Raw genomic sequence first — 56,915 nt, 5'->3', positions numbered from 1 at the left:
GAAGGCACCCTGACGGCGGGCGAGGCCAAGACACTGGCTTCCCAGTGCCGGATGGATGTGGAAACGCTTTACACGCTTCTGGAGGAGCGCGGCATCAAAATTCTGGATGACGAGGCCGACGGTGACACCAGCCTGGATGTGGAAGGCATCATGGCAGAGGTGGAAAGTGCCGAGGCAAACAGCGATGAGCTGGGCCTGGGCGATGAAAATGAGGACGACCCGGCAGAGGAGAACCCCGCAGACCTGAAGGCTGCCATGGATGAGCTGCTGGATGACCCTGTGAAGAACTACCTCAAGCAGATCGGCCAGATCCCGCTGCTGAGCGCGGAGCAGGAAGTGGACCTGAGCAAGCGCATCCACGCCGGTGCCGAGGCTGCCCACATCCTTCAGGCCGACCGCCAGAAGTACGGCGCGCCTGAGTACATCAAAAAGAACAGCGCCCGCTTCTCGTTCGAGGAGGATGAGAACAGCCGGAGCTATACCGAGGATCTGGACGAGGACGGCAACACCAAGTCCAACGAGGACGATGAGGAAAAGGCTGCCGAAGAAGAAGCCATGGAGGCTGTTGAAAACGGCCCCCTGACGGAGGAGCGCCGCCAGGAGCTGCTCAAGATCCGCCGCGACGGCCTGAACGCCCGCCGCAGCCTGAGCGAGGCCAACCTGCGTCTGGTGGTCTCCATCGCCAAGAAGCATGTCGGCCACAACCTGGCGTTCCTGGACCTGATCCAGGAGGGCAACATCGGCCTGATCAAGGCCGCCGAGAAGTTTGACTGTGACCGTGGCTTCCGCTTCTCCACCTACGCCACCTGGTGGATCCGTCAGGCCATCACCCGCGCCATTGCGGATCAGGCCCGCACCATCCGCATCCCGGTGCACATGGTCGAGACCATCAACCGGATGCGTCAGGCCACCAACCAGCTGGTCTACCAGAACGGCCACGAGCCCACCCCCGAGGAGCTGGCAAAGGCCATGGATATGAGCGTGGAGCGCGTGCGCGAGATCCAGCGCATGGCGCAGGAACCCGCCAGCCTGGAAAGCCCCGTGGGCGAGGAAGAAGATTCCTCCCTGGGCGATTTCGTGGCCGACGAGAACGCTGAGGCCCCCGGCAAGGCAGCGGACCGCGCCATGGTGGCCCAGCAGATCAATCAGGCCCTCAAGAGCCTGACCCCCCGTGAGGAAAAGGTCATCCGCCTGCGCTTTGGTCTGGACGATGGCCGCCCCCGCACGCTGGAGGAGGTGGGCCGCGACTTCGGTGTTACCCGTGAGCGTGTCCGCCAGATCGAGGCCAAGGCCATCCGCAAGCTGCACAGCCGCAAGTGCCTGGCCCTGCTGAACGGCCTGATCGAGTGATCCTGAACTTACCGCTATGAGAAAGAGCCCCTGCCGGTTTATTCCGGCGGGGGCTCTTTTGGTGCTGTACAGGTCAGCAGCTGCGCAGCAGAAAGGCCATATAGAGTGGAAGGGTCAGGAGCGGCCCGTTTTTCCCGATATTATAGTCCCCGAGCTTGATCGCATGGGATACATGATATTTTTCAGGGTGGTTGAGGATCGTCTTTGTGCTTTTGACATTTCCAGAGCGGGCCTTTACCTCTACAAGGGTGCATTCCCCCTGATAACGGATCACAAAATCCACCTCGAGGCCGGAATCCTTGTGGAAATAGTAGAGCTTGCGCCCCATCTTGGTGAAGATATCGGCGATCAGGTTTTCAAAGATAGCGCCTTTGTAGCCATAGAGGTCGCCTTGCAGGATGTCAAACTGCGTTCCGTCCTCCAGCATGCTGACGAACAGGCCGGTGTCGCACATATAGACCTTAAAGGCATCCTCTTCCGCATTCCCATCCAGAGGCAGCTCGGTAATGGACAGATTGTGGCACCGTGTGATGATGCCAGCATCCTCGATCCACTGCAGGCTTCCGGCATATTTTGCGGAGGTGGAGCCTTTTTTTACAACGGAATACTGGAATTTCTTGTTTTCCTTGGCAAGCTGGCGGGGAATGGACTGGAAACACTCCTTGATGCGGGACTTATCCTTTTTCTCCGCGTACTTTACCATGTCGTCCTCATAGGAACGAACGATGTCCCGCTGGATACGCAGGACCTCATCCATCTGCCTGCTGGTCACAAAGGTCTGGACAGCATCCGGCATTCCTCCCACAACGGTATATTGGAGCAAAAGCTGCCGCATCCGGTTGTGCAGCGCTTCCGGCACAGGGGAACCGGAGTCCAAAGAACTTTGCAGCAGCGCAATGACAGGTTCGGTGATGCCATTGGCCCATAAGAATTCTTCAAAATCCAGTGGGTACATTTCAAGAACCGTCTCCGATCCGACAGGAACGGATCTTGGCTCCTTGCCGTAGCCCTTTACGCCCAACAGGGAGCCGGTGCCGATCACGTCATAGCGGCCGTCGATGCGGAAAAATTTCAGGGCCGTCCGGGCTTCCGGGCAATCCTGGATCTCGTCCAGGATCAGGATCGTCTGGCCCGGCTCAAAAACGGCATCCTTGCCAAGAAGGGCAGAGAGCATCATCACGATGTTGTCGATCTCCAGAGAACCGGAAAAGACAGAAGCATAATCCGGATTCTCGAAGAAATTGAGGTACACTGTGTGTTTGTAATTCTTTCTGGCAAATTCCAATACAGAAAAGGTCTTGCCGCACTGACGGCAGCCCTTGATGATAAGCGGCTTCCGGCCGGGCGTGTTTTTCCATGCAAGCAGCTGGTCTGTGATCTTTCGCCTTAACATATCGTTTCACTCTCCCGAAAATAAATGATCCTGCATCTATTATAAAAGAAAAGGATAACTTTTTCAAGGGACTTCTTTGCGATAACTGAAGCTTTTTCAAGTGACTTTTTAACAGAAGAAACAACTTTTTCAAATGACTCCTGCGCAGGAAAGTGGATCTGCCGCAGCGCGGTTATAATTCCTCTGCCCGCCCCATATATTCTTTTCAGAACAAAACGGGTGGGAGGGAACGGTATGTTTGTGGTAACGCTGAACAAGACGAGCTTGAAAAAGGTGGGGGCCGGTGCGCTCTGCTGTGCGCTGGTGATCTTCAGCGCCTTTCTGGGGCGGTACATCAGCACCCGCACGGTGGCGGCAGCGGCCGGGGTGAACCGGATCGAGAGCGCGCAGGACATCCAGACCTGGTTCACGGGCTATGGGCTGGATGTGGACGGCACATCCATCACGGCGGATAAGGTCAAGATCCCCCGCAAGTGGGACGACAGCTTCTCGGCCTTCAACGGGGTGGTACAGCAAAGCGGGATGGATCTTATCCGCTACAAAGGGAAAACCGTGGAAAAGTGGACCGCCCTGATCCCGGCGGCCAGCAGCGGAGAGACCAGCCGCTACGGCGTGCTGCTGGTCTACCGCAAAAAGGCTGTGGGGGCCTACCTGCTGGAAAAGCCGTCAGGCACGGTGATCGGCCTGAAGGATGCCCAGACCGCAATGGCGCAGGCTGAGCAGCAGGATGCCCAGCAGGTGTCCGGTGAGGATTACAGCGGCGACTGGGGAGAGCGCCATGATGAGGAGCTGGGCGCGGCCGGGCAGAGCCAGCAGACCAGCGGGGAGCCGGACTCCGTGGTGCCCGAGGAGGCGCAGTACACCGACCTGCCCCTGGATGCCGAGGGGTATCCTGTCGAATGAATCCGGTGGAAAAATGGGGGCAAAACTTCTGTTCAATAGCACCAAAATTTCTGGCTAAAAATCAGCAATATGGAATGATGAAAAAATAACGAAGCGGGTTTATAATAATAGTAGCATCCCGCAGCAAAATCGGCTGCGTCCGGAGTGGCAGGACCGTCCGGATCTGAAACGGGATGAAGTAAGGAGAAAATGATTATGAAGGAATTCCAGTATACTGTTAAGGATGCATGCGGCATCCACGCTCGTCCGGCCGGTCTGCTCGTTAAGGTGGCCAAGGGCTTTGCCAGCACCGCTACCCTGGAAAAGGACGGCAAGAGCTGCGACCTGCGCAAACTGATGGCTCTGATGGGCATGGGTGTCAAGCAGGGCGACACCGTGACCGTGAAGGTGGAGGGCGACGATGAGGCCGCCGCTGCCGAGGCCATTCAGAAGTTCCTGACCGAGAACGTCTGATCTTTGAATCTGCGGACAAAAGCCCTTGCGGGAGACCCTGCGGGGGCTTTTTCGCACTAAATTCTCAACAAAGGAGAGAGAACGATGCAGGTAGGAACCGGTAAAAGCATCCTGAACGGCATTGCCATCGGCAAGCTGAAAATTTACAAGAAAAAAGATACCGTGATCTCCACCGCCCAGGTCGCGGACACGGCGGCAGAGGAAGCCCGCTTTGAAGAGGCCCGGGCCAAGGCCATTGACCAGCAGACTGCCCTGTATGAAAAGGCACTGGCCGAGGCAGGCGAGGACATTGCCGAGGTGTTCAACATCCATGCCATGATGCTGGATGACGACGATTTTGTGGATGCCATCAAGGAGATCATCAACGGCCAGCACATGTGTGCGGAGTATGCCGTCAAGAAAGCGGGTGACAACCAGGCCGCCGTGTTTGCCGCCATGGACGATCCCTATTTACAGGCCCGCAGCGCCGATGTCATCGACATTGCCCAGGCCATGCTGGACATCCTGCAGGGCGTGGACAATGCCACCCTGCAGGGCACGGAACCCAGCATTCTGGTGGCAGAGGATCTGGCACCCTCGGAGACGGTGCGGATGGACAAGAGCCTGCTGCTGGGCTTCATCACCCGGGAGGGCAGCTCCAACAGCCACACCGCCATTCTGGCCCGCAGCATGAACATCCCCGCCCTGATCCAGTGCAAGGAGATCCAGGAAGATTGGGACGGCAAGATGGCTGTGGTGGACGGCTACAACGCCTGCGTGTATGTGGACCCCACCCCCGATCTGCTGGAGAGCTTGAAAAAGCGCCAGCAGGAGGACCAGAAGAAGCTGGCCCTGCTGGCCGAGCTCAAGGGCAAGCCCAACACCACGCTGGACGGCAAGACCGTGCAGGTCTTTGCCAACATCGGCGGCATGAGCGATGTGGGCGCGGTCCAGCAGAACGACGCGGGCGGCGTGGGCCTATTCCGCACCGAATTCGTCTACCTGAACTGCACGGATTACCCCACCGAGGAATACCAGTTCGAGGCCTACAAGCAGGTGCTGGAGAGCCTGGCTCCCAAAAAGGTGGTCGTGCGCACCTGTGATATCGGCGCGGACAAGACCGTGGACTACATGAAGCTCGACCACGAGGACAACCCCGCGCTGGGCTACCGCGCCATCCGCATCTGCCTGACCCGCAGGGATTTCTTCAAGACCCAGCTGCGGGCCCTGCTGCGCGCTTCTGCCTACGGCAACATGAGCATCATGTTCCCCATGATCACCAGTCTGCGGGAGCTGCAGGATGCCAAGGCCGTGCTGGAGGAGTGCAAGGCAGAGCTGACCGCCGAGGGCAAGAAGTTCAGCGACAAGATCGAGGTGGGCACCATGATCGAGACCCCCGCCGCAGTTCTGGTGGCGGACGATCTGGCCCAGGAGTGCGATTTCTTCTCCATTGGCACCAACGACCTGACCCAGTACACCTGCGCGCTGGACCGCCAGAACGCCAAGTTGGAGCCCTTCTTTGATCCCCATCACCCCGCTGTGCTGAAGGCCATCCGGATGACCATTGAGGCGGGCCACCGCCACGGCATCTGGGTGGGCATCTGCGGTGAGCTGGGCGCGGATACCGCCCTCACCGAGACCTTCCTGCGGATGGGCGTGGACGAGCTGTCCATGAACGCCAAGAGCATCCTGCCCGTGCGCAAGATCATCCGCGGTGTGGATCTGAGCAAGCCCTCTGCCAAGAATGTCTGAGTTCCCCTGACAGAACCGTAAAAGGGGCTGCTGCGGCGCTCTCTGCCAACCAAAGTGTTGGCAAAGGGACGCGCGGCAGCTCTTTTTTGATTGCAACAAGAAGTAAATTCACAAAACTGCCGCCTGACAAGCCGCAGTTTCATGGGTGAACGCTTCACAACGGTAAAGCTGGGTGCTATACTATACCTAAGTCGTATTTTTTGAACGCACCTCTGGAGATGAAAGATAGATATGACGCAATTCCTGATCCGCCGGTTCATCCGGCATCCCAATGACCCCCAGGACCCTGCTACCCGCACGGCCTATGGCAACCTTGCCAGCGGTGTGGGCATGGCCTGCAACCTGCTGCTCTGCCTGGGCAAGCTGCTGGCAGGCACCCTGTTCGGTTCCATCGCCATCATGGCGGATGCTTTGAACAACCTCTCGGACGCTTCGTCCAACGTGGTCAGCCTCATCGGCTTCCGGCTGGCCGCCAAGGCCCCGGATGCCGAGCATCCCTACGGCCACGCCCGCTATGAATATCTGGCCGGTCTGGTGGTCAGCGTGACCATCCTGGGCATCGGCTTTTCCCTGCTCAAGGAGTCGGTGGTCAAGGTGTTCCACCCCACCCCCGTGGCGTTCAGCTGGCTGAGCGTGGGTGTGCTGGCCGCATCCATCCTCGTCAAGCTCTGGATGAGCGGCTTCAACCGCACCATCGGCCGCACCATCGGCTCCGAGACCCTGATGGCCACCGCCGCCGACAGCCGCAACGACGTGCTGACCACCGGCGCGGTGCTGATCTCCACCGTGGTCTGCAGCCTGACGGGCTGGGCGCGGCTGGACGGCATCATGGGCGTGGCCGTGGCAGCCTTCATCCTCTGGTCGGGCTGGGGGCTGGTCATGGACACCCTGAGCCCTCTGCTGGGCGAGAGCCCCAGCCCGGAGCTGGTGGAGCACATTGAGCAGACGGTCATGGGCTACCCCGGCGTGCTGGGGATGCACGACCTCATGGTGCACGATTACGGCCCGGGGCATCAGTTCGCCTCCCTCCACATCGAGTTCCCGGCAGAGACCGACCCGCTCAAGGCCCACGATGTCATCGACAACATCGAGAACGATTTTATAAAGCGGGACGGCCTGCAGGTGACCATCCACTATGACCCCATCGTCACTACCGATGCGGCGGTGGGCGTGCTGCGCACCCGCCTGATGGAAAAGGCCCGCCAGCTCGACCCCTGCCTTTCGATCCACGACCTGCGCATCGTGCCGGGTGATACCCATACAAATGTCCTGTTCGATCTGGAGTTCCCGGCGGGCTATACCGGGAACAAGGACGAGATGCTGGCCGCCATGTGCCAGTTCGTCCATGAGCAGGACCCGAAATACAGCTGTGTGGTGAAAGTAGAGCAGAGCTATGCGTCTGCTGCCCACGAAAAATAAATTTGTGTTTTAGAGGGGAAGGAACTTATGCTGAACGAGACTTACCGCGGGATGCTGGCCCACAAGAGCGTCATCCGCGAGACCTTTATGTATGGCAAGCAGCGCGCGGCCCAGATCGGCTACGAGAACGTGTTTGATTACTCGCTGGGCAACCCCAGCGTGCCCTGCCCGGAGCAGTTCACCGCCGCCATGCAGGAGCTGCTGGCACAGGAGGACCCGGTGGCCCTGCATGGCTACTGCCCCAGCCAGGGCGACCCGGAGTTCCGCACCGCCGTGGCGGCCCACCTGAACAGGACCTTCGGCCTGCCCTATGCGCAGAAGGATATCTTTCCCACCACGGGTGCGGCGGGTGCCATTGCCCACGCTGTGCGCGCCGTGACCCGGCCCGGGGATGAGGTGCTGACCTTTGCCCCCTACTTTCCGGAGTACGGCCCCTATGTGGAGGGCACCGGTGCCCATCTCAGGGTGGTGCCGCCCCAGGCCCCTGCCTTCCAGCCCAATCTGGAGGCCTTTGAGCAGATGCTGACCGAGAAGGTCACCTGCGTCCTCATCAACACCCCCAACAACCCCACCGGTGTGGTCTACTCTGCCGACACCCTGACCCGGCTGGCGGAGATCCTGACCGAGAAGAGCCGGGCCTACGGCCACAACATCTTCCTTGTCAGCGACGAGCCTTACCGGGATATCGCCTTTGATGGCAGGGCTGTGCCCTACCCGGCGGCGTTCTACCCCCACACCCTGACCTGCTTCTCCTTCTCCAAGAGCCTGAGCCTGCCCGGCGAGCGCCTGGGCTACGTGGCCGTGCGCCCCGGCTGTGAGGGCGAGGAGGTGCTGGTGGATATGATGGCCCAGATCTCCCGCTTTACCGGCCACAACTGCCCGCCCAGCATCATCCAGCGCGCCGTGAGCCGCTGCCTGGATGTGACCAGCGACCTGAGCGTCTACGAGACCAATATGGATCTGCTTTACAACAAGCTGAAAGCGCTGGGCTTTGAGGTCGAGCGGCCCGGCGGCACCTTCTATCTCTTCCCCAAGGCACTGGAGGAGGATGCCAACGCCTTCTGCCGCAAGGCCCGGGAATTTGACCTGCTGCTGGTGCCCAGCGATACCTTTGGCGTAACGGGCTATGTCCGCCTTGCCTACTGCATCGACACCGAAAAGGTAAAGCGCAGCCTGCCCGCGCTGGAAAAGCTGGCGGCCGCGTATCAATAAAGCCGAACCTCCCGGCAGAGCATCTGGCAGTGCCGCCGGGGGTCACAGTATTTTTTGAAACAGAGGAAAGGGAAACTGTTATGGAAAAGATCAAGATGACCACGCCGCTGGTGGAGATGGATGGCGACGAGATGACCCGTGTGCTCTGGAAGATCATCAAGGAGGAGCTCATCCTGCCCTTTGTGGATCTGAAGACCGAGTACTACGATCTGGGCCTGCCCAACCGGGATGCCACCCAGGATCAGGTGACCATGGATGCCGCCCTTGCCAACAAGAAGTATGGCGTGGCAGTCAAGTGCGCTACCATCACCCCCAACGCCCAGCGCGTGGAGGAATACCACCTGCACCAGATGTGGAAAAGCCCCAACGGTACCATCCGCGCCGTGCTGGACGGCACCGTGTTCCGTGCGCCGATCATGATCGACAGCATCAAGCCGGTGGTCAAGAACTGGACAAAGCCCATCACCATTGCCCGCCACGCCTACGGCGACGTGTACAAGTGCACCGAGTTCCGCATCCCCGGCCCCGGCAGGGCGGAGCTGATCTACACCGGCGACGACGGCTCCCGGCAGGCCGCCACGGTCTACAACTTCGAGTGTGCCGGTGTTCTGCAGGGCCAGTACAACAAGGACACCTCCATCTACAGCTTTGCCCGCAGCTGCTTCAACTACGCGCTGGAAAGCAAACAGGATCTCTGGTTCGGTGCCAAGGACACCATCTCCAAGAAGTATGACCACACCTTCAAGGACATCTTCCAGGAGGTGTACGATGCCGAGTACCGGGAAAAGTTCGAAGCCGCAGGCATCACCTATTTCTACAGCCTGATCGATGACATCGTGGCCCGTGTCATCCGCAGTGAGGGCGGCTTTGTCTGGGCCTGCAAGAACTACGACGGCGACGTGATGAGTGATATGGTCTCCACCGCCTTTGGTTCGCTGGCCATGATGACCAGCGTTCTGGTCAGCCCGGACGGCAACTATGAGTACGAGGCCGCCCACGGCACCGTGACCCGCCACTACTACAAGTACCTCAAGGGCGAAGCCACCTCCACCAACCCCATGGCCACCATCTTTGCCTGGAGCGGTGCCCTGAAAAAGCGCGGCGAGCTGGACAGCCTGCCCGCGCTGGTCCGGTTTGGCGAGGCGCTGGAGGCTGCCAGCCTGCAGACCCTCAACGACGGCATTATGACCAAAGACCTCTGCGGCCTGGCGGAGGGCATCACCCCCACCCAGGTGAACAGCGAGGAATTCATCCAGGCCATCCGCACCCGGCTGGAAGCAAAACTGGCATAAGCGCTGCATCACGGCCCCTGCCCCGGAACCCCGGCGGCGGGGGCTTTTTGCGCCTATACAAGGCGGTTGGCCTGTGCTACAATGGGAGCAGAAAAGGCGGTGACAGTATGCAGCATCATCCTCTGCCCGAATACCCCCGCCCGGCCCTGCGGCGGGACAGCTACGAGAACCTGAACGGCCTGTGGCAGTACGCCATCACCAGCTCTGCCGGGCTGCCCGCAAAGTGGGACGGCGACATTCTGGTGCCCTACTCCCCGGAGACGAAAGCCTCCGGCGTGGGGCGCACCCTGCAGCCCGGGGCGTGGCTCCACTACCACCGGAGCTTTGTGCCCCCGGCGGGCACCGGCGGGCGGGTGCTGCTCCACTTCGGGGCCGTGGACTATGCCTGCGCCGTGCAGGTCAACGGCCATCTGGTGGGGGGCCACCGGGGCGGCTACTGGCCCTTTGCGCTGGATATCACCGATGCGCTGAACCCTGCCGGCCATGACCGGCTCTGGGTAGCCGTGCAGGATCCCACCGGCACCGGCGTGCAGGCCCGGGGCAAGCAGACCCTCCGGCCCGGCGGGATGTTCTACCCGGCCCAGAGCGGCATCTGGCAGACCGTCTGGCTGGAGCGGGTGCCGGAAAATTACATCACGGAGCTGACCGTCACCCCGGACTATGATGCCCGCACCGTGACCGTAAAAGCTCATACCTCCCTGCCCGGCGGGGCGGCGAACCTGTGGGCCGTGGTGCGGGCCGGGGGCGTGACCATTGCCGAGGACTGGGGCAGCGACGAGGCCGACCGGGACGGCGCGGTGACCCTGCACATTCCGGAGGAGCATTTCTTCCCGTGGAGCCCGGACAGCCCGTTTTTGTACGACCTGACCGTGGGCACCACGCAGGGAGAGGAGGAGCAGCGCGACACCGTGCACAGCTACTTTGCCCTGCGCAAGTGGAGCTGTGCGCCGGATGCCCACGGGATCATGCGTTTCTGCCTGAACGGCAAGCCCATCCTGCTCAACGGCCTGCTGGATCAGGGCTACTGGCCCGAGGGCCTGTACACCCCGCCCAGCGATGGGGCAATGGTGCGGGAACTGCAGACCATAAAAGAGCTGGGCTTCAACCTTCTGCGCAAGCACGCCAAGATCGAGCCGCAGCGCTGGTATTACCACTGCGATAAGCTGGGCCTCATCGTCTGGCAGGACATGGTGAACGGCGGCGGGCCCTACAAGCTCTGGTTCGTGACCTATCTGACCAATGTGTTCCAGCCGCTGCTCCGCCGCCTGCCCGACGCAAGGCCCCTCTGGGGCCTGCTGGGCCGCGAAACGGAAGCGGGCAGGGAAGAATATGCCCGGGAGCTGGAAGCCACGGTAAAGGCCCTGCAGTGCCACCCCTGCGTGGGCTGCTGGGTGCCCTTCAATGAGGGGTGGGGGCAGTTCGATGCCGCCGGGGCCGTGGAGGCCGTCCGCAGGCTGGACGATACCCGCCTTGTGGACGAGGCCAGCGGCTGGTACGATCAGGGCGGGGGAGATGTGGATTCCCTGCACAACTATTTCTACCCGCTCCGGGTCAGGCCCCGGAGCCGGGCGGTGGCCCTGAGCGAATACGGCGGCATTGCCTGGCCCATGCCCGGCCATGAGCCGCCCCGCAGGGCGTATGGCTACGGCACGGCAAAGAGCCGGGCCGAGCTGACCGCCCGCTGGAAAAAGCTGCAATTGGAAACGGTGCTCCCCCAGCTGAAAAAGGGGCTTTCGGCCCTGGTGTACACCCAGGTGAGCGATGTGGAGGACGAGGTGAACGGCCTGTTCACCTACGACCGCGCCGCCATCAAGCCCGACCCCGCCGCTGTGCGTGCCGTGAACCAGGCGCTGGAAGCGGCGTTTGAGAAGACCGTAGAATAAAAAAGAAGGCTGTTACCCTGTAACTCCCTCAGTCACGGCTTCGCCGTGCCAGCTCCCTCTCGGAGGGAGCCTTGGCGTAACGGTGAACTGTGAAAGCCTCCCTCTCAGAGGGAGGCGGCATCGCGTCAGCGATGACGGAAGGAGTTTAGGCAACAGCCTTTTTGCATATCAATAAAAACTTAGTTGGTGCTGCTGTTCACGATCTTGGAAGCGGGCATCCTGTTCATGGCGGAGCTGCTCAGGTTGTGCTCCAGAGAAGCGCCGTAGGCGGTCAGCGCCTCGGAGAGCTCCTCCCCCTTCATATCGTTGAGCACCTGTCCGCGCAGGTCATCCAGCGCCTTCAGGCTCAGCGGGTCGAGCCGCAGGGCGGCCATCAGGGCGTAGCTGTTGTACTTCACAGCCGCTGCCTGCCCGATGGACAGGCCCCGGATGGTGTCGGCGGCACCCTCTGCGGTAAAGGCAGAGGTCACAGTGCTGTCCCCGATGAGCTCCAGAGAAGGTGCAGTGGAATCGGAGGAATAGGTGGAGCCCAGCACGGCGTAGACCTCCGGCAGAGCGGAGGTCACCACGCCGGAGAAGTAGCCCAGCAGAGTGCTGCTGTCGGCGGCAGCGGCGGCGTTGGTCTGGTCCACAGCAGCCTGGGTCAGGGCCAGCATCTGGGTGATCTGGTCGTCATCGGCAGAGGCATAGGTGCTGGTGTTGTAGAGCGGGATGGTGTAATAGGCCAGCTCATACATGTTGTTCTCCAGATGGCTGGTCAGGTCGGCATCCGACACCGGGGTCTCGCCATCCACGCCGTAGACCAGCTCCAGCAGGTCGCTGCTCTTGATGAGGATGCGCTCAAACCGCTGGACGGTGTTCAGGCCGATGCCGTTGGCCTTGTAGGTGTCGCCGTACTGCTCCATCAGCTGGGAGGCGTAGCTGTCGGCCTGTGCTTCCTCTTCTGCGGTCAGCTGGCCGCCCAGCTCCTCAAAGCGGGTCTCGATGGCGGCGTAGGTCTCAAGGTTCTCCATGGTCTTCTGGCTCACATAGTCGCTGACAGTGGCGGTCTCGCCGCTGTCGGCATCCACGGTGATGGTCTGCTTCAGGAAGGCCTTCACATCGGTGGCATCCTGCTCCGAGGTGGCCAGATCGGCGGCCTTCTGGTAAGCGTCGTACTGGGCCAGCAGATACAGGCCCGAGGTGATGTCCACCGTGCCGATGGTGCCCACCGAATCCGGGGTGGAGCCGCAGGCGGCAAGGGAAAATACCATTGCCACGGCGGAAAGAAGTGCGATCAGTTTCTTTTTCATTGTTATGCTCCTGTCGTTCGGATCGCCCGCCCTCTCCGTCAGCGCAAGCGCGCTGCCACCTCTCCCAAGGGGAGAGGCTTTGGTAATTCCCCGCAAGGTCTTGGGGAGCCGCCAAAGGCTCCCCCTTTGGGGGAGCTGGCAAAGCCTATTGGCTTTGACTGAGAGGGTGAGGCCGTTAATCTTTCAAAATATCCTGCATCGCCCGGAGGATGCTCTGCAGCAGCTCCAGCGGCTTTTCCTCTTTTTGCAGGGTGACGGAGAGGTAGGGCTTTGCGCCGGCCCCGGTGACAACGCGGCCGTTGAAGGCCACCAGCAGGCCCTGGATCATCCGGAGGTCCAGCTGCTCTACCTGCAGCACCAGAGTGTCCTTCTTCTGGGTCACCTCGTACACGCCCACAGCGGTGGCCTGCACCCGCGCCAGCGAGACATTGACCAGATCGCTGACCGAGGGCGGCGGGTCGCCGTAGCGGTCGATGAGCTCGTCCAGCACATCGGCGGCATCCTCGGGGGTCTGGATGGCTGCGATCCGCTTGTAGGCTTCAATGCGGCCCGGCCCGTCGGCAATGTACGTTTCGGGGATGTAGGCATCCACCCGCAGGTCAATCAGGCACTCGCTCTTGTCGCGCTGCACCGGCTCGCCCCTGGCCCGGGCGATGGCCTGCCCCAGCATTTTTACATAGAGGTCGTAGCCCACGGCCTCCATGTGGCCGTGCTGGCTGTGGCCCAGCAGACTGCCCGCGCCGCGGATCTGGAGATCGCGCATGGCGATGCGGAAGCCGGAGCCGAAGGCCGTGAACTCACGGATGGCGGAAAGCCGCTTCTGGGCGATGTCGGTCAGGGTCTTGTCCCGCCGGAAGGTGAAGTAGGCGTAGGCCTTGCGGCCGGAGCGGCCCACCCGGCCCCGGATCTGGTACAGCTGGGCAAGGCCCATTCGGTCGGCATCCTCAATGATAAGGGTGTTGCAGTTGCGCACATCGATGCCCGTTTCGATCAGGGTGGTGCAGACCAGAATGTCGATCTCGCCGTTGAGCAGATGCTGCCAGACCGGGTTCAGCTCCTCCTCGGTCATCTTGCCGTGGGCAATGCCAACCCGGGCACCGGGTACCAACTGGCTGACATGGGCGGCGGTGGACTCGATGTTGTCCACCCGGTTGTGCAGGTAGTACACCTGACCGCCCCGGGCCAGCTCCTTTTTCATGGCTTCGGCAAGGATGACATCGTTGTACTCCAGCACAAAGGTCTCCACGGGCTGGCGCTCAATGGGCGGCTGCTCGATGGTGGACAGGTCGCGGATGCCGCTCATGGCCATGTTCAGGGTGCGGGGGATGGGCGTGGCCGAGAGGGTCAGCATATCTACGCCGATGAAGTTTTCCTTCAGCTTCTCCTTGTGCTTCACGCCGAACCGCTGCTCCTCATCGATGATGACAAGGCCCAGGTCGTGGAAACGCACATCCTTGGAGAGCAGGCGGTGGGTGCCCACCACGATGTCCACGCTGCCGGACTGCAGGCCCCGCAGGGTCTCCTTTTGCTGTTTTGCGGTACGGAAGCGGGAGAGCATCCCGATCTTCACCGGGAAGGCCTCCATCCGGGAGAGCAGGGTGTTGTAGTGCTGCCAGGCCAGCAGGGTGGTGGGGGCCAGAAGGGCGCACTGCTTGCCGCCCATCACGCACTTAAAGGCCGCGCGCAGGGCAACTTCAGTCTTGCCCACGCCCACGTCGCCGCAGAGCAGGCGGTCCATCGGGTAGGGCTTTTCCATGTCCTGCTTGATCTCGGCGGTGGCGTGGAGCTGGTCGTCGGTCTCATCGTACTCAAAGCGGGTCTCAAAATCGTTCTGCCAGTCGCCGTCGGGCGGGAAGGCGTATCCCTGGGCCTGCCTGCGCCGGGCGTACAGCTCAATGAGCTCCTGGGCCATCTCCTCGGTGGCCTTTTTCACCTTGGCGCGGGTGCGCTGCCATTCGGTGCCGCCCAGCTTGGCCAGCTTCACCTTTTCCTCGTCGCCGGGGGCGGTGTAGCGGCTGAGCAGGTCCAGCTGGGTGACGGGCACATAGAGCACATCGGAGCCGGAATACTGGATCTTCAGGTAATCCTTGATGGCACCCTGCACTTCCAGCCGCTGGATGCCCGCGTACATACCGATGCCGTGGCTCTGGTGCACCACATAGTCCCCGGGCTTGATGTCCGAAAGGCTGGACAGAGCGTTTTTGTTCTTTTTGCGTTTTTTGTTCTCGGCGGCGGTTTCTTCATCCAGCCCGTGCCGCCGGGAGGAGATGACCGCCGCGTGGGCAAAGGGGAAGGTACAGCCTGCGGTCAGGTGGCCGGGCAGCACCTGCACGATGCCCTTGGCCGGGCGCACGTCCCGGCTCATGCTTACGGAGTAGCCCTTGTCCGTCAGGTCCCGGGTCAGGGCGGCGGCACCCTTGGGGGTGCCGGAGAAGAGGGTAACGGCATAGCCCTGGGCGATCAGCGGGTCAAGATCCTCCCGCAGGGAGGCCAGGTCGCCGCCCCAGTTGGGGGCCGCAAAGGCCTCCACGTTGATGAGGTCTTTCAGCTTGAATTCGTTCATCCCCCGCAGGAAGTTCTCACACAGCAGGGTGCTCTGTTTCTGGGCCGCAATGGCAAGGTCGTCCATGGTCTGGTAGAGCACGTCCAGCCCTGGGCAGAGCACACCCTCCTCCAGCAGGCCGGTCAGCTCCTCGCCCCGGCGGTACTCGGTGGCCTTCTGGGCATCCCGGATGCCGCCCACCTCGTCCAGCACAAAGATGGGGCTGTCCAGATGGTCCAGCAGGGTGGCGGGCTGCGGGTAGCGGATGCCGTAATACTTGTCCATGGCTTCGGGCATCAGGCCGGAATCCAGCTGGGCAAGGTCGGCCTCTGTGGCCTTTTCCATGGCGGTGCGTTTTTTGCCCCGCGCCTTTTTGATGGCTCCGCGCAGAGCCTCGGCCGTCTCAGCGGTGCTGCCGAACAGCACCTCGCGGGCGGGGGAAAGGTAGATCTTTTCCAGACTGCCGTCCCGGCGCTGGGTCAGCAGGTCGAAGGAGGCCAGCGAATCGATCTCATCGTCCCAGTATTCCACACGGGCGGGCTGGTGCATGTCCGGCGCGTAGATGTCCACGATATCGCCGCGTACACTGAACTGACCCGGGCCGTCCACCTGACTGCGCCGGACGTACCCGGCGGCAAAGAGCCGCGCCACCAGTGCTTCCCGGTTGTAGACCATGCCGGGCTTGAGGGTGAGGGTGTTCCGCAGGAACTCATCCCGGGGCACCGTGTATTGCAGCAGCGCCTCGGCGGGCACGCAGACGGCGTTCAGCCGCCCGCCCGCCAGCGCGCCCAGCACCGACAGGCGGCGGTACTCGTATTCGCGGCCCGCGCCCTCCACTGGCCGCAGCATGAAGTCCCGGGGCGGGAACACCGCCGCGGTCAGGCCCAGCGCCTTGAGGTCGTCCGCAAAGTGGGTGGCCTCGGCCTCGCCGGGGGTCACGATGCAGACCAGCCGTCCCAGATCCTTCTGCAAAGCGGCGTACAGCAGGGCACGGCCCGCAGGCGGCAGGCCGAACAGCGCCGCCGGGCCCGGGGTGCGCAGGCTCTCCGCGATCTTCTGATATTCCGCTGTGCTTTTCAGCAGCGCTTCGTACATCGTAGACCTCCTCTCGAAGCAAACACTTTTGGAAAGCTAAACCCCACCGTCATTGCTTCGCAATGCCACCGCCCCTACTAGGGGCGGCCTTGGCAAAACCGTAAAACTTTACGCAATGCCAAGGGCCCCCCTATTAGCGGGGGCTGTCGCCGCAGGCGACTGGGGGGTTCTCCCTCACCCATTATACTTGCTCTGCGCCAGCCCCAGCTTACCGTCCATGATAAGCTTGGCCGCTGACTCCAGGTCGGGGTAGCGGTCGGCCATGGCTTTGGCATCCTCCGGCGGGAACTTGCCCAGCACCCAGTCGGCAAGGTCATAGTCCGGGCGGGGCTTGGCACCCACGCCGATGCGGATGCGGGGGAAGTTCTCCCCGCCCAGCCGGGCAATGATGCTCTTCAGGCCGTTGTGCCCGCCTGCCGAGCCGGAGGGCCGGATGCGCAGCTTGCCGGGGGCCTGGGTGATATCATCGCACAGCACCAGCACATGGTCGGCAGGGATCTTGAAAAAGCCCGCCATGGGGGCGATAGAATCGCCGGAGAGGTTCATGTAGGTCAGGGGTTTCAGCAGCACCACCTTGTGGCCGTCCGCCTCGCCCTGTCCCCACAGGCCCTGAAACTTGGTTTTGCTGACGCTGATGCCCCATTTGCCCGCCAGAGAGTCCAGCGCGGCAAAGCCCGCGTTGTGGCGGGTGCCATCGTATTTTGCTTCCGGGTTGCCAAGGCCCGCGATCAGCCAGATGTCGTTTGCATTCATAGTTGTTGTTTTGCCTTTTCTTTTTTGCTTTAAATAATGTGTGGTACAGTTCTTTAGTATAACATACGCGCGAAGAAAAAGAAATCTGTTTTGCGGGAAAAACACAAAGCCGCCCTATATCGGTACAGATACAGGGCGGTGCTTTTTTGCATAATACCTTATAAAGCAGCGGAAGAGTTACTTGTTCTGCTCCTCCTCCAGCTTCTGCTTTTTGGCGATGTAGGCCTCCATCTTGGGGGCGGCCCAGCCGTCCAGATTGGTCTGGCGCTCCCGGGCGATGCCCAGCGCCTGGGCGGGCACATCCTTGGTAATGGTGCTGCCTGCGGCGGTGTAAGCACCGTCGCCCACCTTGACCGGGGCCACAAGGTTGGTGTTGCAGCCGATGAAGCAGTAATCGCCGATCTGGGTGCGGAACTTATCTTTGCCGTCGTAGTTGCAGGTGACGGTGCCGCAGCCGAAGTTGCAGTACTTGCCCACATCGCTGTCGCCGATGTAGGTCAGGTGGCTCACGGTGTTGCCCCGGGCAAAGTTGGAGTTTTTGGTCTCCACGTAAGCGCCCAGATGTACGCCGTAGTCGGTGACAGTGTTCACCCGCACATGGGTGAAGGGGCCGATGTTGTTGTGGGGGCCCAGATGGCTGCCGTAGACCTGGCTGGCGTTGACGGTGGTGCCCTCGTCCACGGTGCTGTCCTCGATCAGGGTATTGGGGCCGATGACGCAGCCTGCGCCGATGACCGTCTTGCCGCGCAGGATGGTGCCCGCCAGGATGGTGGCTCCCGGGGCGATGACAACGCCATCCTCGATCTGGACGGTACGGCTCTCAATGTTCACGCCGTTGGCGATGTGAAAAAGCAGGATGTTCTCGCGCCGGCTTTCGGCAGCGTCCAGTTTGGCGCGTGCTGCGGCCAGAGCTTCGTTGGAAATGGTTTCCATAAATAGTGTCCCTCCTTGGGAAGGTGTGGTATTTTGTTGTATCCATGAGGGAGAAATTCCGGCCCGTTCCGCAGGTGGAATTCCACCGGAAATTTCAATGGATAACAGCATGTATCCCAGATGCGGAAAAATGGCTTTGCAAAACAAAAAACCTCTCGAACTTTCTCCCATTTTATAATAGCGGAAAATTGGGTAAATTTCAAGGGAATTGCACAAAATTTATCAAACAAATTCGGTGTTTTGCCCGGTGGCAACGTGGGAATTTTCTGGTATAATAGTTTAGCATTCACAAGACAATGTTCATCAGCTTTGAGAAAAAAGTGCGATGAGACCGCCGGGCGTGGCACCGGGGGTCACCAAATGGGAGGTAAACACGCATGAGCAAAAAGTATCTGTACTACTTCAGCGAGGGTAACGATGCCTTCGGCGGCGACAAGGTCACCATGAAGAATACTCTGGGCGGCAAGGGTGCCGGTCTGGCAGAGATGACTGCTGCCGGTATGCCGGTTCCTCAGGGCTTCACCATCACCACGGATGCCTGCACCCAGTACTATGCAGACGGCCGTCAGATCAACGATGAGATCACTGCTGACATCTTCGAGCATCTCAAGGGTCTGGAAGAGATCACCGGCAAGAAGTTTGGCGACAACACCAACCCCCTGCTGGTCTCTGTCCGTTCCGGTGCCCGTCAGTCCATGCCCGGCATGATGGACACCATCCTGAACCTGGGCCTGAACGATGAGGCTGTGGAAGGTCTGGCCAAGAAGACCGGCAACGCCCGCTTCGCATACGACTGCTACCGCCGTTTCGTGCAGATGTTTGCAGACGTTGTTATGATGGTCCCGAAGAGCCTGTTCGAGGTCGAGATCGACAAGATGAAGGAAGCCAAGGGCGTTAAGAACGATGTTGACCTGACGGCTGACGACCTGAAAGAACTGGTCGGTGTCTTCAAGAAGATCTACGAGGAGAACGAGGGCAAGCCGTTCCCCCAGGATCCCCGCGATCAGCTGATCGAGGCAGTCAAGGCCGTCTTCCGCAGCTGGGACAACCCCCGTGCAAACGTTTACCGCAAGATGAACGAGATCCCCTACGAGTGGGGCACCGCTGTCAACGTGCAGCAGATGGCATTCGGCAACTCCGGCGACCGTTCCGGCACCGGTGTTGCATTCACCCGTGACCCCGCCACCGGCGCAAAGAAGCTGATGGGCGAGTACCTGATCAATGCACAGGGCGAGGACGTCGTCGCAGGCGTGCGCACTCCTTCTCCCATCAGCCACCTGAAGGATCAGATGCCTGAGGTGTACGATCAGTTCGTTGAGATCGCAACCCGTCTGGAAAACTACTTCCGCGATATGCAGGATATGGAGTTCACCATTGAGGACGGCCACCTGTACATGCTGCAGACCCGTAACGGCAAGCGTACCGCTCAGGCCGCTCTGCAGATCGCATGTGACCTGGTGGACGAGGGCATGATCACCGAGCAGGAGGCTGTCCTGCGCGTGGAGCCCAAGCAGCTGGATACCCTGCTGCATCCCCAGTTCGATGCCGCTGCCCTGAAGGCCGCCGAAGTCGTCGGCAAGGGCCTGGCAGCTTCTCCCGGTTCCGCCTGCGGCCAGATCGTCTTTACCGCTGAGGAAGCAGAGGAGATGGTCAAGTCCGGCAAGATGAAGAAGGTCGTTCTGGTCCGTCTGGAGACTTCTCCCGAGGACATCGTGGGCATGCAGGTGTCTCAGGGCATCCTGACCGTCCGCGGCGGCATGACCAGCCACGCAGCCGTTGTTGCCCGTGGTATGGGCACCTGCTGTGTCTCCGGCTGCGGCAATGACAACGAGGTCAAGATTGATGAGGAAGCCAAGACCTTCGAGATCAACGGCCACAAGTTCGTTGAGGGCGACTGGATCTCCATTGATGGCTCCACCGGCAACATCTACGGCGAGCAGGTCGCTACCGTGGCCGCTACCGGCAACAAGAATTTCAACCGCTTCATGGGTTGGGCAGACGCAGCTCGTCAGCTGCTGGTCATGACCAACGCTGATAACCCCCGCGACGCACAGCAGGCCGTTGACCTGGGTGCTGAGGGCATCGGCCTGTGCCGTACCGAGCACATGTTCTTCGCTGAGGACCGCATCAAGGCTGTCCGTGAGATGATCTGCGCCCGTACCGTGGAAGAGCGCGAAGCTGCTCTGGCCAAGGTCGAGCCGTTCCAGCAGGGTGACTTCGAGGCCATGTACCGCATCATGGGTGAGCGCCCGATGACCATCCGTTATCTGGATCCGCCTCTGCACGAGTTCCTGCCCACCAAGGACGAGGACATCAAGGAGCTGGCTGCCGATATGGGCATGACCTTCGATGACCTGAAGAACGTGGTTGCTTCTCTGCACGAGTTCAACCCCATGATGGGTCACCGCGGCTGCCGTCTGGCTGTTACCTATCCCGAGATCGCTGCTATGCAGACCCGCGCCGTGATCAAGGCTGCCCTGAACGTCTCCGCTGAGACCGGCTGCATGATCACCCCGCACATCATGATCCCGCTGGTCGGCGAGGTCAAGGAGCTGAAGTTCGTCAAGGACGTTGTGGTCAAGGTCGCTGATGAGCTGATCGCTGCTGCTGGCGTTGACATGAAGTATCAGGTCGGTACCATGATCGAGATCCCCCGTGCAGCTCTGACTGCCGGCGAGATCGCCAAGGAGGCTGAGTTCTTCAGCTTCGGCACCAACGACCTGACCCAGATGACCTTCGGCTTCAGCCGTGATGACGCTGCCAAGTTCCTGGGCGCTTACTACGAGAACAAGATCTACGAGAGCGATCCGTTCCAGCACCTGGATCAGATCGGCGTGGGCAAGCTGGTGAAGATGGCCGCACACGATGGCCGTGAGACCCGCCCCGATCTGGGCCTGGGCATCTGCGGTGAGCACGGCGGCGATCCCACGAGCGTGGAGTTCTGCCACAACGTCGGTCTGGACTACGTCAGCTGCTCTCCCTTCCGTGTGCCTATCGCACGCCTCGCTGCTGCTCAGGCTGCCATCAAAAACCCCCGCAAGTAATTGCGTGAGGGCTTGAAAAAGCACCAATAAAGTATATGACCGCCTCGGTTTCCGAAAGAGGAAACCGGGGCGGTTTTTTGCGCTCACGGAGGGGCAGATGAAAAACGCAATATGAATATATACCATGTAAAAATGAATATATGCTAAAATTTCGGGAAAATACTTGCATTTTCATTAAAATGGGTGTATTATAACACCCGCCGACGAAATGCCGACAATCAACAAGAGAGGGATCGATACTATTATGTCTTTGAAGAAGAAAATTGCTGCGGCTTTCATCGCCTGTGCGATGACGCTTGCCGTGGTTCCTTCCGCCTTCGCCTGCACGGCACTCTATGTCGGCAGCGACCTCACCGAGGATGGCACCACCATGTTTGGCCGGATCGAGGATCTGGGCACCAACGATTACAACAAGCTGTTCAACATCAGCCCCGCCGGGAAGCACACCGCGGGCGAGGTGTACGAGGGCTGCTACGGCTTTACCTACACCTTCACCCACGACAGCTACCGCTACACCGCCCGCCGGGACGACAACGGTCTGGGTGTCTGCCCGGACTGCGACAGCACCCACGAGCACACCCCCTATGAGGAGGCTGGCACCAACGAGAAGGGTGTCATGGTCTCTGCCACCGAGTCTCTCTACGGCACCGACGCCGTGCTGAGCGTAGACCCCTATGTGGACAACGGCATTGAGGAAGCCGAGATCACCACGGTGCTGCTGAGCGAAGCTTCCACGGCCCGCGAGGGTGTTGCTCTGCTGACCTCCATCTACGACAACGCCGGTGCAGCCGGCGGCTCCGGCGTGTTCATTGCCGACCAGAATGAGACCTGGTTCGTGGAGAACCTGACGGGCCACACCTACCTTGCCCTGAAGCTCTCCTCCAGCGTGGTCTTCATGCAGCCCAACATCGCCGCTATGGGCAAGATCGATCTGGATGACACCGACCATGTGGTGGCCTCTGCCAACCTGATCTCCGTGGCCCAGAAAGCCGGTACCTTTGTGGGCGACGCCGCTGCCAATGTCATCGATCTGGATGCCTCCTACAATGGCGACATCGCATCGGACCGCATGGCAGCCGGCCTGAACTACCTGTACGGCACCGACACCTTTACAAAGGACAACTACAGTGAGACCGACTTTGCCATCAGCAACGTCGGCGAGAACGGTGCCATCGTCCCGGTCTACTCCAACATCCAGCTGACCAAGAAGTTCTCGGTGGAGGATTCCATCCACTTCTTTCAGACCGAGCCCATCGGCAAGACGGGCAATGTGGAGACTCATCTGTTCCAGGTGAGCGCCACCGGCGATCTGAACACCGCCATTACCGAGTGGACCGCTTTTGACGACGACGTGTACAACGCCTTCGTCCCTTACTATCCGATGCTGACCACCGACACCGCAGATGTCTACAAGGTCTCGGTCCATAAGGTCACCCGTTCCGACGAGCAGCCCACCGAGGGCGTCTGGTATCAGGATGCCAAGGGCCGCTACTACACCTACCCGGACGACTGGACCGACTCCTTCTACGGCGTGCGTGACGCCCTCTCCAACCTGCTGACCTACGGCAGCAATGGCAATCAGGTCACCGCAAAGGATCAGGCTGCAGCCAAGGCCAGCTACGCCGCGCTCCAGCAGGAGATCATGGCCGACTACGCCGATATGAAGGCCGCCGTTGCCGCTGCCGACACGCTTGAGGCCAAGCAGGCTGCCGCCACCAACGCCAGCAATGCCATGAGCCAGAAGGTGTACAACACCACCCTGAAGATGTACAATAAGCTCCAGGCCAAGACGGCCGCCCGGGCATGGGTCAGCTCCCTGCTGCACTGAGGCTTTGCAGCGCCTGAGGCGTTTTCCATAAAACCGCAGCGCCCCCGGTTTCCCTGACAGGAAGCCGGGGGCGCTTTGTGCGTGACTGCTCCTTGCAAATGCCGCCCATTCGTTCTATATGACAAGGCAAAACTGCCGGAATTCTATTTGCAGGAAGAAAATTTGGAGAAGATCATTGCGGAGATGGGGTAAAACACACTGGAAATTCACAAATAACGTATCATCGTTGCTCCGAACGCTCTGTAATTTTGGCACCCGCGCAGGCTGCGATCAAGAACCCCCGCAAGTAATTGCGTAAGGGCCTGAACCGACATAAATAACGCAAACGAACCGCCCCGGTTTCCGTAACAGGAAGCCGGGGCGGTTTTTATATCGTGGATTATATTTATTTTACATATTTACACAAAAAGATTTGAAAAGATGCGGAGGCGGTGACTGGTTGAAAATTTAAGAGCGACTGAGTATAATAAGACTGTAAAATGCTTTATTTAGGAAAAGAGGTCTGTATGGCAAAGTTTGTACCATTTATTATAAAAACAGACGGCAGTCAGAATATCAGTGTGAAAATCGTGCGCATGAAAAAGTCTGATGCGGTACAGACTGAAAAAGAACCCGTCTGGCAAACAAGCTGGTTGTCAGATTATATTCAGGATGATGTCTTTGAAAAGTATGCCTTAAAGACGAGTAATGGCGAATTGGTTGCGCTGGCTGCATACGAAATATTGGAAAATGACGTGATGGTCCATATTGCCTACATTGAGAGCCAGCCGGAAAGCAATCCGACAATTGTCGGGCATTCTAAAAAGTATCAGGGCATTGGCCGAGTGTTGATTGCGTACGGAATCAAGCTGTCGATTGACCATGAATGCGGCGGGACGGTCACGTTCGAGGCAAAGGTTCCGGAGCTGGCAGAGCATTATGTCCGGGACTATGGAGCTTGTCCATTGCCGAGTTTTGGCGGAGCACCGCGTTATGAACTTTCTGGTGAGGCGGCAATGAACATCTTTGTAACTTACTTGAAATGAGGTGTGTTTGATGAGTGCAAAAGAATATTTTCAGCGTGATGCAGAGCGAGAGACATTTTATCGCACATTTTATCAAATTTGCAGACGCTTTAATGTCACATGGTCAACAGCAACGCCGGAAGTCCGAGCTTTTATTGAGGAAGTTACCCGTGTGACTTATGAACGGGAAAAAGCAAAGCGTAACGGAGTTTCTCTTAGTACAGTGAAGCCGTTCTTTGGTGATACAGCGTGTTAAAGAAACGGCATATCACTGTTGCGAACGCTCTGCAATTTTGGCACCCGCCCAGGCTGCGATCAAGAACCCCCGCAAGTAATTGCGTGAGCGCTTGAAAAAGCACCAATAAAGTATATGACCGCCTCGGTTTCCGTAACAGGAGATCGGGGCGGTTTTTGTATCATTTGCTGAATCTGAAGGATCCGCTTGTAAAGTTGGGAAAAAAGGTGTAATATTGGTGTACAGAGATTTAGAACAATGCTTGATATGTATTGTTTCTGGGATCTGCATCAGCGGATGTGCTCCGAATGCTTGATAGGGAGCAACACTTTCCCCGCCTTGCGGGGGTAATAGCCGGAAAACGGCAAACATCAAAAAAACTGAAAAAACCATGAAAAAAGCAGCAAACATCCGCTTTATGGGACTTTTTGCGTGCTATTCTATCCTCAGAGAAACCCCGATGATGCGGAAAATGCGATTTTCCTGACTGCAGTGGAGGTGGAACAGGATGAAACAACGAGGTGTTCCCTACGAAGTGCGGCTGTTTGCAGGCAAAACAGACCCGATGAACAGCGGCTTCTGGCTGCCGCTCTGGATGCACCTGCGGGATACGGCGGGTATTATGGTATATCTGGTGCAGAGGTGGCTGCCGGATAGCGTCCGTCAGCACATCGGATTGGACGAGGATCTGCTGACACAGACCGCCTGCTTTTTGGGGTGGGTGCATGATATTGGTAAATTGAGCTGTTGCTTTGCCGGGCCTATTATGGAACTTTTGCCGGAGCCCAGACAGTGCCTGGAAAAATACACAACGCTCAGTTACCGGGAACAGAACCGCAAGTATTCATGTCACGCGCTGGCGAGTGAGGCCATCTTGCGGTGGCTGAAATGCCCCAACGGGCTTGCATCGGTAGCAGGCGCGCACCATGGCAAGCCACAAACCGGGAAGGACGTATTTGACCAGCTGGGCGATGAGGAAGAAGAAGGTTGCTGGGAATCTAACTACTGGCCCGAGGGCGAGCAGAAATTCTGGGAGAGCTGCTGGCGGGAACTGTTTGACTACGCCTTGCAGGAAAGCGGCTTTTCCAGCGTGGACGAGCTGCCGCAGCTGACCATCCCGGCTGAGATCCTGCTGACCGGCCTGCTCATCATGGCGGACTGGATCGCCAGCAACACCCGGTACTTTCCGCTCATCCCTGTGGAAGAGGTGGGCAGCGATACCCTGTATCCTGCCCGTGTCGATCGGGCGTGGGAAGCGCTGGACCTGACCTCTCCGTGGGAGGTGCAGTCGGATGTGACGGAACCGGGGGCGTTTGCGGAACGGTTCGGCTTCCCGCCCAACGAAGTCCAGCGGGCCATGCTGGAAGCTGTCAGCCGCACGCAGGAACCGGGTATCTTTATTCTGGAAGCACAGATGGGCGTGGGCAAGACGGAAGCCGCGCTGGGCGCGGCAGAGATTTTAGCCAAACACGGTGGTGAGGGCGGCATCTTCTTTGGTCTGCCCACCCAGGCCACCGCCAACGGCATCTTTGGGCGGCTGCTGGCATGGGCCGAAAAGCAGCCGGATGGGTTGGAGCACTCCATCAAGCTGGCCCACGGCATGGCCGAACTGAACGAGGCCTACCTCCGATTGCAGCAGGACACGGTGCGGGTGGAGGAAGATCTGGAAGCAGACCCCGATGCTGACCCGGAGAGCCGGGTGATGGTGCATCAGTGGTTTCGCGGCAATAAGCAGGGACTGTTGGCTGATTTTGTCATCGGCACGGTGGATCAGCTGCTGATGGCGGCGTTACAGCAAAAACATGTGATGCTGCGCCACCTTGGCCTTGCAGGCAAGGTGGTGGTCATTGACGAGTGCCACGCCTATGACGCTTACATGAACTGCTATCTTGACCGGGCGCTGACCTGGCTGGGCCGGTACAAAGTGCCGGTGATCCTGCTTTCCGCTACCCTGCCCGCCAAGCGCCGGGTCGAGCTGGTCAGGGCCTACCTGAATGGAAGAACCGCTCCGGACGGCTTATGGCAGACCTGCCGGGGCTACCCGCTGCTGACCTGGACGGACGGCAAACAGGTGAAGCAGATGACCATCCCACTGGAAACCAAACCACGCAGAGTGGAGACATTCCCGCTGACCGAGGAACAGCTGACCGACACTCTGCGCAGTGCCTTGCAGGAGGGCGGCTGTGCGGGCGTGATCGTCAATACCGTGAAAAAGGCGCAGGCCATTGCGGCCCGTCTGCGGGCAGAACTGCCGGAGTTTGAGGTGGTGGTATTCCACGCTCAGTTCCTTATGCCCGACCGTGCCGCCAAAGAAGAGGCGCTGATGAAGCGCATCGGAAAGCACTCCACCCCGAAACAGCGGGATAAGCTCATTGTGGTGGGCACGCAGGTACTCGAGCAATCCCTTGATATCGACCTGGATCTTCTGGTCACAGAGCTCTGCCCCATAGATCTGCTCTTACAGCGCATCGGACGGCTGCACCGCCACGAGAACCGCACCCGTCCCCAGCCGGTGGCACAGGCCCGCTGTGCCGTGCTGGACACTGGGACGGAGGACTTCGACGAGGGCAGCAAGGCGGTTTACGGGGAATGGCTGCTCTGGCGCACCCGCAAGTTCCTGCCTGCCGCCATCACCCTGCCCGATGACATTGCCCCGCTGGTGCAGGATGTCTATGGCTGGGAGCCCGACCCTCTGCCCGCCAGCCCGCAGAGCACTGCGGCCCGGGCGGAGTACGAAAAGGCCCAGCAAATCAAAATGGGCAAGGCGAAGACTTTTACCATTCTGCCGCCAGAAGAGCACAGAAAGCGCCCTTCCCGGAATACGCTGGACAATTGGATGGATGATGTGGGTGCGGTCAGTGACAACGGTGCCCGTGCGGCGGTGCGTGACGGAGACCCTTCCGTTGACGTGCTGGTGCTGATGCGGGACACGTCGGGCAATGTCCGCTTCCTGCCCGATGAAACGGGGCATCCCGGTGCCTGCGTGCCCACGGACGAGCCGCCTCAGCCGGAGATGGCGCTTCAAATTGCACGGCAGAAGCTGCGCCTGCCCGGATATTTCAGCAAAAAGTGGTCGATAGATAAGACGATTGAAATATTAGATGCAGAAACCCGAGAACGATTTGGCATGTGGCAGCAGTCGCCGCTGCTGCGGGGAGAACTGATCTTACTGCTGGATGACCACCTGACCGCACAGCTTGCCGGGCAGGTGCTGCAATACGACCGTGAAAACGGTCTGACCTACCGGAAGGAGGAAGAGAATGAAGCAAATTGAGTATAATTTGCTGGAGGAACGCTGGGTGCGGGTGCGCGGGCAGGATTACACCGTGCAGGAAGTTTCTCTGCCGGATGCCCTGCTGCACGCCCACGAATACCGTGACCTGGCCGGAGAACTGCCCACCCAAGATGCCGCCATGCTGCGGCTGCTGCTGGCGGTTCTGCACACGGTGTTTTCCCGGGTGGATGGAAACGGTACTCCAGCCCCCTTTGAGGAAACGGACGATGCCCTGATCCGCTGGGAGGAGCTGTACCGGCTGGGGCATTTTCCGGAAGCGCCCATCCGGGCCTATCTGGAGCAGTGGCGGGACCGCTTCTGGCTTTTCCACCCGGAACGCCCCTTCTGGCAGGTGCCGGAAGCGAAGATCGGCACAGAATACACCGCTTCCAAGCTGAACGGGGAACTTTCTGAGAGCAGCAACAAGCTGCGGCTGTTCTCATCCTATGCGGGTGAGGGCAAGGAGGGCCTGACTTATGCACAGGCAGCGCGGTGGCTGCTGAGTGTGAATGGCTACGATGACACCTCTGCAAAGCCCAAGGGCAAGGGTCTGCCCTCGGTGGGCGCTGGCTGGCTTGGCAAGCTGGGGTACATTCAGGCACAGGGCAACAATCTCTTTGAGACCCTGATGCTGAACCTGACCCTGCTGCAGGATGGCGTGAAGCTGTGGGGGGAAAATCAGCCCTGCTGGGAGCTGGACGAGCCCCGCAGTGCAGAGCGCACAGAGATTGCTCTGCCGGATAACCCCGCCCAGCTGCTGACCCTGCAATCCCGGCGGCTTCTGCTCAACCGGGAAGGGGAGACCGTGACCGGCTTTACCCTGCTGGGCGGCGATTTCTTCCCCCGGGAGAACGCATTTGCAGAACAAATGACCGTCTGGCGTGACCCGGATGCCAAAAAGAGCAAAAAGACCGGGCAGGTCACCTTTGTGCCCAGCCGTCACGACCCGGCAAAGCAGTTCTGGCGGGAGTTTCCGGCAGTGTTTTGTGAGGAAGGGGAGAGTGTCCGCAGGCCCGGCGTTGTCCGCTGGGTGGAAATACTTCAAAATGACCCGGACTGTCCGCTGGAACGCAAGCGGCTGATCCGCTTTGCCATCAGCGGCATGAAGTACGGAGATAAGGATTTCTTTGTGAACGATTCCTTCAGCGACAGCCTGACCTTTCAGGCCGCGTTGCTGGGAGAACTGGGACGGCGCTGGACAGTGCCCATCCGGGATGAGATCGGGCGCTGCGAGCGGGCCGCGCAATATGTCGGCCGCCTTGCGTGGGAGCTCTCCCTTGCGGCGGGAGATAAGAACGATACGACCGCGGAATCCGCCCGCACCCAGTTCTACTTTACCATCGACCAGCCGTTCCGGCTTTGGCTGCAGAGCATTGACCCCGAAACGGACAAGCTGGACGAAAAAGCCGATGAATGGCAGGAGAAAGCCCGCAAACTGGCCGCAGAGCTGGGCCGCCAGATGGTAGAGCGGGCCGGGAATGCCGCCTTTGTGGGCCATAGGGTCGAGGTGAAAACAGGCGGTAAAAAGGACGAAAAGAAAACCGTTCTGTATACGGCCCCCAAGGCCTACAATAGCTTCCTGTACAATCTGCGGAAGCTCTACCCGAAGAAAGAAGGAGGAACAGCATGAAAACGGATGCGATCCATGATTATGTGGCCGGACAGCTGAGCAGGCTGTGGAGCCTGCCCAAACCTCAGCGGCGTGCCCGGCTGGCAGAGCTGCGCCGGGGCGTTGGGCATCAGCCCGGCGACCTGCCGGCGCTGTGGGGCAGCTTCCTGCAGGAACTGCCCAAAGAGCTCTGGGGCAGGGAAACGGCGGCAGGAGAGTGCCGGGAACCATCGGAAGCCGAGTGGGCGGTCTACCTTGCCCTGACTCTCTACGCCCTGCATCAGCAGGGAGAAGAGAATGTTTCCATGAATGAAATGGGCTGCACGCTGGGCAGGGCGGTGCGCCTGCTGGCCCAGAATTCCGCAGCTGCCGCGCAGGACTGGACCGAGAGCAGCGTCCTGCGCCGGTTCAACGCACTGGCCACAGCGGATTCCATGCCCGAGGTGTCCCACTACCTCCGGGGGATGGTGCAGCTGTTCCGGGGAAATGAACCGAAGCTGAAACTGGATTACCCCCGGCTGGCTGTGGAGCTGTACCGGTTCCAGCTCCCGGATCAGGCAGCCAATGTCCGCCTGCAGTGGGGCCGGGACCTCTACCAGATGAATGCCGACACACCTGAAACCGAAGAAAAGGAGAATTGAAATGGATACCAAGCGTCTGTATGTTGATTTTCATGTGCTGCAAACGGTGCCGCCCAGCTGTGTGAACCGCGACGATACCGGCAGCCCCAAGACGGCTGTCTATGGCGGTGCCACCCGCGCCCGGGTATCCTCTCAGGCGTGGAAGCACGCGATCCGCAAAATGTTTGCCGAAGAAATGGCCGACATGGTCGAGACCGGAAAACGTACCCTGAAAGCAACTGACCTTGTGGCCGGGGAACTGGCCGCACTGGCTCCTGAACTGGACGATGCCAGACTGAAAAAGGATGCAAAAAAGGCACTGGAAAATGCAGGCATCAAGCTGAAAGATGACAACAACGCCGCCCTGCTCTTTTTGAGCACGGCCCAGGCCCGGGCGCTGGCCCGGCTGGCCGCCGAGGACTGCGAGGAGAAGGATGACTACAAAAAGGCCCTGAAGGAGAACCCTTCGGTGGACATGGCTCTGTTTGGCCGGATGGTCGCCAGCGATCCTTCCCTGAATTACGATGCCGCTGCTCAGGTGGCCCACAGCATCTCCTCCCATGCCGTACAGAACGAGTTTGATTACTTCACCGCTGTGGATGACTGTGCCCCGGAGGATTCGGCAGGCGCGGGCCATCTGGGCACGGTGGAGTACAACTCTTCCACCCTGTATCGCTATGCCACCGTCAACATGGTGGAACTGACGCACCTGCTTGGGGCTGAAAAGGCAGCCCAGGCTGTCCGGGTGTTCGGCGAAGCCTTCATCCGCTCCATGCCCACCGGAAAGCAGAACAGCTTTGCCAACCGTACCCTGCCGGATGCTGTCTATGTCACCCTGCGGGAGGATCAGCCTGTGAACCTCTGCGGTGCCTTTGAAAAGCCGGTGCGCAAGAGCCCCGAGGGCTATGCGGAACCCTCTAAGACGGCACTGAAGCAGTATGCGCAGCAGGTGTATGCCTGCTATGCGGATGCTCCGGCCCAGAGCTTTGCTGTGGGCATCGGGCTGGACGAGCTGGCCCCGGCCATGCCCCTGAACCAGATGCTCACCGCGCTGGAACGTGCCGTAAAGGAGAAGCTGCCCGGAAATGAGGTGTGACCATGGCAACGCTGTTGCTTCGGCTGGCCGCGCCCCTGCAATCGTGGGGTGCGGATTCCAAATTTGAGACCCGCAAAACGAACCGGGAACCCACCAAAAGTGGTGTCATTGGCCTGTTGGCAGCGGCTTTGGGCCTGCGCCGGGACGATGCCGCAGGCCTTGCCCGGCTGAACGGCCTGCACTTTGCCGTCCGTGCTGACCGGGAGGGCAGCCTGCTGGTGGATTTCCACACAGCCAACCGGGAAGAGGATCGGAAAAAAGGCAAGGCTCCCTATGTGACCTACCGCCATTACCTGCAGGATGCGGTCTTTCTGGTGGGGCTGGAAAGCAAGGACACCGCCCTGTTACAGGAGCTGGAAACGGCCCTGAAACATCCGGTCTACCCGCTGTATCTGGGGCGGCGTTCCTGCCCGCCCACCCTGCCGCTCTGCCTTGGCATCCGGGCCGGGGAACTGCTGGATACCCTGCGGGCAGAACCGCTGCTGGTGAAACAGAGGAATGGAGCCCCCTTGCGCATCGTGGCAGACGCGGACCCGGCGGATGCTGCTGCCGTGCCCCGGCGTGATCTGGCGGTGTCGTTCAGCCCCATCCACCGGCAGTACGGCTTCCGCCCGGTGCGGGAGTGGAACACAAACCCGCCGGAAATGCCCGGCGCGACCGAACATGACGCAATGGCAGAATTGAGGTGAGGAATCATGTATCTATCCCGCGCAGAACTTGACCCGACCCGCCGTGAGACCATGGTGGCGCTGATCTCGCCCCAGAAATTCCATGGTGCGGTGGAAAACGCTTTTGCCGGTGCGCGCCGCCGCAGGCTGTGGCGGCTGGATCAGCTGGGAGAAAAACTGTACCTGCTCCTGCTCAGTGAGGAACGGCCGGACCTGACCGCCCTGTGTGCGCAGTTCGGCACCGGTGCGCCCCCGGAGACCCGGCCCTATGACCCGCTGCTGGAACGGGTGACAGCAGGCAGCTGCTGGCAGTTCCGCCTGACTGCCAACCCCACCCGCAGCAAAAAAGACTCTGCCGACCATACGGCCCGGGGAACCCTGAAACCCTGCTATCTCGAGGTGGAGCAGGAGGAATGGCTGTGGGCGCAGGCCGCAAAGCACGGCTTTGCCGTCTCGGAGGGGTCCTTCGCAGTGACCCGGAAGCAGACCTATCACTTCAAGAAAAACGGCACCCGGCCCGTTACCCTGCTGGCTGTGACCTACGAGGGTGTTCTGCAGGTGACGGACCCGGAGGCCTTCAAGGCCCTGCTGTGCGAGGGCGTTGGCCGGGGCAAGGCCTATGGCCTTGGCCTGATGACCATCATCCACAGGGGAGGAGACCATGGCTGAGATGTCGGGCATTGCGCGGCCCGAACGGCAGGCGCTGCCGCAGCTCCGGGACCGGATGACCTTCCTGTATCTGGAACACTGCACCCTTGGCCGGGACAATGGAGCCATTACCGTAACGGATGAAAAGGGAATCGTTCAGGTTCCGGCAGCGGGCATTTCTGTCCTGCTGCTGGGGCCCGGCACCCGTGTGACCCACCGTGCCATGGAGCTGATGGGGGATACCGGTGTGGCAGCGGTCTGGGTGGGGGAGCACGGCGTGCGGTTCTACGCCCATGGCCGTGCCCTGAGTGAGCACTCCCGCCTGCTGGAACGGCAGGCTGAGCGCTTTTCCAACCAGCGGGAGCATCTGGAAGTGGTGCGCAAAATGTACCAGCTCCGTTTCCCGGATGAGGATGTTTCCCACCTGACCACCCAGCAGCTCCGGGGCCGGGAGGGCAGCCGGGTGCGCACGGCATACCGCAAGGCCGCAAAGGCCACCGGTGTCAAATGGAATGGCCGGGTGTATGACCCCAATGATTTTTCTGCAGGCGACCTTGTCAATCAGGCCCTTTCGGCGGGCACGGCCTGCCTGTACGGCCTGGCCTTTGCGGTCATCACTGCGCTGGGCTGCGCGCCGGGACTGGGATTTGTCCACGTCAAGCACGAGGGTTCTTTTGTGTACGATATCGCCGATCTGTACAAGGCCGAGGTGGTCATCCCGCTGGCCTTCGAGGTGGCGGCGCAGGCTCCGCAGGATCTGCCCTCCGTTATGCGCCGCCGTGTGCGGGATGCCATGGTGGAACATCATATTCTGGAGCGGATGGTGCACGATGTCCGCTGGCTGCTCCTGAACGAAGAGGAGCAGGCGGCGGAACCGGAAGCGGTCTATCTCTGGGACAGCAAGATCGGCACCGTTGCCAACGGCGTAAACTACTTCGATGCGGAAGAAGGTGAGGAGCCATCGTTGTCCTGACTATGACAAACTGTCCGCCCAGCCTGCGGGGTGACCTGTCCAAGTGGCTGTGCGAGATCAACACCGGCGTGTATGTGGGCAATGTGAGCAGCCGTGTGCGGGATGCCATCTGGGATCGCGTCTGCGAAAATCTGAAAAATGGGCAGGCAACGCTGGTGTTCAACACCAACAACGAACAGCGAATGGATTTCCGCACCCACAACACCAGCTGGGAGGCCGTTGATTTCGAGGGCATCAAGCTGATGCGCCGCCCGCTGCCCCGGACGCAGGCCCCGGCGGCTGACCTCAAACCGGGATTCAGCAACGCGGCCAAACGCCAGATGGCTCAGAAGATGGCCCGGAAGAAAGCAACCGCCCCTGCCAAGGAAGAAAGCTACACCGTGATCGACCTTGAAACCACCGGTCTGAACGCCGCCTCAGATGCCATTGTGGAATACGGCGCTCTCCGTGTGCGGGATGGTCAGCCTGCCGAAGAATTTTCGGCCCTTGTCCGGGGCACAGAACCTCTGCCGGATGTGGTGGTAAAGCTCACCGGCATCACGCCGGAGGAGCGGAGCGGCGGTATGGAGCCGCTGGCCGCGCTGGAGGCGTTTCTCGCATTCGTGGGCAAAGACACGCTGGTGGGCTATCACCTGAAATTTGACCTCGATTTCTTGCGTGCGGCCTGCATCCAGAATGACAGACCCCTGCTTACCAACCGCAGCATCGATGTTTTGCCCCTTGCCCGCCGTAAGGTGTCGGGGGTGATGAACTATAAGCTGCTCACGCTGGCCCGGCATTTTGAGGTTGCCCAGCAGGAGACCCATCGCGCCCTGCCCGACTGCCGCCTGATCCAGCAGGTCTATGCAAAACTGAATGAAACGGGATCGGCCCGCTGATAAAAATGCCGCTTCTATGGGATCTTTTTAGTCTTTTCCCCGCCTACGCGGGGGTGATCCATGGAAACAGATAAATAAACGAAAGGACGTGATCTTTTCCCCGCCTACGCGGGGGTGATCCCTACATATCACCTACCAAGGGGGCAATCTCTTTCTTTTCCCCGCCTACGCGGGGGTGATCCTAGCGCTTGTTGACGCACAGCAGCAAGTGGAGACTTTTCCCCGCCTACGCGGGGGTGATCCTACATGACCCATCTGGGCCCGTGTGGCGTAGGTCTTTTCCCCGCCTACGCGGGGGTGATCCCTGCGAGTTTAACTCCGCACTTGCCTTTACCAACTTTTCCCCGCCTACGCGGGGGTGATCCTAGTCAGGACAGGCTTGCTCCCCAGTCTCGGCCCTTTTCCCCGCCTACGCGGGGGTGATCCCGGGCTTTCCTACGTTCCGCCGTATAATCTGCGCTTTTCCCCGCCTACGCGGGGGTGATCCTGCTGGGCCGGTGGCCCAGCTCACCGGCACGCACTTTTCCCCGCCTACGCGGGGGTGATCCCATGGACACCCTGCAAACAGTGCATGACGCTATCTTTTCCCCGCCTACGCGGGGGTGATCCCCTGTACATGGGAGAAGTGGAAAACCCTCACCACTTTTCCCCGCCTACGCGGGGGTGATCCCATCGTGCGCAAAGCAAGTTTTGACCCGGAGTTCTTTTCCCCGCCTACGCGGGGGTGATCCCCATTCCGACCCGATGATAACACGGCTTTATGCCTTTTCCCCGCCTACGCGGGGGTGATCCTCTAACTTTGGTTAGATTCTGCTCTGTATTTTGCTTTTCCCCGCCTACGCGGGGGTGATCCTTTTGTTCCTTGGTTTGTGAATGAGATACTTGACTTTTCCCCGCCTACGCGGGGGTGATCCCACACAAATCCGGTCAGAAATGAGGTGACACGCCTTTTCCCCGCCTACGCGGGGGTGATCCCGTTTTTTCGTCCTTTGCCATGATTGCGCACATCTTTTCCCCGCCTACGCGGGGGTGATCCCAAATCCGTGCTCCTCAAAGCTCTTTGTGAAGGCTTTTCCCCGCCTACGCGGGGGTGATCCCTTGACGTTTACCAATAAGGATATTGCACCAACCTTTTCCCCGCCTACGCGGGGGTTTCACATTGACAACCCTGCGCAAAAAGCAGATAATAGGTTTATCTTGAATGCAAATGCAGAGCGAGGGAAAGTATATGCTGTATTTTGAAAACGATTACTGCGAGGGTGCCCATCCGGCGATCTTACAGAAGCTGGTGGAGACCAACTTTGAAAAGGTCTCCGGCTACGGCACCGATCCCTATTGCGCCAGTGCGCGGGAGAAGATCCGCGCGGCGTGCGGCGCACCGGATGCCGATGTCTGGTTCATTTCGGGCGGCACCCAGAGCAACGCCATCGTCATTGCATCGATGCTGCGCCGCTGGGAGGGTGTGCTGGCCGCATCCACCGGCCATGTGGCCGCTCACGAGGCCGGTGCCATCGAGTTCACGGGCCACAAGGTCATCGGCCTGCCGCACACCAACGGCAAGCTGGATGCCGGGACGGTTGAGGACTGGTGCAGGACCTTCTATGCCGATGGCAATGTGGACCACCTCGTGTTCCCGGGCATGGTGTACATCTCCCACCCGTCGGAGTACGGCACCCTGTACACCAAGGCAGAGCTGGAAGCGCTGTCCGCTGTCTGCCATAAGTACCACATGCCGCTGTTTATGGACGGTGCCCGTCTGGGCTATGGTCTGGCCGCCGAGGACACCGATGTGACGCTGGCCGATGTGGCCCGCCTGACCGATGTGTTCTACATCGGCGGCACCAAAGTGGGTGCGCTCTGCGGCGAGGCAGTCGTATTCCCCCACGGCGCACCGGCTCACTTTATGACCATGGTCAAGCAGCAGGGCGCTCTGCTGGCAAAGGGCCGTCTGCTGGGCATCCAGTTCGATGTGCTGTTCACCGATGACCTGTACCAGACCATCAGCAAAAATGCCATTGAGACCGCCGCCGTGCTCAAGAAGGGACTGGCCGAAAAGGGCTATTCGTTCTTCATGGATTCGCCCACGAATCAGGTGTTCATCGTGTTGTCCAACGAGCAGCTGGCCGCGCTGGAAGGCAGGGCCAAGTTCGGCTTCTGGGAGAAGTACGATGATACCCACACCGTTGTCCGCATTGCCACCAGCTGGGCCACCCGGATGGAAGAGGTGGAGCAGCTGCTGGAGCTGATGTAAGGGCACACCTGCCAAACGGCGGAGCGTCTCTTTGTGCAGGATGCAGATTGTATTTCCCGCGCGGATATGCTATTCTTAACTGGATAAAGGTTGCACTTTGTGCACCGTGGAAGGATGGTTTATATTATGGGCTTTTTTGACAAGCTTTTTGGCGGCAAGGCCGCATCCGAGACGAAATTTTCCGGCCAGAAGATGACGGTCATGCTTCCCATTGACGGCAAGGTGATCCCGCTGGAGCAGCTGCCTGACGAGACCTTTGCCTCCGCGATCCTGGGCCCCGGCTGCGGCGTGGAGCCCACCGGCGACACCGTTTATGCTCCCTTTGACGGCACCGTTACGCAGGTGCCCGAAAGCCTGCACGCCGTTGGTATGATGAGCGATGACGGCATTGAGCTGCTGATCCATGTCGGCATGGACACGGTGGAGATGAAAGGACAGGGCTTTACCTCCCTGACCAAAGAAGGGGCCAAGGTCAAGGCCGGCACTCCGCTGCTGAAGGTGGATCTGGAAGCCATCCGCGCCGCAGGCCACCCCACTGCAACGGCCCTCATCGTGACCAATAGTGATGACCTGCCGGAGATCAGTGTTGTTGCAAACGGCGATGCTGCCGCTGGCACGCCGGTGTTCAAGTTCAAGAAATAAGTGAGCAGATCCCCCGGAGGCAGAGTGCTTTCGGGGGATTTTTGCGGAGAAAAGTCGTACTTATTTGCAAAAAATGCTGTATTTTGCGCGATTTTCTCTTGCATTGCAGGGGGAGTTGTGCTAGAGTAGGCAAAGTGTGAGCCAAAAACCGGTACTGTGAGAGGAAAAGTATATGGAAACAAAAAAGAAGCACGAATTATCCCTTGCAAAACGCATGGCGATCTCTCTGGTCTGCGGCCTGGTGGCCGGTCTGGCCTTTATGTTCCTGCGGGAGCATCTGAACGCCAGCGGTCAGGCACAGACCTGGACCACCATCAATAACCTGCTGTTCCAGGATATCACCGCCGAGGGCGCTGAGCGTGCCTTTGGCATCTTCTACATCATCGGCCAGCTCTTCATCAAGGCGCTGCAGCTGGTGATCATCCCCATGGTCTTTACCTCCATTTCGCTGGCCATCGGCAGCATTGCAGACACCCGCACCATGGGCCGCATTTCCGCAAAGACCCTGTTCTGGTTCCTGCTGTGCTCCTTCCTGGCGCTGCTGCTGGCAGGCTGTGTGGGCTACGGCACCTACTCCATGGGCCTGTTCAACACCCGCATCGAGGGTCTGGCAGAGGCCAGCGGTTCCACCGGTTCCAACCCCCTGAACGTGGTGCTGAACATCATCCCCTCCAACATCATCACTGCCTTTGGCAGCAATGGCGCTGTGCTTTCCAGCGTGTTCCTGGCAGTGGCCATCGGCCTGAGCATGAACACCCTGGGCGAGAGCCGCACCGCGACCCTGCGCCGCCTGCTGGGCGAGGTCAACGATGTGGTGGTCGTGTTCCTGAACTTCATCGTCAGCAACTTTGCCCCCTTTGCAGTCTTTGTGCTGCTGACCCGTACCTTCGCCATCTACGGCATCGATTACCTGAAGCCCGCGCTGGTCTATGTGGTGGTCACGGTGGTCCTGCTGCTGGCCTTTCTGATCATTGCCTACCCGCTGGTCATTGCACTGGGTGCCAAGCTGGACCCTTTCACCTTCATCCGCAAGATCGCCAACGTGGCAGTGTTTGGCTTCTCCACCTCCTCCAGCGCCGCCACCCTGCCCCTGAACATCAAGGTGTGCGAGGAAGAGTTCGGCGTGGATGAGAGCATCGCTTCCTTCGTCCTGCCGCTGGGCATGACCATCAACATGGACGGCACCGCCATCATGCAGGTCATTGCCACCGTGTTCATTGCAGGCTGTGCCGGTTATACCGTCACCCCCGGCCAGCTGGTCGTGGTCGCCCTGCTGGCCCTGCTGGCATCTGTGGGCACCCCCGCCGCTCCCGGCGCTGGGGCTGTCATCCTGTTTACCATCTTGTCCGGCATGGGCTTCGTCAACGACGGCGCTCTGCTGGCCTACTCCCTGATCCTGGCTATCAACCGCCCCATCGAGATGCTGGTCACCTCCCTGAACGTGGTGGGTGATGCAGTTGCCAGCATCTGCGTTGCCAAGAGCGAGGGCCTGCTGAACGAGGAGACCTTCAATAAGTAACAATACGCCGTAACGGCGCAGCAAAAACTCCCATGCACAGCATCTTCCGATGTGAGCATGGGAGTTTTTTGTGTGGTAGTATTTGTGGGGAGAGTGTGGTATACTCGGCTCAGTTCAACAACTCGGAGATTGTGAAGGAAAATGAAGCGGATACCACGATACAAGATACCATGGAGGAATATGAGAATGTCGAAAGATGAGTATTTGATAACCGATGCGCCCCTCAAAGCGTTGACGGTTTTTGCAATGCCGATGATTCTTGGGAGTTTTTTTCAGCAAATATACAATATGGCCGACTCCATTATTGTCGGCCAGTTTGTTGGTTCTTCTGCACTTGCAGCTGTCGGTGCCTGTGCAGCATTGACCAATGTGTTCATTTGTGTGGCACTGGGAGCCGGCGTAGGTGCCGGTGTGCTGGTGAGCCGCTATTTCGGTGCCAAAGAATATGGCAAAATGAAAACAATCGTGTCAACCTCCTTGATTAGCTTTTTGATTCTGAGCATTGTCCTTGGCGTTTTTGGCTTATGCTTTTCCCTCCCGATGATGCGGGGCTTGCAAACCCCTCCCGACATTCTGGATGAGGCGGTGCTGTATCTGCGGGTCTATTTTGCGGGCTTTCCGTTCTTGTTTATGTATAACATTCTCTCCAACATGTTCACCTCCATCGGTGAATCAAGAATTCCCTTGGCACTCCTGATTTTTTCTTCTGTCCTGAATATTCTTATGGACCTTTGGATGGTTGCTGGGCTTGGTCTGGGCGTGTTCGGTGCCGCTCTTGCAACCTTGATTGCCCAAGGCATTTCCGCCGTATTTTCCCTTCTGATTTTTCTTCATCGGATGCGGCGATACGAGAGCCCATTTCAACGATTTGACTGGCGGGAGCTGCAATCCATGCTGCAAATTGCCGTGCCGTCGATTCTTCAGCAGTCTACGGTGTCCATCGGTATGCTGATTGTGCAGGCAGTTGTAAATCCATTCGGCACACAGGCGCTGGCAGGCTATTCGGCGACGATGCGAGTAGAGAATGTGTTCTCTTTGATTTTTGTCTCCATCGGCAATGCGGTTTCGCCGTTTGTTTCCCAAAACCTTGGCGCAGGCAAGCCTCAACGCATCAAAAAAGGGTACCACGCTGCACTGGTGCTGGATCTGTGCTTTGCAGCCATTGCGTTTGTGGTCATTGAAGCGCTGCACACGCAGATTTCCTCGCTGTTCTTGGGAAAAGACGGAACGGCGTTGGCCTATCAGGTGTCTGGTGATTATATGAGATGGCTTGGTTACTTTTTCATCTTCATGGGTATCAAGATGGCAACCGATGGAGTCCTTCGCGGTCTCGGAATTATGCGTCCGTTCCTCGTTGCAAACATGGTGAACCTTGCGATTCGTCTGTCCGTTGCCCTGATCTGTGCACCGCGTTTCGGCATTGCCTTTGTCTGGCTTGCTGTACCAGCTGGTTGGCTTGCGAACTTCTTAATCTCCTATGGGGCTCTCAGGAGATCATGGCCGACTGATAAAATGGCATCAACCAGATAACTTCGCGTTTGTGGAGCGAAGCAGAACAATGAAAGCCCCAGTGGGGCTTTTAAGCGACAGAACGGTCTTGCGTAGCAAGATGGAGGGGCTTTGCCCCGACAAGTTCCAGTTTGCCGTACTCGGTTCCAGCAGGTTTTGGGGCAGACGCTCTCCAACAAGAGCACTATCGAAGTCCAACAAATGTCCGAACGCTGGCCCCGAACAGCAACGACCAAAGGCAGGGTATCATCATGGCGATGGCATCCTGCCTTTTGTGCTATATCCGCCTGTTCTTTCATGGGAGAGTGTGGTATACTCGTCTTGGTTCAATAAACTGGAATTTGAAAGGAGAAAACTCATGTATCCGTTAATATCTGTTTTTATTATAGTAGTTGGTGCGCTACTATTGGTTTTTGCAAATAAAATTATAAAAAATAACAAGGTTAATCGAATTGGCATTAAAGTGGTTGGCGGTATTCTAATTATAGTTGGTTTACTTCTGCTGTATTTTTTATTATCAGGAAAATTGACATTGCCATTATCTAAGTAAGTGAAATTCGCGTTTGCGAAGCAATGAAAGCCCAGTGGGGCTTTTAAGTGACCGAACGGTCTGCGAGAGCAGATGGAGGGGCCTCGCCCCGACAAGTTCGCGTTTGTGGAGCAAAGCGGAACAATAAAAGAGCAGTGCTTCCGGTGGGTGAACCCATTGGAGAGCACTGCTCTTTCTTTGTGGGGAAATTCAGCTGGCAGGAGCGTTACAGCGTGCCGTAGGGTGCAATGCCGATCATGTACTCAACGCCAATGGCGACCAGAACGACCAATGTGGAGATGATGAAGCCGTGCAGCATGGGCTTTGCGCCGGAACGGCAGAGCGATTTAAAGTTCGTGTTCAGACCAATGGCCGCCAGAGCCGCGACCATCAGAAACTTGCTGATGGTCTTCAGGCCGGAAACCAGCCCGGCGGGCAGAAGGCCCAGACTGGTCAGCAGGGACATGGCAAGGAACGCAAGGATGAACCAGGGGAAAATGGAACGGATGCGCACCTTGACACCGTTGGCCTGAGCACTCTCTTTCTTTTTCAGGTGCAGGTTGATGGCGGCAAAGACCAGAACAGCCGGAATGATCGCCAGCGTGCGGGTCAGCTTGACCATCGTTGCAAAGTCGCCGGCTGCTTCACTGAAAGCGTAACCGGTGGCTACAACGCTGGAGGTATCGTTGACCGCCGTACCGGCCCAGAGACCGAATGCGGCATCGGAAAGCCCAAGCCACCGGCCAAGGAGCGGGAACACAACGATCATCACCGTATCGAACAGGAAGGTGGCGGACATACCGTAGGCGATGTCCATGTCATCGGCCTCGATCACCGGTGCAATGGCGGCAATGGCAGAGCCGCCGCAGATGCCGGTTCCGGCGTTGATCAGGCTGCTGGTTTTCCAGTTGAGCCCGAGCGCTTTGCCGATCAGCGCGCCCAGTCCAAAGCAGGTGGCCAGGGTGAAGAGCATGACCGTCAGCGAAAAACGGCCCACGGTCAGCACGGTGCGGATGTTCAGGCTGGCACCCAGAAGGACGATGGCGAATTTCAGGACCTTCTTAGAGGTGAATTTGATGCCCGGCGCGGTTGTTTTGTTGGGCTGGAAAAACGCATTGATGGCCATGCCGATAAACAGGGCGATGACCGATGCGCCAATGAGGTGGAGCCCGGCGCTGCTTTCCAGCGTTTCCAGCCACTTGGCGATGCAGGCGATGCCCAGTGCCAGCGCGGCTCCGGGGATCAGGGCGGTGATCTTCTTTGACATTCGTTGGGTTTCCTTTCTTTTGCATGTTACGCGGAAATAAAAACAAGCGAAAACCACCGGCAGAACCGGTGGTTTATTGCTGGAAAAAAGGGCGCTCAGAACGAGCCGCCGGAGGAGCCGCCAAAGCCGTCGCTGTCCACGGAGGAGCCGCCGGAGCTGCTGCTCTCCTCGTGGGGCGGGTCGTAGACCTGCACACGGTCGGTGTGGGTGTAGTTGTCCATCTGCACCCGCAGCTTTAAGCCTGCGCCGATGTAATCGTTGGCCTCGGTCTTGAGCCGGGCTGTTTTCATCTGGCTGTACAGCACGCCGCAGACGATACCGGCAATGATCATGGGCACGCCGATGACGATGAGGAGCAGGATGGGCCAGCCGCTGGTATCGTTGTCAACATCCAGCGGTTCGCCGTGCTCAGCGTAGAAATCCAGCGTGTCGGCGCACATGGAGAGGTACTCGGAGGCGGCCTCGGTCCAGTCGTCGTCCGAGAGATAGGGAACAACGGCATCTTCGATCTGCTCGATGCGGTAATCGGTAAAGGCTGTCACGCCGCCGCCGTAGGTGATGGTGACATACTTGCGGGAGCCGACTGCCAGCAGGAAGAGGATGCCGCTCTGTTCAGAGCCGCTGCCCAGACCGTTGGCAAGGTAGTAATCTTTGGCGTACTGGCGCTGGTCGGCATCGCCGATGCTGTCCACCACGAGAAAATATACGTCGCAGTCGTGGCCGTTGCTGGCGGCTTCGGCGGAAGCTTCCAGCTCGCTGTAAGTATCCGCATCGAACAGGCCCATCTCGTCCCGCACCAGCGGCGCGGCGGCAAAGGCGGGGATGCTCAGGCAGAGCGCCAGCACCAGAGCGGCCAGCAGGGCGGCAAAGCGTTTTGCAGTGTGTTTCATTCTGCCACCCCCTTATAACAACAGCAGGAACGCCAGCACTGCCATCAGGGGCAGGCTGATGCCCGCAAACCACGCGGCCACCCGGCTCTTGTCCACCGGCAGGTCACCGATGAGCCGCCCGGTCTGCCCGTTCATGGCGAACAGGAAGTCCTTGTCCTTCCACCGGGTGTGGAGCATCCAGACCGGCAGCAGGGCGTAGTGGGCGTGGGTCATATCCACGTTGATGTTCTCGGAAATGGGGTGGATCTCGCTGTATCCGCCGGTGGTGGCGTGGAGCGCATCGGCCGTGGAGTTGTACATCCGGCGGTAGGCGCGCTCGGCACAGGCATCGGCATCCTCGTCATACCGGTCGGCCAGATAGCCGGGCAGGTAGGCAGTGGAGAAGGGCTTCAGGTCGCCGTAATCAAAGGGCTCAATGGCATCCATGTGGGTGTTGGGCATCTTGCTGGAGCCATCCACCGGCACCTTGGCAAAGGCGGCCGAGCCCTCGCGGCGCACATCGTAGTGCTGGGTGGTGGTCACCATGTAATCGCCCTCGCGGTGGCTCTCGGAGTTCTGGCCCTCGTACCGGCCGCGCGCGTCGGCCTTGGCATCGTAGAGCCAGAAGGGGACATATACGCCCTGGATCTCCGCGATGTGGTTCTGGCTCTTGAACGCCTTGGGCAGGAAAGCCTTGCCCTTGTAATATCTGGTCAGCTGGGCAATGGCGGTCTTTTTGTCCAGCTTGAAGGGCAGGATGTATTCCGGCTTCAGCTTGCCGGAGAGCTTGCCGCCCAGCACCGTGGGGTTGCCGCAGTAGGGGCAGGTGGTGGCGGCGGTGGTCTCGTCACAGACCAGCTCGGCTCCGCAGGTGGGGCAGGAGTAGCTGTTCAGGCCCTCCGCCTCGGCCTCGCTCCACACCGGACTGTCCTGCCGGGGCAGGCGGGCGGCTTTTTTGGCATCGCCCTCGGCGGCAGTGTCGGCAGCGGCCTGCTTTTTGGCGTAGCGGGCCTCGATGTCCTTTACGTCGTAGGCCGAGCCGCAGTAATCGCAGACCAGCTTGCCGCTGGCACCATCGTAGTGCAGGGGGCCGGTGCAGGCCGGGCACTGATAATTCGTTGTCTTTTCAGCCATGCGTCAGACCCCTCTCAGGCCCCAAAGGGCTTGCCGCACTCGGGGCAGAACTTGGGCGGGTTGGCCGGGTCGGCAGGCACAAAACCGCAGTTGGCGCACTTGGCGGCGGGCCGGGGTCTGCCGCACTCCGAGCAGAATTTGCCGCTGTTCTTTGCACCGCAGCTGCACACCCAGACAGCCGGGGCTTCGGGCCGGGGCTTGCCGCATTCGGCACAGAACTTGCCCGTGTTGCCGGTGTGGCCGCAGCTGCAGGTCCAGCCAGCGGCCGGTGCGGCCTGAGGCTGCGCGGCGGTCTGCTGGCCGCCCATCTGGTAGAGATCCCGGGCGTTGACACCGCCCGCTGCAGCGGCCTGGTTCATCCCCATAAAGGCCATGGCGGGACCGGCGGCGGTGTTGGAGGCGGCAGCCTGCATGGCGGAGGCCTGTGCGCCCACCAGATGCGCGGCGGCGCGGGTGGGGTCCATAAAGGCCGCACTGCGCTGCAGCTCCTTGATCATCTGCTCGTCCTCTTCGCTGGCCTTGACACCGGAAACGCCCAGAGAGACGATCTCGATGCCGCGCAGCCTGCTCCACTTGGCGCTCAGCTCCTGATTCAGGGCCTCGGCCAGCTCGGCGGTGTGGCCGGGCAGGGCGGAGTAGCGGATGCCCTGCTCGCTGATCCGGGCAAAGGCGGGCTGCAGGGCGGTCATCAGCTCGGTCTTGAGCTGGCTGTCCAGCGCGTCGCGGGTGTAGGCGTTTTCCACATTGCCGCAGACATTGGTGTAAAACAGGATGGGGTTGACCACCCGGTAGCTGTATTCGCCGAAGCACCGGATGCCGATGTCAATGTCGATGCCGGCGCGCTGGTCCACCACCCGGAAAGGCACCGGGTTGGGGGTGCCGTACTTGTTGCCGGTGAGCTCCCGGGTATTGATATAGTAGATGCGCTGGTCGGAACCGGCCTGCCCGCCAAAGCTGAACCGCTTGCCCAGCTCGGCAAACACGCTGTCGATGTTCTTCAGCCCGCCGCTGAGCAGGGAGGGCTGGGTGCCGGTGCTGTAGGTGTACTCGCCGGGCTCAGCGCAGAGGTCCACCACCTTGCCCTGCTCCACGATCAGCACGCACTGGCCGTCGGCCACGGCGATCACAGAGCCGTCCGAGATGACGTTTTCGCTGCCGTGCCGGTTGGCAGAGCGGCCATTGGTCCGCTTCTGGCCCTTGACGGCCAGCACCTCCGCAGGCAGAGCATCACAATAAAAATATTCCTTCCACTGGTCGCCCATCACGCCGGATGCCGCGCCCATGGCTGCTTTGATGAGACCCATAACTTCAATCTCCTTTTGTGCCGGGCAGTGCCCCAAAGCGGGGAATGGCTCCCCCGGGCGCTGCGAAATTTGGGACAAGTATAACATAATCCGGGAAATTGTAAAAGCGATTTGGCAAAAAGGCGAAAGAAAAACTTGTTCTTGCTTTTTTGCCCCGGCGGGTGTACAATACCCTACGAAAAACAAAACACAGGGGAGCTCGTGAGGCGGGCTGAGAGGAAGTAACCAAACTTCGACCCTTGACCTGATGCGGATAATGCCGCCGTAGGAAGTCATAGGAAAATGATTTTTTGCAGGAGGCACCGCTGTGGTGTCTCCTGTTTTTTTTGTTGCCGCAAGCCGCCGCAACGGGCGGCTCCGGGCTGAGGGGGAGCGCCCTGAGCCTTGAAATAACTGCGATGGGAAGCCGTGTTCCGGCGTGAGAGGAGGCCAGCAAGCCTCGACCGCTTTTTGAGAAAGAGGAGTTTCCAATGAAAAAATTCTCTGTGAAAAAGCTGGCTCTCGCTGGAATGTTCTGCGCCCTGTGCGTGGTGGGCAGTGTGTTCAGCTTCCCGATGTTCGGCAGCAAGTGCGCCCCCGTGCAGCACATGGTCAATGTGCTCTGCGCCGTGCTGCTGGGCCCCTGGTGGGGCGTGGGCGTGGCCTTTGTGGCCTCGCTGCTCCGCAATATCCTGGGTCTGGGCAGCCTGATGGCCTTCCCGGGCAGCATGTTCGGTGCCCTGCTCTGCGGCCTGGTCTACGCAAAGACCAAAAACCTGATCGCCACCCTGGTGGGCGAGGTGTTCGGCACCAGCATTCTGGGCGGCCTGTGCGCTTACCCGGTGGCCATCTGCCTGATGGGCAAGAGCGCCGGTGACATCGCGTTCTATGCCTACATCGTGCCCTTCCTCATCTCCACCGCTGTGGGTGCGGTCATTGCGGGCGTGCTGGTGTACAGCCTGCAGCACTCCGGTGCCCTGCGTTCCATGCAGAGCCGCCTTTCCTGACGGGGGTGCGTCATGTTTGCAGAGCAGTTTGCCAATGTCCGCACCAAAAGCCCCCTTATCCATAATATCACCAACTACGTCACCGTGAACGACTGCGCCAACATGGTGCTGGCCTGCGGTGCTTCGCCCATTATGGCCGACGATGCCGCCGAGGTGGAGGATATCACCACCATCTGCGGCGGGCTGAACATCAACATCGGCACCCTGAACAGCCGCACCATTGAATCCATGCTCAAGGCAGGCAAAAAGGCCAATGCACTGGGCCACCCCGTGGTGCTGGACCCTGTGGGCGCGGGCGCTTCTGCCCTGCGCACCGAGACGGCCTACCGCCTGCTGGACGAGGTGCGGTTCACGGTCATCCGGGGCAATATCTCCGAGGTAAAGACGCTGGCTTCCGGCGCGGGCACCACCAAGGGCGTGGATGCCGATGTGGCCGACAGGGTCACCGAGGAAAATCTGGACGGCGCGGTGGCCTTTGCCAAGGCATTTGCCGCAAAGACCGGTGCTGTTGTGGCCATCACCGGTGCCATTGACATCGTGGCCGATGGGGCAAAAGCCTACTGCATCCGCAACGGCCACCCAATGATGAGCGCCATCACCGGCACGGGCTGCCAGCTCTCCGCCCTGACGGCGGCCTTTATCACTGCCAACCCCAGCCAGCCGCTGGAGGCTGCGGCTGCCGCCGTCTGCGCCATGGGCCTTGCGGGCGAGATCGCCCATGCACGGCTGACCCCGCTGGACGGCAACGCTACCTACCGCAATTACATCATTGATGCCATTTACAATATGACTCCGGCTCAGCTGGAAGAGGGTGCCAAGTATGAAGTGCGCTGAAGAATATATGCGGCTCTACGCCGTCACCGACCGTGCCTGGGTGGGCGGTCAGACCCTCTATCAGCAGGTGGAGAGCGCCCTGAAGGGCGGTGTGACCTGTGTTCAGCTGCGGGAAAAGGAGCTGGACGAGGAAGCCTTCCTGAAGGAGGCGTTTGAGCTCCACGACCTGTGCAAAAAATACAATGTGCCCTTTTTTATCAACGATAACGTGGACATTGCCATCCGCTGCCACGCCGAGGGCATCCATGTGGGGCAGGAAGATATGGCCGCTGCTCAGGTGCGCCAGCGCGTGGGCGATGAGATGATGATCGGCGTATCCGTCCACAGCGTGGAGGAGGCCCTGGAGGCCGTCCGGCACGGTGCCGACTGTCTGGGCGTGGGTGCAGCCTTCTCTACCCACACCAAGGCAGACGTGGACGTTCTGCCCGAGGGCATGATGAAAGCCATCTGCGATGCCGTGGACATCCCCGTTGTGGCCATCGGCGGCATCCACAAGGAGAACCTGCTCCGGCTCAAGGGCACCGGTGTGAACGGTGTGGCCCTTGTCAGCGCGATCTTCGGCGCGGAGGACATCGAGGCCGAGTGCAGGGAGCTGAAGGCACTGGCGGAGCAGCTGTAAGGCGGCTCGCCCTCTCAGTCATCGCTGGCGCGATGCCAGCTCCCCCAAAGGGGGAGCCAATTGCGCACAGAGGAAAGGCTGCGCAAAAACTTATTTCCGGTACGTTCAGCGCGCAAAGCGCTGTTCAAGATAAAAGAAACATTTGGAGGAAAGTACCATGCAGAACTACACCACACAGATGGACGCTGCCCGCAAGGGCATCGTCACGCCGGAAATGGAGATCGTGGCCAAAAAGGAATACCGCACCACGGAGGAGATCCGTCAGCTGGTGGCTGAGGGCAAGGTGGCCATTCCCGCCAACAAGCACCACACCTGCCTGAACCCCGAGGGCATCGGCTCCATGCTGCGCACCAAGATCAACGTGAACCTGGGCGTTTCCCGCGACTGCAAGGATTACAACGTGGAGATGGAAAAGGTGATGAGCGCCGTCAATATGGGCGCGGAAGCCATCATGGATCTGTCCAGCCACGGCAACACCCAGCCCTTCCGCCAGAAGCTGACCCACGAGTGCCCCGTGATGATCGGCACTGTGCCCGTGTACGATTCCGTCATCCACTATCAGCGCGACCTTGCCACCCTGACCGCGCAGGACTTCATCGACGTGGTGCGTCTGCACGCTGAGGACGGCGTGGACTTTGTCACCCTGCACTGCGGCATCACCCGCAAGACCATCGACCAGATCCGCACCCACAAGCGGAAGATGAACATCGTCAGCCGCGGCGGCTCTCTGGTGTTTGCCTGGATGAGCATGACCGGCAACGAGAACCCCTTCTACGAGCACTTTGACGAGATCTGTGAGATCTGCGCCGAGCACGACGTGACCATCTCGCTGGGCGATGCCTGCCGCCCCGGCTGCCTGGCCGATGCCACCGATGTCTGCCAGATCGAAGAGCTGGTGCGTCTGGGCGAGCTGACCAAGCGCGCCTGGGCACACAACGTGCAGGTCATGGTGGAGGGCCCGGGCCATGTGCCCCTGAATCAGGTGGCCGCCAACATGGAGGTGCAGAAGAGCATCTGCATGGGCGCTCCCTTCTATGTGCTGGGACCCCTCGTCACCGACATTGCCCCCGGCTATGACCACATCACGGCTGCCATCGGCGGTGCCGTTGCCGCCATGAGCGGTGCAGCCTTCCTGTGCTATGTCACCCCCGCCGAGCATCTGGCTCTGCCCAACGTGGACGATGTGAAGCAGGGCATCGTGGCCTCCAAGATCGCCGCCCATGCGGCTGATATCGCCAAGGGCATCCCCCATGCCCGGGATATCGACGACAAGATGGGCGATGCCCGCCGCGTGCTGGACTGGGATGCCCAGTTCGCCTGCGCTCTCGACCCCGAGACCGCCAAGGCCATCCGGGATGCCCGCCTGCCCGAGGATGACCACAGCGACACCTGCTCCATGTGCGGCAAGTTCTGCGCCGTCCGCAGCATGAACAAGGCACTGGCCGGGGAATACATCGACATCCTGTAACACCGCGTTTTCTTCCTTCTCAGCCGTCCGGTTTTGCTCGCCGGGCGGCTTTTTTGCTTGTCTCTGGGCGGGGAACAGGTTTCCTGCTTTACAGAAAAGGGAAAGCATTGTAAAATAGATGGGTAAGTAATAAAATATCCGGCGGGAAGCCCCTGCCTGAGAACGAGGAATAAAAATCATGGCAAGATCGAATATCCGGGTGCTGGCTCTGGACTTGGACGGTACCCTGACCAATGATGAAAAGATCGTTACCCCCCGCACCCGCGCGGCGCTGGATGCCGCCGCCGCACAGGGCGTGACCATCGTGCTGGCCTCCGGCCGCCCCACAGCGGGCATTCTGCCGCTGGCAAAGGAGCTGGGGCTGGACAAAAAGGGCGGCTGTGTGCTGGCCTACAACGGCGGCAAGATCGTGGACTGCGTGACCGGCGAGGCCCTGTATCAGGTGCAGCTGGGAGCGGAGTTCGTTCCGGAGCTCTGCGAATTTGCAGCCCGGCAGGATGTGGCCATCCTGACCTATAACAGCGAGGGCATCGTGTGTGAGCGGGATCAGGACGTGTGGGCAAACAAGGAGTGCTTTACCACAAAGCTGCCGATGATCCATGTGGATGATCTGGCCTCCTATGTGGACTATCCGATCTGCAAAATGCTCATCACCCTTGACCCTGCCCGGCGGGATGCTGTCTGTGCCGCCGGAAAGGAGCAGTTTGCGGGCCGTATCGACCTGTACCCCTCCAGCCCCTTCTTCATCGAGGCCGTGCCGCTGGGCGTGGCAAAGGACAGGAGCCTTGCCGCCCTGCTGGAGCGGATGGGCCTGACCCGGGAGAACCTGATGGCCTGCGGCGACGGCCTGAACGACCGCTCCATGATCTCCTATGCCGGGGTGGGCGTTGCCATGCAGAATGCCGAGGATGCCGTCAAGGCTGTGGCCGATTACGTCACCGCCGCCGACAACAACCACGACGGCGTGGCGGAAGCTATCGAGAAGTTTATTCTGAACTAATAAATGAAAGAAAATGCAGTATGAGTAACTTTTGGAAAGCAGTTGCAGCTGTGGGTGTTGTTGGAGCGGTTTTACATGCATCAGCTAAAAATGTTGAGCAACGAAAAATAGAAAATGCTGAGGAAGAACGAAGAAAATCGGCAGAATGCATTTTTGATGATGGAATAACTCAAGAAGAATTTGAAGTAATTGCGAAACGCGCTGGTAAGGGCATTAAACGTTTGTCTGAACTGAAAGTAGATGAAATGGTTGTTATAGGAACAGTTCATTCGCAAAGCGGGATTACAGATTGGAATTTTAAGATTGACTTCAGCGACTATGGACATTTGACGGGAAAGTTTTGGATGTCGACAGATAATGATGATTCGGAGATTCCGCGAACAATTGCAGGAAGAATAAGCGACGCAATAAAATATTTCCCGGAATGTGTTGACGATGCCTTTGAGGAGGAGCTTGACAAACTTGAGGAAATAAAAGGTGAGAAGAAAAAGCGGTCAGAACGGTACTGCCCATATTGCGGAGAGAAGCTTGTCGGAGCAGGAGCACGATTCTGCGGGTATTGCGGAAGTAAAATATAGGGCGTGAGTGTTTTCAAAGAGTGGGAGAACAAACATGAAAACGGTTAAACTGGTTTGCCCAAGTTGCAGTGCGGAAATGGAAGTGGATGAAGAAAAACTGCTTTTATATTGCCCTTACTGTGGAAAAAAGTTACAAATGGATTTTCCGCACATAGACGAAGTTTTCAAAGAAAAAGAAAAAACAAAAAGATCCAAAGAGAGAACTGAGCGGGTTCGAATGGAACACGAGTACAGAGAAAGGACGAGACAGCAAGAGTATGAGCAGGCCAGGGAAAACGAAAAAGCTGGCTGGAAAGTGTTGATAATATTATTTCTGCTATCGGGACTTCTTTTTGTGGGAGCCGAAGTTGGAAACATGGTTCACCGTGCAAACGGTGAAGTTAAAGCGCCAATATCCGGAACAGAAGAAAGTTTAAAAGATTTGGATTATGAAGATGCAAGGTTGCTGTTTATAAGCGAGGGCTTTGAATACGTTCAGCTTGTAAACAAGCATGATTTGATTGTAGGTCTCTTGAAAAGAGAAGGGAAAGTTGAGTCGATTTCGATAAATGGTGAAACGAACTTTAGTAAGGGAAGTTGGTTTCCACCGGATGCAATAGTGAAAATTACATACCACGGATTTTGATTGATGAGAGGAACACAAACAACAATGCCACGCAATCTGGTTTTATTTGATCTGGAATGGAACATCGGCTATAAGCCGTACACCTTTAATTATCATGGCGTGCAGCAGACCTTCCGGGGCGAGATCATCGAGATCGGCGCGGTGAAGATCGACGAGGATGCCAACGTGCTGGATACCTTCTCCATCCACCTGCGGCCCCGCATTTTCCGCACCCTGCAGCACCACATCGCCAAGGTGACGGGCCTGACCCAGGCCGACCTGGACCGGGGCGAGCCCATCGTGCAGGGGCTGCGCCGCTTTATGCAGTGGTGCGGCCCGGATGCCGAGTTTGCCGAGTGGGGCATGGATGATGTGCCGGTGCTCAAGCAGAACCTTTTCCTCTGCAATCTGGACGAGAGCCGCCCCACCCAGTGGTATGATCTGCAGCAGATCTTCCTGCGGGAGCACCCCCGCAAGGAGGGCGAGGGCATGACGCTGGAAAGCGTTGTGACCCGGATGGGCATCCCGATGGAGCGCCCGTTCCACGATGCCCTGTCCGATACCCTTTATACCGCCGATGTCTGCCGCAAGCTTGACCTGCGGGCGGGTCTGGCGGCCTACCCCACCGAGGAGGAATCCCTGCGGGCAAGCCTCTGCCCCGCCCCCGGCGATTACCGGGACTTCCGGGTGTTCCGCGGCTATGTGGAGCAGTCCACCTGGCGCAGCGACCCAAAGATCATCACTGCCAGCTGCCCGGTGTGCGGCGGGGATCTGCAGCCGGACGATATCTGGCTGAAAAAGGGCAACAGCGGCTGGTATACTCTGTCGGTCTGCCCTGCCTGCGCCGGTACCGGCAATGAGGCCGGAAAGGGCGTATTCCAGCGCTATAAGCTGGCCCGGCGGGACGGCCTGCACTGGAGCTTTGCCCGCTGCGTCCAGATCCCGGACGAAGCCGGCCTTGCCCGCTGGGAACGGATGCGCACCCAGCAGATCGAGCGGATGCAGGCCCGGGCCGAAAAGGCCGCCGCTGAAGCCGCCGGAAAAGCATAAAGATCCCCGCCCTGTGCAGGAAAGGCCCCCGCAGTCTCGTAGTATAGGTGATATGACAAAAAAAGCTCGTATTTTGTTCACGGGCGTGTCATAGAAACCGGATATACTAAAGAAAAATGAGAGGGAAGGAACACGCGGGATGGAAATGACGATGATAGGCTGGCTCCACCAGCTGGGAACGCTGGAATTTTGGGAGGCCCTGCTGGAAGGCTTTGGCGGCCTTGGCCCCATTGCGCCCGTGATCCTTGCGATGGTGGAATCCTTTTTTCCGCCGCTGCCGCTGATCGCCATTGTGGCGCTGAATGTTGCGGCCCACGGCGGGCTTCTGGGCTTTGTGTACAGCTGGGCCGGGGTGATGCTGGGCGGCACTGTGATGTTCCTGCTCTGGCGGCGTGTCGTCAAGCGTTTTTTCTGGAAATTTGCCCGCCGCTCGGCTAAGCTGCAAAAGGCGGAGCAATGGGTCAGCCGGTTCGACACCGCGTCCCTGTTCATGCTGTCGCTCCTGCCCTTTACGCCCTCGTCCTTTATGCACTTTGCCTTTGGCATCTCTGATTTTGACGAGAAGCGCTACCTTGTCACCATGCTGCTGGGCAAGGGCGTGATGGTGGCCATGATGGCCCTTTTCGGACAGTCGCTGGTGTCTGCCATGAAGAACCCGTTCTACCTCGTGCTTGCCATCGCCATCTGGGCGGGAATGTACTTTGCCAGTAAGCACTTCTGTAAAAAGCACGAGATCGATTGAATCGGGGCAGGGGGCTTCTGAAATGCCAGTGCCTGCGTTCTGCTTGACTTCTCCCCCCGGCCCAGCTATAATACAGATGTATCAGGAAAAATGCGTATACCCGGGCAGAGTAGCGCAAAGGTGAGCTGGACAGAGAGAACGGGCCGTTGGCTGGGAGCCTGTTTGCAGCAGCATGTGTGAAGTGCGCCCGGACAGCACGCCGCGGGAAACCTGCTGGGGAGTATCGCGGCGCGGCAGCCGCCGTTATCGGCTTTGAGCGACAAACAGAAGTGGAACCGCGATTTTGAAAACCGCCTTCGATGTGATATGGGAGATTGTATCACATCGGGGGCTTTTTTACTTCTCTGTTTTCGTAAGTCAGCGAAGCGAGACTGAGAGGTTCTGCTGCGGCTTTTGTTTGCCCTACAAGAAGGAGAGTTCTTATGCAGATTTTCAACACCCTGACCCGCCAGAAGGAAGAGTTTGTGCCGCAGGTGCCCGGCGAATACCGCATCTATGTCTGCGGCCCCACCGTTTACAACTATATCCACATCGGCAACGCCCGCCCGCTGATCGTGTTCGATACCCTGCGCCGCTATCTGGAATACCGCGGCAACAAGGTCATCTATGTCTCCAACATCACCGATATTGATGATAAGCTCATCAAGAAGGGCCAGGAGGAGGGCACCTCCATGAAGGAAGTGGCCCAGCGCTTTGAGGCCGAGTACCTCAAGGATGCCGCCGGTCTGAACTGCAAAAAGCCCACCGTCCAGCCCCGTGCAACGGAGCACATCCAGCAGATCCTGGACATCGTCAAGGACCTGATCGATTCCGGCCACGCCTACGTTGCCAAGAACGGGGATGTCTACTTCCGCGTCAAGAGTGACCCGGAGTACGGCAAGCTGAGCCACCTCAAGCTGGACGATCTGGAGAGCGGCAACCGTGAGCTGCGCAGCCAGATGGAGGATGACCTGAAGGAAGACCCCGCTGACTTCGCCGTCTGGAAGGCTGCCAAGCCCGGCGAGCCCGCCTGGGAAAGCCCCTATGGCATGGGCCGCCCCGGCTGGCATATCGAGTGCAGTGCCATGAGCCGTACCCATCTGGGCAAGACCATCGACCTGCACTGCGGCGGTCAGGATCTGATCTTCCCCCACCACGAGAACGAGATCGCCCAGAGCGAGTGCGCCAACGGCTGCGAGTTTGCCCACTACTGGATGCACAACGGCTTCATCAACGTGGATAACCAGAAGATGTCCAAGAGCCTGCACAACTTCTTCACTGTCCGCGATGTGGCAGACCTCTACGGCTACGAGCCCATCCGCTACTTCATGCTGACCGCAGGCTACCGGATGCCCCTGAACTACACCGTGGACCTCATCGAGAGCTGCAAGAACAGCCTGGAGCGCCTTTACACCTGCCGCGAGAACCTCGATTTTGCCCTGAGCAAGACCGCGTTCGGCACCGATGAGACCCTGACTGCCAAGGCCGACGAGGCCCGCGCCAAGTTCTGCAAGGCCATGGACGATGACCTGAACACCCCCGATGCGCTGGCTGCCGTGTTCGATCTGGTCAAGGAGATCAACACCCTGTCCGCTGCCTCCTCCAAGGCTGCGCTGGAGGCTGCCGCCAAGGCGTTCGATGAGATCACCGGCGTGCTGGGCCTGATGTATAACCGCAAGAAGGACGAGGTGCCCGCCGAGGTGACGGAGCTGGTGGAAAAGCGTGCCGCCGCCAAGAAGGCCAAGGACTGGGCCGCTGCGGATGCCATCCGTGCGCAGCTCACCGAGATGGGCTGGGCTGTCAAAGATACCGCCCAGGGCCCGCAGCTGAGCAAAATTTAACTTGAATCCCGTTATTGACCTGTACGGTACAATGCGGTAAAATGAGGGTGCGGGAACACTGTGCTGTGTGTTCCACGCACCCTTATTTTTGCATGATACAAGAACCTATATAAAAGGAGGTCTTTGGCTGATGAAAACCAAACGGCTGATCTCATTGCTGCTGGCGGCAGTGTTCGCCCTGAGTGCGGCGGCCACACCGGCGCTGGCGGCTTCGGCGGGCAGCGAACTGCCTGACCTGACCACCGCAGGCGTGGATGAGAACAACAGCGTTGTCTCGATCCGCCTGACCGCAGACGGGGACTTGACCTATGGCTCCCCCTTTACCCTGAGCGTCCAGACCACCCCGGCAGATACCCAGTATATCGGCGTGGTGATGGGCACCAGCGGCGAAGCGCAGGGCTATGTGACCCTGATTCTTTCGGGCAAGATCCGCACCCTGCTCAAAATGATCCCCCTGCCGAAAAAGATGTCGGCGAACCCTGAGCAGGAAGAGGAGTTCAACATCTACGCCTACATCAAGCAGCTGATCGATGGCAACGACGTGAGCGTGCTGCTGCGGGTGGCTGATGAAGTGGTCTCTGTGATGGATGTCCTGAAATTCTACATCCCCACGCTGAAGGATGTCTCCACCGGCATGAAGCTGTCGCTGGAGCTCATCCGCAAATATCTGCCCGAGGGCGTGTTCAGCCGCATCTATCTGGACGAGCAGCCCACGGAAGCCGGCAACTATGTGGGCGGCGCTGTGGCGCTGGAATCCGGTGATGTGAACACCGCCGGTATGGCGTTCTTCCGCATCAAGCCCAAGAGTGCGGGGGTGCGTGTCTACTGGGCACAGGAGCTCCCCGCCAGTATGACTGCGGCGGAAGCCCAGAACTACAACGTCACCGCAGTGGTCGAAAGCGACGGCCAGGTGGTCGAGGGCGGCAAGGTGACCTACACCTATAAAAAGAAGAGCGGTCTCTTCGATTTCCTGGGTACGACCCAGAGCGGGTTCCCCACCGAACCCGGCGAGTATGTCCAGACGGCCAAGGCCGCCGGAAACTACTCCAGCAGCGAGATCAGCCGGACCATTGTGATCCAGTAATCAAACAGCAAAAATCCCTCCCTGCCACGCCGGCAGGGAGGGATTTTTTAATTGTCCTTATATCATTTTTGTGCTTACATCCGGAACCGCCAGCCCCAGCCGCCGCCACAGCAGCAGTTGCACAGCAGGTTGAGCAGGATCATGCTCCAGCACCAGCGCATCAGGCCGCCGGGCTGGGCGTAGGTGGTCTGGGTGCGGTAGGTGCGGCCCGGGTCCTGCAGATTGCGCAGGTTCATCTGGTACTCGGTGTTGCCGGGCTCCATCTGGGCGGCGCGGCGGGCATCCTGCAGGGCATCGATGCTGTTGCCCAGGCCCTGATTGGCCAGCGAGGAGAGATAGTACCACCGGGCGGTGCGCACGGTGATGCCGTCCAGCACGCGGCGGGCCTCGGGGTAGCGCTGGTTGACGATGAAGTTGCGTGCGGCCTGCATCTCAGGCGTGTCTGCACCGTTGTAGCCGGGGCCGCGCTGCTGCTGATAATTGCCGCCAAAGCCAAACCCGAACCCGAAGGGGTCATAACCGAAGCCGAAGTCTCCGAAATCCCCGTTGGAGTAACCGTTCTGCTGGTACCCCTGCTGATAGCCGCCGTAGGAGGGGCCGCTCTGCTGGCCGTAGGCACCGCCGTAGCCGCCGCCCATCTGGGGGCCGGTCTCGCCCTTGGTGATGGCATCGTATGCCGCCTGCACCTCCTTGAAGTGCTCTTCGGCGGTGGGGTCGTTGGGGTTCAGGTCAGGGTGCCAGCGCTTGCACTTGGCACGGTAAGCCTTTTTGATCTCGTCTTCACTGGCACCGCGCTGGATGCCCAGAACCTCATAGGGGTCTCTCATCGGTCTACTTCCTCACGTCTCTATTACCATCTGTGCGGCCATTGTGCCGCACAAGCAATCTTTAGTGTACAGGACTGGAACGGAAAAATCAAGGAAAACCGCCGGGATCAGGCGGTTTTGTCCTTCTTTTTTGCATTTTTGCAGTGATATT

General features: G+C 59.3%; 49 protein-coding genes, 1 CRISPR repeat array and 1 riboswitch (2 of these 51 only partly in view). Of the genes, 37 read left to right on the top strand and 12 right to left on the bottom strand.

Translation table 11 applies throughout. From position 1 onward, the window contains the following. Nucleotides 1-1,350: the 3' portion of an RNA polymerase sigma factor gene (locus P0G09_RS08615; RefSeq protein WP_156062024.1), read on the top strand. It extends 36 nt beyond the left edge of the window; only the last 1,350 of its 1,386 coding nucleotides appear in the window; the start codon falls outside the window, past its left edge; its stop codon occupies nt 1,348-1,350. 73 nt (nt 1,351-1,423) lie between these two features. Here the strand turns inward: P0G09_RS08615 and P0G09_RS08610 are convergent, their stop codons facing one another. Further along, the gene (locus P0G09_RS08610; protein WP_275252455.1) at nt 1,424-2,743 is read right to left on the bottom strand and encodes an ATP-binding protein; all 1,320 of its coding nucleotides are present in this window, start codon (nt 2,741-2,743) and stop codon (nt 1,424-1,426) included. Between the two features lie 234 nt (nt 2,744-2,977). On the opposite strand from P0G09_RS08610, the gene P0G09_RS08605 reads away from it, so the two are divergent. The 7 genes from P0G09_RS08605 (at nt 2,978) to P0G09_RS08575 (ending at nt 11,636) form a co-directional block, all read left to right on the top strand. Continuing rightward, on the top strand, nt 2,978-3,646 hold the full coding sequence (locus P0G09_RS08605; RefSeq protein ID WP_207697503.1) for a DUF4830 domain-containing protein: 669 nt from the start codon (nt 2,978-2,980) through the stop codon (nt 3,644-3,646). A gap of 189 nt (nt 3,647-3,835) precedes the next feature. After that, entirely contained in the window at nt 3,836-4,099 is a 264-nt protein-coding gene (locus P0G09_RS08600; RefSeq protein ID WP_005930193.1) for an HPr family phosphocarrier protein, read from the top strand. An 84-nt stretch (nt 4,100-4,183) separates the two neighbouring features. After that, nucleotides 4,184-5,830: a phosphoenolpyruvate--protein phosphotransferase gene (gene ptsP / locus P0G09_RS08595; protein ID WP_097772958.1), complete on the top strand. Its 1,647-nt coding sequence runs from the start codon at nt 4,184-4,186 to the stop codon at nt 5,828-5,830. A gap of 231 nt (nt 5,831-6,061) precedes the next feature. Further along, complete coding sequence (locus tag P0G09_RS08590; protein WP_156058861.1) at nt 6,062-7,249, top strand: cation diffusion facilitator family transporter; 1,188 nt, start codon at nt 6,062-6,064, stop codon at nt 7,247-7,249. Between the two features lie 27 nt (nt 7,250-7,276). Beyond that, nucleotides 7,277-8,461, top strand: coding sequence for a pyridoxal phosphate-dependent aminotransferase (locus P0G09_RS08585; protein WP_275252454.1), 1,185 nt, complete (start codon nt 7,277-7,279; stop codon nt 8,459-8,461). 80 nt (nt 8,462-8,541) lie between these two features. Beyond that, on the top strand, nt 8,542-9,753 hold the full coding sequence (locus P0G09_RS08580; RefSeq protein ID WP_005930182.1) for an NADP-dependent isocitrate dehydrogenase: 1,212 nt from the start codon (nt 8,542-8,544) through the stop codon (nt 9,751-9,753). A 107-nt stretch (nt 9,754-9,860) separates the two neighbouring features. Continuing rightward, on the top strand, nt 9,861-11,636 hold the full coding sequence (locus tag P0G09_RS08575) for a sugar-binding domain-containing protein (RefSeq protein WP_275252453.1): 1,776 nt from the start codon (nt 9,861-9,863) through the stop codon (nt 11,634-11,636). A 179-nt stretch (nt 11,637-11,815) separates the two neighbouring features. On the opposite strand, the gene P0G09_RS08570 is transcribed toward P0G09_RS08575, so the two are convergent. The 4 genes from P0G09_RS08570 to P0G09_RS08555 all read right to left on the bottom strand — a co-directional run bounded on the left by P0G09_RS08570 (nt 11,816) and on the right by P0G09_RS08555 (nt 18,251). Next, complete coding sequence (locus tag P0G09_RS08570) at nt 11,816-12,928, bottom strand: foldase (protein WP_275252452.1); 1,113 nt, start codon at nt 12,926-12,928, stop codon at nt 11,816-11,818. A 175-nt stretch (nt 12,929-13,103) separates the two neighbouring features. Further along, nucleotides 13,104-16,565, bottom strand: coding sequence for a transcription-repair coupling factor (gene mfd / locus P0G09_RS08565; RefSeq protein ID WP_275252451.1), 3,462 nt, complete (start codon nt 16,563-16,565; stop codon nt 13,104-13,106). A 174-nt stretch (nt 16,566-16,739) separates the two neighbouring features. Next, nucleotides 16,740-17,318, bottom strand: a complete 579-nt coding sequence (pth, locus tag P0G09_RS08560) for an aminoacyl-tRNA hydrolase (protein WP_275252450.1) — start codon at nt 17,316-17,318, stop codon at nt 16,740-16,742. A gap of 177 nt (nt 17,319-17,495) precedes the next feature. Further along, nucleotides 17,496-18,251, bottom strand: a complete 756-nt coding sequence (locus P0G09_RS08555) for a DapH/DapD/GlmU-related protein (RefSeq protein WP_275252449.1) — start codon at nt 18,249-18,251, stop codon at nt 17,496-17,498. Between the two features lie 120 nt (nt 18,252-18,371). Here P0G09_RS08555 and P0G09_RS08550 point away from each other — a divergent pair, with 120 nt between their 5' ends. The 5 genes from P0G09_RS08550 (at nt 18,372) to P0G09_RS08530 (ending at nt 24,383) form a co-directional block, all read left to right on the top strand. Then, complete coding sequence (locus P0G09_RS08550) at nt 18,372-18,632, top strand: hypothetical protein (RefSeq protein WP_275252448.1); 261 nt, start codon at nt 18,372-18,374, stop codon at nt 18,630-18,632. Continuing rightward, entirely contained in the window at nt 18,629-21,295 is a 2,667-nt protein-coding gene (gene ppdK, locus P0G09_RS08545) for a pyruvate, phosphate dikinase (RefSeq protein WP_275252447.1), read from the top strand. Before P0G09_RS08550 ends, ppdK begins: the two co-directional genes overlap by 4 nt. A gap of 244 nt (nt 21,296-21,539) precedes the next feature. Then, nucleotides 21,540-23,123 (top strand): C69 family dipeptidase, encoded by a 1,584-nt coding sequence (locus P0G09_RS08540; RefSeq protein WP_242700132.1) that lies wholly within the window; start codon nt 21,540-21,542, stop codon nt 23,121-23,123. Nucleotides 23,124-23,629: 506 nt separating this feature from the next. Next, nucleotides 23,630-24,148: a hypothetical protein gene (locus tag P0G09_RS08535; protein WP_275252446.1), complete on the top strand. Its 519-nt coding sequence runs from the start codon at nt 23,630-23,632 to the stop codon at nt 24,146-24,148. Nucleotides 24,149-24,158: 10 nt separating this feature from the next. After that, nucleotides 24,159-24,383, top strand: coding sequence for a hypothetical protein (locus P0G09_RS08530; protein ID WP_143405634.1), 225 nt, complete (start codon nt 24,159-24,161; stop codon nt 24,381-24,383). Between the two features lie 12 nt (nt 24,384-24,395). Here P0G09_RS08530 and P0G09_RS08525 read toward each other — a convergent pair whose 3' ends face one another. After that, nucleotides 24,396-24,773, bottom strand: a complete 378-nt coding sequence (locus P0G09_RS08525; RefSeq protein ID WP_275252445.1) for a hypothetical protein — start codon at nt 24,771-24,773, stop codon at nt 24,396-24,398. Nucleotides 24,774-24,870: 97 nt separating this feature from the next. Between P0G09_RS08525 and cas3 the strand changes: the two genes are divergently transcribed. The 13 genes from cas3 (at nt 24,871) to P0G09_RS08460 (ending at nt 40,599) form a co-directional block, all read left to right on the top strand. Beyond that, the gene (cas3, locus tag P0G09_RS08520; RefSeq protein WP_275252444.1) at nt 24,871-27,636 is read left to right on the top strand and encodes a CRISPR-associated helicase Cas3'; all 2,766 of its coding nucleotides are present in this window, start codon (nt 24,871-24,873) and stop codon (nt 27,634-27,636) included. Further along, entirely contained in the window at nt 27,623-29,266 is a 1,644-nt protein-coding gene (gene casA / locus P0G09_RS08515; RefSeq protein ID WP_275252443.1) for a type I-E CRISPR-associated protein Cse1/CasA, read from the top strand. The genes cas3 and casA overlap by 14 nt, the downstream gene beginning before the upstream one ends. After that, a complete protein-coding gene (casB, locus tag P0G09_RS08510) occupies nt 29,263-29,886 on the top strand; it encodes a type I-E CRISPR-associated protein Cse2/CasB (RefSeq protein ID WP_275252442.1) in 624 nt (207 codons plus the stop codon). The genes casA and casB overlap by 4 nt, the downstream gene beginning before the upstream one ends. 1 nt (nt 29,887) lies before the next feature. Beyond that, nucleotides 29,888-30,961: a type I-E CRISPR-associated protein Cas7/Cse4/CasC gene (gene cas7e, locus P0G09_RS08505; RefSeq protein ID WP_275252441.1), complete on the top strand. Its 1,074-nt coding sequence runs from the start codon at nt 29,888-29,890 to the stop codon at nt 30,959-30,961. A 2-nt stretch (nt 30,962-30,963) separates the two neighbouring features. Further along, nucleotides 30,964-31,650: a type I-E CRISPR-associated protein Cas5/CasD gene (gene cas5e / locus P0G09_RS08500; RefSeq protein WP_275252439.1), complete on the top strand. Its 687-nt coding sequence runs from the start codon at nt 30,964-30,966 to the stop codon at nt 31,648-31,650. A 6-nt stretch (nt 31,651-31,656) separates the two neighbouring features. Then, complete coding sequence (gene cas6e, locus P0G09_RS08495) at nt 31,657-32,298, top strand: type I-E CRISPR-associated protein Cas6/Cse3/CasE (protein WP_117476464.1); 642 nt, start codon at nt 31,657-31,659, stop codon at nt 32,296-32,298. Then, nucleotides 32,291-33,250, top strand: a complete 960-nt coding sequence (cas1e, locus tag P0G09_RS08490; protein ID WP_275252438.1) for a type I-E CRISPR-associated endonuclease Cas1e — start codon at nt 32,291-32,293, stop codon at nt 33,248-33,250. Before cas6e ends, cas1e begins: the two co-directional genes overlap by 8 nt. 2 nt (nt 33,251-33,252) lie before the next feature. Next, nucleotides 33,253-34,128: a type I-E CRISPR-associated endoribonuclease Cas2e gene (gene cas2e / locus P0G09_RS08485; RefSeq protein WP_275252437.1), complete on the top strand. Its 876-nt coding sequence runs from the start codon at nt 33,253-33,255 to the stop codon at nt 34,126-34,128. Between the two features lie 32 nt (nt 34,129-34,160). Next, nucleotides 34,161-35,286: direct repeats of the CRISPR family, unit length 28 nt; unit sequence CTTTTCCCCGCCTACGCGGGGGTGATCC. A 70-nt stretch (nt 35,287-35,356) separates the two neighbouring features. Next, nucleotides 35,357-36,379: an aminotransferase class I/II-fold pyridoxal phosphate-dependent enzyme gene (locus P0G09_RS08480; RefSeq protein ID WP_275252436.1), complete on the top strand. Its 1,023-nt coding sequence runs from the start codon at nt 35,357-35,359 to the stop codon at nt 36,377-36,379. A gap of 126 nt (nt 36,380-36,505) precedes the next feature. Next, nucleotides 36,506-37,021 (top strand): PTS glucose transporter subunit IIA, encoded by a 516-nt coding sequence (locus tag P0G09_RS08475; protein ID WP_035393390.1) that lies wholly within the window; start codon nt 36,506-36,508, stop codon nt 37,019-37,021. A 172-nt stretch (nt 37,022-37,193) separates the two neighbouring features. Continuing rightward, nucleotides 37,194-38,540: a dicarboxylate/amino acid:cation symporter gene (locus tag P0G09_RS08470; protein ID WP_156062040.1), complete on the top strand. Its 1,347-nt coding sequence runs from the start codon at nt 37,194-37,196 to the stop codon at nt 38,538-38,540. A 186-nt stretch (nt 38,541-38,726) separates the two neighbouring features. Continuing rightward, nucleotides 38,727-40,070, top strand: coding sequence for an MATE family efflux transporter (locus tag P0G09_RS08465; RefSeq protein ID WP_275252435.1), 1,344 nt, complete (start codon nt 38,727-38,729; stop codon nt 40,068-40,070). 28 nt (nt 40,071-40,098) lie between these two features. Then, nucleotides 40,099-40,599 carry a hypothetical protein gene (locus P0G09_RS08460; RefSeq protein WP_275252433.1) on the top strand — a complete coding sequence of 167 codons (501 nt, stop codon included), beginning with the start codon at nt 40,099-40,101 and terminating at the stop codon, nt 40,597-40,599. A gap of 205 nt (nt 40,600-40,804) precedes the next feature. On the opposite strand, the gene P0G09_RS08455 is transcribed toward P0G09_RS08460, so the two are convergent. The 4 genes from P0G09_RS08455 to P0G09_RS08440 form a co-directional block, all read right to left on the bottom strand. Beyond that, on the bottom strand, nt 40,805-41,845 hold the full coding sequence (locus P0G09_RS08455; protein ID WP_156058891.1) for a YeiH family protein: 1,041 nt from the start codon (nt 41,843-41,845) through the stop codon (nt 40,805-40,807). Nucleotides 41,846-41,940: 95 nt separating this feature from the next. Beyond that, the gene (locus P0G09_RS08450; protein WP_275252432.1) at nt 41,941-42,735 is read right to left on the bottom strand and encodes a TPM domain-containing protein; all 795 of its coding nucleotides are present in this window, start codon (nt 42,733-42,735) and stop codon (nt 41,941-41,943) included. Nucleotides 42,736-42,747: 12 nt separating this feature from the next. After that, entirely contained in the window at nt 42,748-43,848 is a 1,101-nt protein-coding gene (locus P0G09_RS08445; RefSeq protein ID WP_207697521.1) for a Trm112 family protein, read from the bottom strand. A gap of 14 nt (nt 43,849-43,862) precedes the next feature. Beyond that, nucleotides 43,863-45,152, bottom strand: a complete 1,290-nt coding sequence (locus P0G09_RS08440) for an SPFH domain-containing protein (RefSeq protein ID WP_227612667.1) — start codon at nt 45,150-45,152, stop codon at nt 43,863-43,865. A gap of 181 nt (nt 45,153-45,333) precedes the next feature. Continuing rightward, nucleotides 45,334-45,440: riboswitch (TPP riboswitch) on the top strand. Between the two features lie 182 nt (nt 45,441-45,622). On the opposite strand from P0G09_RS08440, the gene thiW reads away from it, so the two are divergent. From thiW to P0G09_RS08385, 11 genes are all read left to right on the top strand, one after another. Then, nucleotides 45,623-46,138, top strand: a complete 516-nt coding sequence (gene thiW / locus P0G09_RS08435; protein WP_227622611.1) for an energy coupling factor transporter S component ThiW — start codon at nt 45,623-45,625, stop codon at nt 46,136-46,138. A gap of 12 nt (nt 46,139-46,150) precedes the next feature. Next, nucleotides 46,151-46,972, top strand: coding sequence for a hydroxyethylthiazole kinase (gene thiM / locus P0G09_RS08430; RefSeq protein ID WP_156070417.1), 822 nt, complete (start codon nt 46,151-46,153; stop codon nt 46,970-46,972). After that, a complete protein-coding gene (gene thiE, locus P0G09_RS08425; RefSeq protein ID WP_005930122.1) occupies nt 46,959-47,591 on the top strand; it encodes a thiamine phosphate synthase in 633 nt (210 codons plus the stop codon). Before thiM ends, thiE begins: the two co-directional genes overlap by 14 nt. 157 nt (nt 47,592-47,748) lie before the next feature. Further along, entirely contained in the window at nt 47,749-49,059 is a 1,311-nt protein-coding gene (gene thiC / locus P0G09_RS08420; RefSeq protein WP_005930119.1) for a phosphomethylpyrimidine synthase ThiC, read from the top strand. Nucleotides 49,060-49,237: 178 nt separating this feature from the next. Next, on the top strand, nt 49,238-50,059 hold the full coding sequence (locus P0G09_RS08415; protein ID WP_097770189.1) for a Cof-type HAD-IIB family hydrolase: 822 nt from the start codon (nt 49,238-49,240) through the stop codon (nt 50,057-50,059). A gap of 20 nt (nt 50,060-50,079) precedes the next feature. Continuing rightward, a complete protein-coding gene (locus P0G09_RS08410; RefSeq protein WP_275252430.1) occupies nt 50,080-50,637 on the top strand; it encodes a zinc ribbon domain-containing protein in 558 nt (185 codons plus the stop codon). 34 nt (nt 50,638-50,671) lie between these two features. After that, complete coding sequence (locus tag P0G09_RS08405; protein ID WP_275252429.1) at nt 50,672-51,262, top strand: hypothetical protein; 591 nt, start codon at nt 50,672-50,674, stop codon at nt 51,260-51,262. Between the two features lie 24 nt (nt 51,263-51,286). Continuing rightward, nucleotides 51,287-52,291 (top strand): 3'-5' exonuclease, encoded by a 1,005-nt coding sequence (locus tag P0G09_RS08400; RefSeq protein WP_275252428.1) that lies wholly within the window; start codon nt 51,287-51,289, stop codon nt 52,289-52,291. Between the two features lie 139 nt (nt 52,292-52,430). Next, nucleotides 52,431-53,033 carry a VTT domain-containing protein gene (locus P0G09_RS08395; RefSeq protein WP_117505552.1) on the top strand — a complete coding sequence of 201 codons (603 nt, stop codon included), beginning with the start codon at nt 52,431-52,433 and terminating at the stop codon, nt 53,031-53,033. A gap of 422 nt (nt 53,034-53,455) precedes the next feature. Next, the gene (gene cysS, locus P0G09_RS08390; protein WP_005930099.1) at nt 53,456-54,853 is read left to right on the top strand and encodes a cysteine--tRNA ligase; all 1,398 of its coding nucleotides are present in this window, start codon (nt 53,456-53,458) and stop codon (nt 54,851-54,853) included. A 130-nt stretch (nt 54,854-54,983) separates the two neighbouring features. Next, nucleotides 54,984-55,937 (top strand): hypothetical protein, encoded by a 954-nt coding sequence (locus P0G09_RS08385; RefSeq protein ID WP_275252427.1) that lies wholly within the window; start codon nt 54,984-54,986, stop codon nt 55,935-55,937. 74 nt (nt 55,938-56,011) lie between these two features. Here P0G09_RS08385 and P0G09_RS08380 read toward each other — a convergent pair whose 3' ends face one another. Both P0G09_RS08380 and P0G09_RS08375 read right to left on the bottom strand, forming a co-directional pair. Then, on the bottom strand, nt 56,012-56,764 hold the full coding sequence (locus tag P0G09_RS08380) for a J domain-containing protein (protein WP_005930092.1): 753 nt from the start codon (nt 56,762-56,764) through the stop codon (nt 56,012-56,014). Between the two features lie 107 nt (nt 56,765-56,871). Further along, nucleotides 56,872-56,915, bottom strand: the 3' portion of a protein-coding gene (locus tag P0G09_RS08375; protein ID WP_156058907.1) for a DUF5685 family protein. It continues 796 nt past the right edge of the window; only the last 44 of its 840 coding nucleotides appear in the window; the start codon falls outside the window, past its right edge; the stop codon is at nt 56,872-56,874.

Source organism: Faecalibacterium sp. DFI.5.82 (assembly GCF_029076575.1).
GTDB classification, from domain to species: Bacteria; Bacillota; Clostridia; order Oscillospirales; family Ruminococcaceae; genus Faecalibacterium; species Faecalibacterium duncaniae.
This window is presented reverse-complemented; position numbering and strand designations above follow the sequence as displayed.

Excerpts from the sequence above, each read along its gene's own strand:
- P0G09_RS08610 (WP_275252455.1), bottom strand. The coding sequence starts at position 2,743 with ATGTTAAGGCGAAAGATCACAGACCAGCTGCTTGCATGGAAAAACACG.
- P0G09_RS08605 (WP_207697503.1), top strand. The coding sequence starts at position 2,978 with ATGTTTGTGGTAACGCTGAACAAGACGAGCTTGAAAAAGGTGGGGGCC.
- P0G09_RS08600 (WP_005930193.1), top strand. The coding sequence starts at position 3,836 with ATGATTATGAAGGAATTCCAGTATACTGTTAAGGATGCATGCGGCATC.
- ptsP (WP_097772958.1), top strand. The coding sequence starts at position 4,184 with ATGCAGGTAGGAACCGGTAAAAGCATCCTGAACGGCATTGCCATCGGC.
- P0G09_RS08590 (WP_156058861.1), top strand. The coding sequence starts at position 6,062 with ATGACGCAATTCCTGATCCGCCGGTTCATCCGGCATCCCAATGACCCC.
- P0G09_RS08585 (WP_275252454.1), top strand. The coding sequence starts at position 7,277 with ATGCTGAACGAGACTTACCGCGGGATGCTGGCCCACAAGAGCGTCATC.
- P0G09_RS08580 (WP_005930182.1), top strand. The coding sequence starts at position 8,542 with ATGGAAAAGATCAAGATGACCACGCCGCTGGTGGAGATGGATGGCGAC.
- P0G09_RS08575 (WP_275252453.1), top strand. The coding sequence starts at position 9,861 with ATGCAGCATCATCCTCTGCCCGAATACCCCCGCCCGGCCCTGCGGCGG.
- P0G09_RS08570 (WP_275252452.1), bottom strand. The coding sequence starts at position 12,928 with ATGAAAAAGAAACTGATCGCACTTCTTTCCGCCGTGGCAATGGTATTT.
- mfd (WP_275252451.1), bottom strand. The coding sequence starts at position 16,565 with ATGTACGAAGCGCTGCTGAAAAGCACAGCGGAATATCAGAAGATCGCG.
- pth (WP_275252450.1), bottom strand. The coding sequence starts at position 17,318 with ATGAATGCAAACGACATCTGGCTGATCGCGGGCCTTGGCAACCCGGAA.
- P0G09_RS08555 (WP_275252449.1), bottom strand. The coding sequence starts at position 18,251 with ATGGAAACCATTTCCAACGAAGCTCTGGCCGCAGCACGCGCCAAACTG.
- P0G09_RS08550 (WP_275252448.1), top strand. The coding sequence starts at position 18,372 with ATGCGGAAAAATGGCTTTGCAAAACAAAAAACCTCTCGAACTTTCTCC.
- ppdK (WP_275252447.1), top strand. The coding sequence starts at position 18,629 with ATGAGCAAAAAGTATCTGTACTACTTCAGCGAGGGTAACGATGCCTTC.
- P0G09_RS08540 (WP_242700132.1), top strand. The coding sequence starts at position 21,540 with ATGTCTTTGAAGAAGAAAATTGCTGCGGCTTTCATCGCCTGTGCGATG.
- P0G09_RS08535 (WP_275252446.1), top strand. The coding sequence starts at position 23,630 with ATGGCAAAGTTTGTACCATTTATTATAAAAACAGACGGCAGTCAGAAT.
- P0G09_RS08530 (WP_143405634.1), top strand. The coding sequence starts at position 24,159 with ATGAGTGCAAAAGAATATTTTCAGCGTGATGCAGAGCGAGAGACATTT.
- P0G09_RS08525 (WP_275252445.1), bottom strand. The coding sequence starts at position 24,773 with ATGTTTGCTGCTTTTTTCATGGTTTTTTCAGTTTTTTTGATGTTTGCC.
- cas3 (WP_275252444.1), top strand. The coding sequence starts at position 24,871 with ATGAAACAACGAGGTGTTCCCTACGAAGTGCGGCTGTTTGCAGGCAAA.
- casA (WP_275252443.1), top strand. The coding sequence starts at position 27,623 with ATGAAGCAAATTGAGTATAATTTGCTGGAGGAACGCTGGGTGCGGGTG.
- casB (WP_275252442.1), top strand. The coding sequence starts at position 29,263 with ATGAAAACGGATGCGATCCATGATTATGTGGCCGGACAGCTGAGCAGG.
- cas7e (WP_275252441.1), top strand. The coding sequence starts at position 29,888 with ATGGATACCAAGCGTCTGTATGTTGATTTTCATGTGCTGCAAACGGTG.
- cas5e (WP_275252439.1), top strand. The coding sequence starts at position 30,964 with ATGGCAACGCTGTTGCTTCGGCTGGCCGCGCCCCTGCAATCGTGGGGT.
- cas6e (WP_117476464.1), top strand. The coding sequence starts at position 31,657 with ATGTATCTATCCCGCGCAGAACTTGACCCGACCCGCCGTGAGACCATG.
- cas1e (WP_275252438.1), top strand. The coding sequence starts at position 32,291 with ATGGCTGAGATGTCGGGCATTGCGCGGCCCGAACGGCAGGCGCTGCCG.
- cas2e (WP_275252437.1), top strand. The coding sequence starts at position 33,253 with ATGACAAACTGTCCGCCCAGCCTGCGGGGTGACCTGTCCAAGTGGCTG.
- P0G09_RS08480 (WP_275252436.1), top strand. The coding sequence starts at position 35,357 with ATGCTGTATTTTGAAAACGATTACTGCGAGGGTGCCCATCCGGCGATC.
- P0G09_RS08475 (WP_035393390.1), top strand. The coding sequence starts at position 36,506 with ATGGGCTTTTTTGACAAGCTTTTTGGCGGCAAGGCCGCATCCGAGACG.
- P0G09_RS08470 (WP_156062040.1), top strand. The coding sequence starts at position 37,194 with ATGGAAACAAAAAAGAAGCACGAATTATCCCTTGCAAAACGCATGGCG.
- P0G09_RS08465 (WP_275252435.1), top strand. The coding sequence starts at position 38,727 with ATGTCGAAAGATGAGTATTTGATAACCGATGCGCCCCTCAAAGCGTTG.
- P0G09_RS08460 (WP_275252433.1), top strand. The coding sequence starts at position 40,099 with ATGAAAGCCCCAGTGGGGCTTTTAAGCGACAGAACGGTCTTGCGTAGC.
- P0G09_RS08455 (WP_156058891.1), bottom strand. The coding sequence starts at position 41,845 with ATGTCAAAGAAGATCACCGCCCTGATCCCCGGAGCCGCGCTGGCACTG.
- P0G09_RS08450 (WP_275252432.1), bottom strand. The coding sequence starts at position 42,735 with ATGAAACACACTGCAAAACGCTTTGCCGCCCTGCTGGCCGCTCTGGTG.
- P0G09_RS08445 (WP_207697521.1), bottom strand. The coding sequence starts at position 43,848 with ATGGCTGAAAAGACAACGAATTATCAGTGCCCGGCCTGCACCGGCCCC.
- P0G09_RS08440 (WP_227612667.1), bottom strand. The coding sequence starts at position 45,152 with ATGGGTCTCATCAAAGCAGCCATGGGCGCGGCATCCGGCGTGATGGGC.
- thiW (WP_227622611.1), top strand. The coding sequence starts at position 45,623 with ATGAAAAAATTCTCTGTGAAAAAGCTGGCTCTCGCTGGAATGTTCTGC.
- thiM (WP_156070417.1), top strand. The coding sequence starts at position 46,151 with ATGTTTGCAGAGCAGTTTGCCAATGTCCGCACCAAAAGCCCCCTTATC.
- thiE (WP_005930122.1), top strand. The coding sequence starts at position 46,959 with ATGAAGTGCGCTGAAGAATATATGCGGCTCTACGCCGTCACCGACCGT.
- thiC (WP_005930119.1), top strand. The coding sequence starts at position 47,749 with ATGCAGAACTACACCACACAGATGGACGCTGCCCGCAAGGGCATCGTC.
- P0G09_RS08415 (WP_097770189.1), top strand. The coding sequence starts at position 49,238 with ATGGCAAGATCGAATATCCGGGTGCTGGCTCTGGACTTGGACGGTACC.
- P0G09_RS08410 (WP_275252430.1), top strand. The coding sequence starts at position 50,080 with ATGAGTAACTTTTGGAAAGCAGTTGCAGCTGTGGGTGTTGTTGGAGCG.
- P0G09_RS08405 (WP_275252429.1), top strand. The coding sequence starts at position 50,672 with ATGAAAACGGTTAAACTGGTTTGCCCAAGTTGCAGTGCGGAAATGGAA.
- P0G09_RS08400 (WP_275252428.1), top strand. The coding sequence starts at position 51,287 with ATGCCACGCAATCTGGTTTTATTTGATCTGGAATGGAACATCGGCTAT.
- P0G09_RS08395 (WP_117505552.1), top strand. The coding sequence starts at position 52,431 with ATGGAAATGACGATGATAGGCTGGCTCCACCAGCTGGGAACGCTGGAA.
- cysS (WP_005930099.1), top strand. The coding sequence starts at position 53,456 with ATGCAGATTTTCAACACCCTGACCCGCCAGAAGGAAGAGTTTGTGCCG.
- P0G09_RS08385 (WP_275252427.1), top strand. The coding sequence starts at position 54,984 with ATGAAAACCAAACGGCTGATCTCATTGCTGCTGGCGGCAGTGTTCGCC.
- P0G09_RS08380 (WP_005930092.1), bottom strand. The coding sequence starts at position 56,764 with ATGAGAGACCCCTATGAGGTTCTGGGCATCCAGCGCGGTGCCAGTGAA.